Below are 55,128 nucleotides of genomic sequence, written 5' to 3'. Positions count from 1 at the left end.
GTCGAGCTGTTCCCGCCAGACCCGCCAGCGGAGCGCTATCTCGTCGGCGCCGAGGCGACGCTGCGCCGGCCCCCACGTCGTGGTGTCCGGCGGCGAGAGCGGCGGGCCGCTCTCCTCCTCCGGCGGATCATGGGGATCGGGGACGCCGGGCGCCGCCACCGCGACCGGCAGCGGCCAGCCGGGCAGGGCGGCGACGACGGAGCGTGCGTCGGGGGAGAGGTCGTACTCCAGCCCGCAGTCCCACGCGGCGAGGGCGCACGCCACCATCGCCGTGTCGCTGATCGCCACCGTCCACCGGGCGCCCGTCCCGTCCTGGCCGAAGACGAGGCCGTAGCCGTCGTCCACCGGCTGCAGCCCGAGTTCGGCGCAGGCCGCCGGATAGTCGTCGGCCAGGACGCCCGGGAACTGCGCGGGCGTCAGCATCGCCGCCGTGAGCACGAACAGCGCTTCGTCGTCCGTCGCGGACACGGGCATCCCCTCTCCGGTGTGTTCGCAGTGGTGGGCGCACCCTAACCACCGGGTAACACCCGCGTCGAGACCGGGGCCGGGCCTGTGAAAAACCGTTCGGCGGCCGGATCGCCGCCTTCTAGGCTCATGGCATGGTCAACTCCCGCCCCCACCACGGCGGCCGCCCGTGAGGAAGCGGCGCCGTCGCCTCCGCTTCGACGGCCGCGAGTTCGTGTGGACGGCCCGCATCGGGCACGCCGGCCAGTCCGACGGCACCTGCCGTCGTGTGGTCCTCGTCCGCGTGACGGACGCCGTCGCCCCCGGTGGCCGTGCCCTCGTCGCCGATCTCGTGTCGGCCTCCGGGCCCGGACCGTGGGGGTACTGCGTCACCGACACCGCCCATCCCACCCCGCGGGACGTGCGCCTGCTCGTGGAGCACGCGCTCTCCGCCGGCTGGGATCCCACCGTCCGCGGAACCCCCCTCGTGCTCACCGCGGGCGGCGGCGACCCCGGCCTCCCGGGGTTCCGGCTGCCCGCGGACGGGAACTCCCCTGGGTGAGAGGGGTGATGCGGATGGCCACCTGGCTCCGGAGGTTCACCGACGCGCGGCCGTCCGGGAGGTCCGCGAAGCCCCCGCCGCCCGGCGCGGAGCCGTCACGCCGCGCGCCCCGCGAGCGCAACCTCTTCGAAGCGGCGGCAGCCCATGTCGCGGCCTCCGTCGAAGGGGACGAGGAGGCGGTCGAGGCCGCTTCGGCGCGTGTCGCACCGGAGGCGCTGATGTTCGGGATCAGCGAACTCGCGCGGCGCGCCGTCGTGGTGCTCGCCCAGGAGCGCGGCGTCCCGCCGCGCGTGGTCGCCCGGTCGCTGCTCGGGCTCCCCGAGGTCTGAGGCGCCCGCCGCCCGGGTGCCGTGGCCCCGGCCGGGCCGTCAGCCCCGGGCCTCCACGACGGGCGTGGCCGCGGACTCCCGGGGGCCGTACCCGGGGAGGAAGAGCCGCATGGAGCAGTGGTCCTCGGCCTCCACGCCGACCTCCGTGCCCCAGTAGGCGCTCAGCCGGTGGGCGACGTCGACCAGCCGTCGCCGCTCCTCGGGCGAGTACGCCGGGAAGCGCACCCAGCCGCGGTCGGAGACGGCGCGGCCGAGGTCGTTGAAGAGCGCGGACCGTGCCCGCTGCTCCTCCTCGTCCGACAGCGGGGTCGGGTCCCCCTCGCGCGGCACCAGCCGGACGTTGTACAGCTCTCGGGTCACGGGTGGCCTCGCACTCCTCGTCGTTCGGACGTCCGCAGGCTACCGCTGGGCGAGGGGAAGGCGGCGCTCAGCCGAGTTCCGCCCGCGCGGTGGTGCGGGCGATCGGCGGTGAGACCTTTGTGACGGTCCCGCTTCCGGTCGCCGGCGCCGGTCACGACATCGTGGTCGGCAACCCGCCGCCTACACCGTCGCCGTCGCCATTGCGAGGAACCGCTCGTCGGTGTCGGTGTAGGAGGTCATGGTCCATCCCGAGGACTCCAGCAGGGGCCCGAGGTTGGGCTCGGCGCGCAGGTCGTCCGGGGTCAGCTCACGGCTCTGCCGGGCGGCCAGCGCCGCCCGGCCGATCGGGTGGAAGAGGGCCAGCCGGCCGCCGGGCCGGGTGACCCGGGCCAGCTCCCGCAGGCAGGACCGAGGTTCCGGCAGGTGCCCGATCAGCCCCGCGGCGAAGACGGCGTCCATGGTGGCGTCGCGCAGCGGTAGCCGGGCGCAGTCGGCCAGCAGCAGGGCGCCGTGTTCCCGGCGCCCGGCCCGTACCGCGGCACCCAGCATCTCGGGGGTCAGGTCGGCGCCGACGACCGTCCCGGAGGCGCCCACGGCCGCGCGCAGGAAGGGCAGCGCCCTGCCGGTGCCGCATCCCGCGTCGAGCGCCGCCTGGCCGTCCCGCAGGCCCAGTTCGGCCACGCCGGCCCGGTAGGCGGGCGCGTCGTCGGGATAGCGCGTCTCCCAGTCGGCGGCGCGGGCGGCGAAGAACGCGCGGATCTGCGCGGGGTCGGTGTGCACGGCGGTCCACCTCCGGTTCGGGGCGCGCCCCGGGGCGCACGGGACGCGGGGCATCATGGTCGCATGATCCCGTTCCGTTCCGTCGTCCTGTTCCTGCTTGCCGCGCTGCTGGAGATCGGTGGCGCCTGGCTGGTCTGGCAGGGGCTGCGGGAGCACCGGGGATGGGCGTGGATCGGGGCCGGCGTCATCGCCCTGGGCCTGTACGGGTGCGTCGCCACCCTGCAGCCGGACGCCGAGTTCGGCCGCATCCTCGCCGCCTACGGCGGGGTGTTCATCGCGGGCTCGCTCGCGTGGGGGATGGTGGCGGACGGCTTCCGGCCCGACCGCTACGACGTGACGGGCGCCCTGGTGTGCCTGGTGGGCGTCGGAATCATCATGTACGCGCCGCGCGGTGGCTGAAACACGCTTCCCTTGTGCAGGTTCGTGCCGCACGCGATCGTCGGGGACCGCATCCTGAAAGCACGCTGTCAAATAAGGCAGGGTTACGACATGGCCCGAGCGTGCGACCACCCCCGCACTAGCGTCCCGGGGCCATGGGACACATCGACCACGCCGCCTTCGGCTGGCTGACCCCGCTGCTCTCGTACGCCATGGCGTGCGTCGGCGCCGCGCTGGGGCTGCGCTGCACCGTACGGGCCCTGGCCGCGACCGGCCGTTCCCGGCGCAACTGGCTGCTCACCGCCGCCAGCGCCCTCGGCACGGGCATCTGGACGATGCACTTCGTCGCCATGCTCGGCTTCCGCGTCACCGGCACCGAGATCCGCTACAACGTCCCCCTGACCGTCCTCAGCCTCGTCGTCGCCATGGTGGTGGTCGGCCTCGGAGTCTTCGCCGTCGGTTACGGCGGCGGCCGCTTCCGGGCCCTCGTGGCCGGCGGCCTCACCACGGGCGTCGGCGTGGCCAGCATGCACTACCTGGGCATGGCCGCCGTCCGGCTGCACGGAGCGGTGTCCTACGAACCGTGGCTCGTGGCGCTGTCCGTCGTCATCGCCTGGGCCGCCGCGACCGCCGCCCTGTGGGCCGCGCTCACCATCCGCCGCCCCGTGGTCGTCGCCGGCGCCTCCCTGGTGATGGGCGCCGCGGTCAGCAGCATGCACTACACCGGGATGCTCGCCGTGCAGGTCCGGGTCCGGCCCTCGGCGGAGGTGCTGCCCGGTTCCGGCGCGACCGCGTTCCTCTTCCCCCTCATCGTCGGTCTCGGCTCCTACCTCTTCCTGACCTCCGCCTTCGTCGCGCTCTCCCCGACGGCGAGGGAACGCATCGCCTCCGCGACCGCCCAGCGCGTCGGCGAGGGGGCCCTGTGACGCCGCCACGGGGCCGCAGAGCGCACGCCGGCCTCCCCGCGGACGAGGAGACCCCGGGCATGACCGACGGCGCAGGGGGCGTGGGGACGCGGGGCCGGCTGAGCCTGCGGCCGCGGAGCGTACGCGCGAAGATCGTGTCCCTCCTGATGGTGCCCGTCGTCTCCCTGATGGCGCTGTGGGCCTTCGCCGCCGTCACCACGGCCCAGGACCTCTCCGGGCGGCTGCGTGCACAGCGCTTTGCAGAAACGATCCGCGAGCCGGTCGCCGACACCGTGACCGCCCTGCAGGCCGAACGCCGCGCCGCCACCCGCTACCTGGCCCGTCCCACCAGCGGGGCCGCCGCAGAACTGAGCAGACGCGCCACGGCCACCGACCGGGCCGCCGCCCTGCTGCAACTGGGCGGCGGCCACACCGTCGCCGACGGCACCGGTCTGCCGGGCACCGCGGCCGTACGGGTCCGCACCTTCGTCGGCGACCTGCAGCGCCTGCGGGCACTGCGCCCCGGCATCACCCGCGGAGCGGCGGACTGGCGGCAGACGTACCGCTCCTACACCGACGCCGTCACCGACGGCTTCGCGATCGGCGGCGCCCTTGCGACGTCCCGAGGCGAGCGCACGGCCCTGGAGATCGGCCGCGCCGCGGAACAGCTGTCCCGGGAGGACGCCCTGCTCGTAGCGGCCGCCCTCACCCGCGACCTGCCCACGGACCGCTACCGCGACCTGAGCGGCGCCGTCACCGCCCGCCGCGTCCTGCTCGCCGGGTCCGTCGCCGACCTCGGCGGCGACGCGCGAACCGCCTGGGAACGGCTGGCCCGCTCCACCGCGTACACGGACCTCGAGGCCATGGAGGACGCCGTCCTCGGCGCCGGGCCCGGCAAAGCGGCTGCGGCCGGGGTGACGTCCGATTCCTGGGACCAGGCCGCGGCACAGGTGCTGTCCGGGCTCGGCAAGGTCGCCACCTCCGCCGCGCCCGCCGACCGGACCGTCGTCCAGGGGCTGTTGAGCACCTCGGGCATCGCCGTCCTGCTCGGCCTCCTGGGCGTCGTCGCCTCCCTCTTCATCTCCGTACGGATCGGCCGCGGCCTCGTCGTGGAACTGATCGGCCTGCGCAACACCGCGCTCGAACTCGCCCGCCGCAAACTGCCGCGGGCCATGCGACGGCTCCGCGCCGGCGAGGAGATCGACCTCGGCAAGGAGGCGCCCCTCGGCAGGCACGGCGCCGACGAGATCGGCCAGGTGGCCGAGGCGCTGGCCACCGTGCAGCGCGCCGCGCTCCGTGCCGCCGCGGAGCGTGCCGAACTCGTCAACGGGGTCTCCGGGGTCTTCGTCAACCTCGCCCGGCGCAGCCAGGTGCTGGTGCACCGTCAGCTGGCGCTGCTGGACAGCATGGAACGGCGCACCGAGGACCCGGGTGAGCTGGAGGACCTGTTCCGGCTCGACCACCTCACCACCCGCATGCGGCGGCACGCCGAGGGCCTGATCATCCTCTCCGGCTCCGCTCCGGGCCGCGCCTGGAGCAGGCCGGTGCCCCTCACCAATGTGGTGCGCGCCGCCGTCGCGGAGGTCGAGGACTACGCCCGTGTCGAGGTACGCCGGCTGCCCCTGGCGGCGGTCGTCGGTTCCGCCGTCGCCGACCTCACCCATCTGATCGCCGAACTCGTCGAGAACGCGACCCAGTTCTCCCCGCCGCACACCAAGGTGCGCGTCTACGGCGAGCAGGTCGGCAACGGCTACGCCCTGGAGATCGAGGACCGCGGCCTCGGTATGGGCAAGGAGGCGATGGCCGAGGCCAACCGGCGCATCGCGCAGACCCAGGCGCTCGACCTGTTCGACAGCGACCGGCTGGGACTGTTCGTCGTCAGCCGGCTCGCCCGGCGGCACGACGTCAAGGTGTCCCTGCGCTCCTCCCCGTACGGCGGCACCACCGCCGTCGTCCTGCTGCCCACCGCCCTGCTCGACATGAGGGCACCCGAGGCCCGCGCCCCACGGGGTGCCGGGACGGGGGGCGCGGCGTCCGGCCCGCACGGCCCCCGCCAGGGGGCCGCGGAGGTCCCGCCCCCGGCGGCGGTCTCCCCGCGCGGCGACGGCGACGGGCTGCCGCGCCCCTCCACGCCCCGGCCCGTCCGCCGGCCGGAGCCCGTGACGGCGTCCGTACCCGCCCCCGCCCGCGGTGGCGCGCCCGCTCCCGCCGCTGTCGGCGCCCCCGGGGCCGCGCCTGCCACGGACGGCGGACTCCCGCGCCGGGTACGCCGCGCGAGCCTCGCTCCGCAGCTCCTGGAGCCCCGCGCACCCGAACACGTCCCCGGGCCGCTGGAGGCGGGGCACGACCTCCCCGAGCGGACGGCGGAGCAGGCGCGTTCGACGATGGCCGCCTTCCGCCGCGGCTGGATCCGCGGCGGCGGTGCCGGAGCACGCGACGCCGCCGACGGCGGACCGGGCGGCGCGCGCCCTCCGCGGCCCGCCCCGGACCACGGCGGCACCCGGCCCGCACCCGGAGGGCCCGGCCACGGGCACGGCCCGGACCGAGCGGACGGGGACGGCGAGCAGGACGCCGCCCGCACCACCGACCTGGCACCCCGCGAAGGAGAGCATGGATGATCGACGCATCGAACCGGTCCGTTGAACTGGACTGGCTGCTGGACGACCTGACCGACCGGGTGGCCCACGTCCGTCACGCCGTGGTGCTGTCGGGCGACGGCCTGGCCGTGGGCTCGTCGCGTGGGCTGACCCGGGAGGACGCCGAACACCTGGCGGCCGTCGCCTCGGGTTTCCACAGCCTCGCCAAGGGCGCCGGACGCCACTTCGCGGCCGGCCGGGTCCGGCAGACCCTGGTCGAACTCGACCAGGGTTTCCTCTTCGTGGCCGCCGCCGGCGAGGGGTCGTGCCTCGCGGTGTTCACCGGTGCGGACGCCGACGTCGGCCTGATCGCCTACGAGATGGCGCGCCTCGTCAAGCGCGTGGGCGAGCACCTGCACACCCCGGCGCGCCTCGGTGCCGCCGGTCCGGCCGCCGGCTGACCGGCGTACGGGTGATGGACCGCGGCTACCCGCGCGGGCCGGACGGCCGCTGGTACGACGACGCGGCCGGGCCCCTGGTGCGTCCGTATGCCTTGACGGGCGGCCGTACGCGGCCCGGCACCGCGGTCGCCGCCCTGGACCTGATCGCCCTGGTGCTCGCCGAACCCGGCGCCGCCGACGATCCCGCGCTCGAACCGGAGCACAACGCGCTGCTGGCGCTGTGCCGTGACGAGCCCCTGTCGGTCGCGGAGCTGGCGGCCGACACCGACCTGCCGCTGGGGGTCGTCCGCGTCCTCCTCGGCGACCTCCTGACGCTCGGCAGCGTACGGGTGAGCACCCCCGTGGCGCCGGCGCACCTACCCGACGAGCGCATCCTGCGAGAGGTGATCGATGGACTCCGGGCACTCTGAGACGCCGGTCATGGCCCTGAAGATCCTCATCGCGGGGGGCTTCGGGTCGGCAAGACCACCATGGTGGGCGCGGTCAGCGAGATCCGGCCGCTGCGCACCGAGGAGCAGCTGACCGAGGCCGGACGGCACGTGGACGACACCCTGGGTGTCGAGCGGAAGTCCACCACCACCGTGGCGATGGACTTCGGCAGGATCACCATTCGGGCGGGGCTGTCGCTCTACCTGTTCGGCACTCCCGGCCAGGACCGCTTCTGGTTCCTGTGGGACGAACTGTCACAAGGGGCGCTCGGCGCGGTCGTGCTGGCCGACACCCGTCGCCTGGAGGACTGCTTCCCGGCCGTGGACTTCTTCGAGCACCGCAAGATCCCGTTCGCCGTCGCCGTCAACCGCTTCCCCGGAGCGCTGGAGCATCGCCCCGAGGACATCGCGCGCGCCCTCGACCTGCAGGACGGCACACCGGTCGTCCTCTGCGACGCCCGGGACCGGGCCTCGGGCAAGGAGGTGCTGATCGCCCTCGTCGAGCATGCGGGGCGGATGCACGCGGCCCGCCTTCTGGAGTCGGTGCGCTGACGCCCCCTGCACGGGGCGGGGCACCTTAGCAGAACGGGACCCGTGATGAAGGAATTCACAGTGCATTGAGAGAGGGCCGAACCGGGTGCGTACAGGTGGCCAGACGGGGCGCACGGGCCCCGCGCCCCTACCGCTCAAGGAGTCCAGATGCACAAGCGGATCGGTGCCGCAGTCGCCGGAACGGCCGCTGCCCTCCTCCTCGCCACCGCCTGCGGCGGGTCGAACGGCTACAACCAGGCCAGCAGCGTGGCGCCGGCGGCCCAGCAGCAGGACGCGGTCCAGTCCGCCCAGCCGGGCACCGGGTCCTCCTCGGGCGACTACGGGTACGACAGCGAGACCTCGGCCGACCCCTCCTCGGGCACCGGTGATGGATACGCCGGCGGTACGGACGACAGCTCCGACAGCGGCACCACGGACGCGGCCTCCGACAAGAAGTGGCCCATCCTCTCCGTCGTCAACGACGCCAAGCTCGGCGACATCCTCGTCGACGCCAAGGGCCGCACCCTGTACCGCTTCGACAAGGACACCGACTGGCCGATGGTGTCCAACTGCACTGGCGAGTGCCTGAAGAAGTGGCCGGCCGCCAAGCCCGTCACCAAGGCGCAGGCCGAGGCCGCCGGCCTCAACCCCAAGCTCGTCAGCACCTACACCCGGCCGGACGGCACCAAGCAGCTGTCGTACAACTGCTGGCCCGTCTACTGGTACGTCGGCGACACCAAGCCCGGCGACACCAACGGCCACGGCGTGGGCGGCACCTGGTGGGCGATGGGCGCCAACGGCAAGAAGGCCAACGGCGGCAAGCCGATCCGCTGACGCGGGCCGGGCTTCGGCCCGAGGGGCTCAGTCCGCCACACCGGACTCGGCGAGCACCTTGTCGATCCGCATCCGCACGAGGAGTTCACCGGGCACCCCATTGCGGGCCCCGAACGCCTCGGCGACGTCCTCGCCCATGTAGCGGGCGGCGATGCGGGTGGCCCACTCCCGCAGGGGACCGGGATCCTCGCTCACCTCGGCCCGCCCCTGCAGCACCACGTACGCGAACGGCGGCCGGTCATCGTCCACGCACAGGGCGATCCGGCCGTCGCGCGTGATGTTGCGGCCCTTGACCGTGGCCTTGCCCGTGTTGAACACGACGTCGTCGCCGTCCAGCAGGAACCAGACGGGCGCCACATGAGGCGTGCCGTCCGCCCGCGTCGTCGCCAGCTTCCCCGTGCGCGTCCCGGCGGAGACGAAGGCCCGCCACTCTTCTTCGGTCATCCTGTGTCCCATGCCCCCATCCTGCCCCGGACGGCGGCCGGCGGCCTCAGGACCCGCTGGAGGGGTGCGGCGGCTCGACCTCCTGGTAGAGCGGCACGTCCACCCGCCCGTGCCGCAGCAGCCGGCGCCAGAGCACCGGGTCGTACTCCTGCGGCGTGGTGGTCGCGAGGAAGTCCTCCAGTACGTCCACGAAGCGCGCGGGCGCGTCATGGTGCGGGAAGTGCCCCGCGTCCTCGAACAGTTCCAGCCGGCTGCCCGGCATCGCCGTGTGCGCCCGCAGCGCGTGGCGCACCGGGATCACCCCGTCGTGCTCGCCCCACATGATGAGTGTCGGCAGTCCCGCCGTCAGGTAGCTGCGGTCCATCATCGTGATGACCTGGCCCCGCACGTCGACGCCCGCGCGGAGGGTGCGCAGGAAGGCCTGACGCGCCATGGAGCTGTCCAGCATGAGGTAGCGCTCCAGGATGTAGTCGAAGTCGTGCCGGCCCAGCCCGAGCCCGCCGGTGCTCCGCAGCAGTGGTGCGAGCAGCCGCAGCGCCTTGCGCACGGGCGGCGAGGTGGCCAGCGGCAGCGTCACCTCGGAACCCGGGCCCGCCGCGAGCCGCAGCAGCGGGTGCACCTCGATCCCCAGACCGCCACCGCCCACGATCACCAGGCGTTCGCACCGCTCCGGGAACTGGTAGGCGAACTGCATGGCGACGCCCGCCCCGAGCGAGTGCCCGACGACCGACACCCGGTCGACGTCCAGCACGCCCAGCAGGTCCCGCATGCCGCACGCGTAGGCCGCCACCGCGTAGTCGGCGCGAGGCTGCTCGCTGTCGCCGTGACCCAGCAGGTCGGGCGCGATGACCGTGTGCCGGTGCCCCAGACGGGGCAGGATGTGCTCCCACGTCGCCGACGAGTCGCCGAGGCCGTGGATCAGCAGCAGCGGCGGCCCGCTGCCGCCCAGCCGGAACGCCCGCCGGTAGCCGTGGATGTCCCGGTGGACCAGAGGGACGCCCTGTGAACCGTCCTCAGCGTCCCGGGCCGGACCGTGGACCTGGCGCAGGACCTGTCCCCGTTCCATGCGTCCAGCGTGCGGCAGCGTGGTTTCCCCCGCAATGCCGCGCCGTTAGGGCGACGTGAACGCGCTTGCCGCGGCCCTGCGGAACGCGGCAGGGTACGCCGGTCCCTCGCGTGCCGCACCTGAGAGCGCCGTGGGGAAAGGGATTGTGAGATGTCACAGTCGGCGTCGCCAAGGGGGCATTCTTGGGTCAGACTGTGCCCCTCCCCATCGAACCCATGGTCGACCGAGGACCTCACGCATGCGCCTGCGCCCCCGCACCATCCGCACGCAACTCGTGGTACTTCTCCTGGTGCCGCTGATCTCGCTGGCGGGTCTGTGGACATACAGCACCCTCACCTCGGTGCGCGGGGCCTTCGCCCTCATGGGGATCGCGGACACCTACCGCTACTACGGAACCCCCGCGGACGACCTCGGACGGGCCCTGCAGGTCGAGCGGCGGCTCGCCGTCGCCTATGTGGCGTCCGACGGTGAGACCGGCGGTACCGAACTCGAAGGCGCCGAGCGCACCACCGACCGGCTGCTCGCCGTCGTCCGGGAGCACGCGCGCCGGCAGGCGCAGGGCACCGAACTGGACCTCGCCCAGCGGCAGCGGCTCAGCGAGCTGATCACCGCCGCCAAGGACCTGGAGCCGCTGCGCGAGGACGTCAGGCAGCGCGACGTCGGCTGGTCGATGACGCTCCACCGCTACTCGGCTGTGATCGACCCCATCTTCCGGCTGCGCGGATCGCTCGCCGCGCTCCAGAGCGGCGAGGTGGCCCGGCAGGGCGGTTTCGTCATCGACCTCGTACGCGCCAGGGAACTGCTGTCCCGTGAGGACGCCATGCTCACTGCGGCGCAGGTCGGCCCGCCGATGACGGCCAGTCAGTACCGCGAGTTCATCGGCACCATCGACGGACGCAAGCTGCTGCACTCCATCGTCGACCCGGAGCTGACGAAGGCCGCCAAGGAGAGGCTCGACGAGTTCGAGGGCGGCAGCGTCGCCTGGACGCTGGACTCCATGGAGACCGCGGCCCGTTCGGCGGGTGCCAAGGACGTCGGCCTCGTCGTCTCCCGGGACCGCTGGCGGCAGAACGCCGACCGGGCGCTGACCGAACTGAGCGACATCAACATCGCCGCCGCCGCCAGGGTGGGCGAGCAGGCGCGTGACGACGGTATGGACGTGCTCGTGCGGACCGGCGCGGTCAGCTTCGCCGGACTGTTCCTGGTCGTGCTGTCGGTCGTCATCTCCCTGCTCATCGGGCGCGGCATCGCCCGCCGGCTCACGCTGCTGCGCAACCAGGCCCTGGAACTGTCCGGGAAGCGCCTGCCGGAGGTGCTGCGCAGGCTGCGCGCCGGCGAGGAACTCGACGACGACGCCGTCGCCCGGGCCGCCCCCGACCTGCGCTTCGGCGCCGACGAGATCGGACAGGTCGGCCGGGCCTTCAACAACGCCCAGCGGGCCGCCGTCCAGGCGGCCGTCGACCAGGAGAAGCTGCGCCGCGGCGTCTCGGCCGTCTTCACCAACCTCGCCCGCCGCAGCCAGGTGCTGCTGCACCGTCAGCTGACGCTGCTGGACGCCATGGAGCGCCGCTCCGGCGACCCGGAGGACCTGGACGACCTCTTCCGCGTCGACCACATCGCCGTCCGCATGCGCCGCCACGCCGAGGGCCTGCTGATCCTCTCGGGCAACGCACCCGGTCGCGCCTGGCGGCGCCCGGTGCGGCTCGCGGAGGTCGCGAGGGCCGCGGTCGGCGAGGTCGAGCACTACCAGCGGGTCACCGTCCGGCGCATGCCCCGAGTGGCGCTGACCGGCCCGGCCGTCGCCGACGTGCTGCACCTGCTGGCGGAACTCATCGACAACGCCACCGCCTTCTCGCCGCCCGACACCAAGGTCGAGGTACGCGGCGAGGTCGTCGCCGGCGGTTACGTCCTCGAGGTCGAGGACCGCGGTCTGGGCATGAGCGCCGAGCGGCTCGCCGAGGCCAACAACGAACTCGGTGAGGCCGGCGGCGGGACGGAGCTCCCCGAGACCGACCGTCTCGGACTGTTCACCGTCGGGCGGCTCGCCGCCCGGCAGGGGGTGCGCGTCACCCTGCGCCGCGGACGGTTCGACGGCACCGTGGCGGTGGTGTTCGTCCCGCAGTCGGTGCTCGTGGACGCCTCGGGTGACGACGTCGAGACCGGCGAGCACGTGCTCCGGCCGCGAGCCGTGCCCGAACCGCCCGGGCCGGACCGCGCGGACGCGGGTCCGCGCACGCCGAGGACCCGGCGCGGACCGACCCGGCCGCGTGAGGAAGGTCGCACGGGTACGGGGTTGCCGAAGCGCCAGCGGCAGGCGAGTCTCGTGGCCCAGTTGCGGGACGACGGGGCGCACCAGAGCCCGGCGGAGCCGCCGGGCGGGGGAGACGAAAGGGAACGATCTCCGGAAGAGGCTCGTTCCACCATCACGGCGTTCGCCCGCGGCCTGGCCCGCGGCAGGGACGCCGCAGCACCGCAAGGGACAGCGGAGACCGGGGAGAACGGGGGATGACGGTGAGCAGTGGACTCACGTGGCTGATGGACGATCTGACAGAGCGGGTGCCGCACGTCAGGCACGCGCTGGTGCTCTCCGGCGACGGTCTGGTGACCGGGGCGAGCACCAGTCTGGACCGTGCCACGGCCGAGCACCTGGCCGCCGTCTCGTCCGGCTTCCACAGCCTCGCCAAGGGCGCGGGCCGGCACTTCGACGCGGGCGGCGTACGCCAGACGATGGTGGAGTTCGACGACGGCTTCCTGTTCGTCACGGCCGCGGGCGAGGGCAGTTGCCTCTCGGTGCTCAGCGGGGTGCAGGCGGACGTCGGGCAGATCGCCTACGAGATGACCCTTATGGTCCACCGGGTCGGTGAACACCTCGGTGTCACGCCGCGCCGGCACGACGCGGCGGCACCGGGGGAGTGATGAAGCATGAACCCGAGCCCGCCGGGAGACGAGGGCGCGCTCTGGTATGACGACGAGGCCGGTCCGATGGTGCGCGCCTACACCATCACCGGCGGTCGCACCCGGCCGGACTCCGACGGTGACGTCGACCTGATCGCCGTCATGGTCCCGGCCGTCGGCACGGCCCCGGACGACGACCTCGACGAGGAGCATCTGGCCCTCCTGGACCTGTGCCGGGACGGCCCGCTCACCGTGGCCGAACTGGCCTCGGAGGCCGACCTCGCGCTCGGAGTCGTCCGGGTGCTGCTCGGGGACCTCCTCCGGGACGGTCACCTGCGGGCCATCCGGCCCGTTCCGCCGGCCGAACTGCCCGACGTGGGGCTCCTCAAGGACGTCATCGACGGCCTGCGCGCCCTGTGAACCGGGCCGCCGGTCAGGCGGCGTTGTCGGACCCCGGACGTACGGTGACCGCATGGAGGGGATCACGTACGTCCGGGGGGACGCCACCGTGCCGCAGGGCAAGGGCGTCAAGTTGATCGTCCACGTCTGCAACGACGTGGGCGGCTGGGGCAAGGGGTTCGTCCTCGCGCTCTCCCGCCGCTGGCCGGAGCCCGAGGCCGCGTACCGGCGATGGCACCGCGAGCGTGCCGGCAACGACTTCGCCCTGGGCGCCGTCCAGTTCGTCCGGGTCGGCGAGTGGATCTGGGTGGCCAACCTCGTCGGGCAGCGCGGCATCCGCAGGGGGAGCAACGGCGTTCCCGTGCGGTACGAGGCGATCGACGCCGGGCTGGCCCTGGTGGCCCGGAAGGCGGCGGAGCTCGGCGCGTCCGTGCACATGCCCCGCATCGGGTGCGGGCTCGCGGGCGGCCGGTGGGAGCGGGTCGCGCCGTCGGTCGAGGAGCGGCTCGTGAGCAGCGGGATCCCCGTGACCGTGTACGACCACGGGGCGTGACGGGAGTTATCCACAGGCCCCGGCGGATGTCGCCGTGAGGACCTATCGTCGTGACTGTCAGTGATGAGTCGCTACGGAAGGTCAGGGGGAGTGGCATGGCTGTCAAGGAGACCGCCGCCCGCGAGGCGCTCGGCATGCAGCGCGCCCGGGAGGAACTGTGCCTGGAGGCAGAGGAGTTCGAGGTCGCGCTGCAAACCGGCGAGCTGCGTACGGCGCCGGCCGTCGGCGGACGCCGCCGCGTCGTCCGTGAGGACGTGGACCGGTTGCGGGATGAGGAGGGCTTTCCCGACCGCCTGCGCGCGCGGCTGGAACTGGTGGGCGGCATCGAGGGCGCGGCGCTGATCGGGATCAGCCGGGAGCGCTTCGCCCGGCTCGCCAGGGGCGGCTTCCTCCGTCCCGTCCGTTGGTACGTCAACCGCTACCGCGCCGTGGTGTGGCTCTACCTCGCCGAGGACGTGCGGAGGTTCGCCCGGGCCCATCCGGAGCTGCTGGAGGGCCGGTTGCCCGCCGAGCTGCGCGACGCCCTCGACGAGGGCGAGGACCACCGCGCCCGCGGCTGGCGGGCCCGACGCGTCGAGGAGCTCGTACGGGACGCCGAGGACGCCTGGGCCGAGGCGTCCGCATGGTCCGCCCTGCTGGGCCCGCAGGCGGCCGCCGACGCCGTGCCCGACGCCCACGAACGGGCCTACCTGCGCCGGGTGTGCCCGGCGCTCCCCGCCGGCAGCCCGGGCTCGTACGCGACCCGCGAGCTGATCGAGGCCCAGACGGTCGCATCCCACCCCGACGAGGTCACCTTCGCCCAGGTCTCGCTCGCGGACGCCCTGCTCAGGGCCCGCGCCGCCCGCCCCGCCCCGCACCCCGGTCGCGGCGAACCCCCCGCCCCCGCCCGCCCGGCCACCCCACCGCCCCCGGCCGAGTCCGCGCCCCCGCCCACCACCCCACCCACCACCCCACCCAGCCGCTGGCGCCGCCTCCTCGGACTGGGGTGACCGGGCCGTGTGTGCCGAAAAGCAGGTGCGGGCGGGCGGCGGCAGGGGTGAGACTTCTCGGGCCGGCCGGCGCCCGTCGAGTGCCCGCCACCCCTCGATCCCCAAGGAGCCCGCGCTTGCAGGGTGTTGTCACCGTCTCGCCTTCCCAGGTGCCCGAGCTGCTGCTCAACCTGGCCACCGTGCGCCCGGTCTTCCTGTGGGGTGCACCCGGCATCGGGAAGTCCTCCCTGGTCAGGGAGTTCGCCAACTCGCTGGGACTGGAGTGCGTGAGCCTCATCGGAACGCAGCTGGCCCCGGAGGACCTCATCGGCGTTCCGCAGATCGTCGACGGCCGCTCGCGGTTCTGCCCGCCGGAGACCATCGCCCGCGACGAGCCGTACTGCCTCTTCCTCGACGAGCTGAACGCGGCCACCCCGGATGTGCAGAAGGCCTTCTACTCGTTGATCCTCGACCGGCGCATCGGTTCGTACGAGCTGCCGCCCGGCAGCATCGTCATCGGTGCGGGCAACCGTGCCACCGACAACGCCCTGGCGCGTCCCATGGCCTCCGCACTGGTCAACCGGCTGGCGCACATCCATCTGCAGGCGTCCGCCGCGGACTGGCTGGTGTGGTCGGCCGGCGCCGGCATCCATCCCTGGATCACCGACCATCTCACCGACCGGCCCGACCACTTGTGGTCCGCACCGCCCAAGACCGAGGAGCCGTTCTCCACCCCACGCGCCTGGCACATGCTCTCCGACGCGCTCCACTCCTTCGGACCCGCCCTGGACGAGGAGACGCTGAAGGTGCTGGCCTACGGCACGCTCACCCCCGCGCACGCCACCGCCTTCTGCGGCTACGTCAAGATCGTCCGGCACTCGTACGGTCTGGAGGCCATCCTCAAGGGCGACGCCTCCTGGCCGCGCCGCGTCGAGGACCGCGACCTGCTCTACTACCTCGCCGACTCCTTCCGAGGCCGACTGGTCAAGGAGTTGCCGGCGCAGCGGGAACACGCGTCCCCGGCCGTGCGGCAGATGGCCTACCGGGCCAAGGCCCTGCTGGTCCAGTTGGCCGAGATCTCGGTCGAGGTCGCCCAGACCGTGATCGCCGACGGCGACGACGACAACCCGGTGCTGCCCTCCTGGTTCCTCCTCGAGGCCGCCCGGGACATGCCGCGGCTGGTCGAGGCACGCCGGTGAGTGGTGCGCGCGGTGACAGGTCCCGGGCCCGGTCGGTGCCCCGCAAGGATCCCGCCGACGAGGCGTTCGCCGCCGGGGTGGAGCTGCTGCGCCGCAACACCGCCCTCGCCGCGCTCTCCGCCGTCAACGGCCGCCTGTGTCGCAGCGAGGAGTGCGAGGAGCACCCCCGCGGCGGCTGGGCGGCGGTCACCTCCAACGGCGTCGTGCACGTCGACCCCCTGCGTCACGCGGCGCCGGAGGAATGGGCGTGGGTGCTGGCGCACTGCCTCCTGCACCTCGGCTTCGGGCACGTCCCCGCCGCCAGGGGTCCGCGCGAGCAACCCGACCGCTTCGACCTGGCCGCCCGCTGCGCGGTGGTCAATCGCTTCCTGGGCACCTTTCCCGTGGGCCGGGCACCCGTCACCCTGCCGCCGGACTTCCCGGACGGAGACGAGGAGCAACTCGCGGCGCGCTGGCGCCGTGAGGGCATCCCGGCTGCGTTCGCGACGTGCGGCACCGGAGGCCCGGAGCGCGATCAGGTGCTCCACCCCTGGAAACAGTCCTGGATCCCGGAGGACTGGACCGTCGCCTTCGCGAGCGCCCTCACTCGCACGATGTCGGCGGCCATGGACGTCGCCGCCGGCCGTCGCGAGGAGCTCACCGGGGCGAGGCGTCCGCTGCGCCCCTGGGAGCGTGCCCTGAGCTGGTTCGTCTCCTCCTACCCGCTGCTCGGCGGCATCGCCGCCGGGATGACCCTGGTCGCCGACGCCGAACTCGCCCGCGCGCAGCGGATCTCGGTGGCGGCGGTCAACGCCGAGGCGGGGGAGATCTACCTCAACCCGCTGTGCCGGTTCGAAGACGAGGAATGGCGGTTCATCCTCGCCCACGAGATGCTGCACGCCGCACTGCGCCACGGCGAGCGCCAGGGTGGCCGGGACCCGTACCTGTTCAACGTCGCAGCGGATTACGTGATCAACGGCTGGCTGCTGGAAATGGGCGTCGGGCACATGCCCGAGGGCCTGCTGCACGACCCGGCCCTCGCCGGACTGTCCAGCGAGGAGGTCTACGACCGCATCGCCCGGGACCAGCGGCGGTTGCGCCGTCTCGCCACGCTGCGCGGCAAGGGCCTCGGGGACGTCCTCGGCGAGCCGCTGCCACGCCCTGGGGAGACCGCGCCCTCATGGGTGGACCTGGACGAGTTCTACCGGCGCGGGCTGCTTCAGGGGCTCGAACTGCACCGCCGTGAACGCGGCCTGCTCCCCGCCGGACTGGTCGAGGAGATCCGCGCGCTGTCCCAGCCGCCCCTGCCGTGGGACGCCAGGCTCGCCCGCTGGTTCGACGAGTACGTGCCCAGCCCCGAGGCGGTGCGCAGCTTCGCCCGTCCCGCCCGGCGGCAGGCCTCCACCCCGGACATCCCCCGGGCCGGCCGTAGCCACCCGCCTCAGGAAGTGGCCCGCTGCACCTTCGGCGTGGTGCTGGACACCTCTGCGTCCATGAGCCGCACCCTGCTCGGCAAGGCGCTCGGCGCCATCGCGTCCTACGCCACCGCCCGCGACGTGACCGCCGCGCGGGTGGTGTTCTGTGATGCCGCGCCCTTCGACGCGGGCTATGTGCCGGTCACCGAGATCGCGCACAAGGTCCGCGTCAGGGGCCGCGGCGGCACCGTGCTGCAGCCCGGTGTCGACCTGCTCCAGCGCGCCCCGGACTTCCCTCCGACGGCCCCGGTCCTGCTGATCACCGACGGCGAGTGCGACGTCCTGCGGATACGCCGCGAACACGCCTTCCTGATACCCCACGACGCCGGCCTGCCGTTCACGCCGCGAGGCCCGGTCTTCAAGATGCGCTGACGGCCGGCCCGCGGAACGACGCCCGTTGCAGCCCAGCGTCCCGGCGCGGAGGGGTCAGTCGCCGTGCTTGCGGAACAGTCCCTCCTGGACCACGGAGACCAGCAGGCGGCCCTCGCGGTCGTAGATGCGGCCGCGGGCCAGGCCGCGTGCCCCGGTCGCGACGGGGGACTCCTGGTCGTACAGGAACCACTCGTCGGTGCGGAACGGCCGGTGGAACCACATCGCGTGGTCCAGCGAGGCCATGTCGAAGCCGCGCGGCCCCCACAGCGGCTCGACCGGCACGCGCACCGCGTCCAGCAGCATCATGTCGCTGGCGTACGTCAGGGCGCAGGTGTGGACCAGGGGGTCGTCGCCGAGCGGGCCCACCGCGCGCATCCAGACCGCGCTGCGCGGCTCGGCGCCCTCGACCTCCGCGGCGGTCCAGCGCAGCCGGTCCACGTAGCGGATGTCGAACGGCTGCCGGCGCGCCATCCGCTCCAGCTGCTCGGGGAGTTCGCCGAGGTGCTCCCGCAGCTCGTCGCTCAGCTTCGGCAGGCTCTCCGGGTCCGGGACCTCGCGCATCGGCAGCTGGTGCTCGAACCCGGGCTCCGGCACGTGGAAGGAGGCGGTGAGGTTGAAGATCGTCCGGCCCTGCTGCACCGCGACCACGCGCCGCGTGGTGAAGGAGCGGCCGTCGCGGATCCGCTCCACCTGGTACACGATCGGCACCCCGGGACGCCCCGGGCGCAGGAAGTACGCGTGCAGGGAGTGCACCGGACGGGTGCCGTCCGTCGTGCGTCCGGCCGCGACCAGCGCCTGGCCCGCCACCTGGCCGCCGAACACCCGCTGGAGGCGTTCCTGCGGGCTCTGCCCGCGGAAGATGTCCTCCTCGATCCGCTCCAGGTCGAGGAGGTCCACCAGCCGCTCGGCGGGGTTGGTCATCGGGTGCGCTCCTTCGTGCGGGTGGCCGGTCGTGAGTCCCCGGAGGCCCCTGAGGTCCTCCCCGAGGTCACAGTGCCCCCACCCCCGTCACCTTGACCACCGCGCGGCCCTCCTCGTCGGAGGCGGTGAGGTCGACCTCGGCGGAGATGCCCCAGTCGTGGTCGCCCTCCGGGTCCGCGAAGGTCTGGCGGACCTTCCACAGCCCGTCGCCGGGACGCTCCTCGATCTGCAGCAGCTTCGGACCGCGCGCGTCGGGCCCGGTGCCCAGGTCCTCGTACTCGTCCCAGTAGGCGTCCATGGCCTCGGCCCACGCGTCCGCGTCCCAGCCGGACGAGGCGTCCATCTCGCCGAGTTCGCCGAACCGCTCCAGCGCCGCCAGCTCCACCCGGCGGAACATGGCGTTGCGCACCAGGACCCGGAAGGCGCGGGCGTTGGCCGTGACGGGCTTGACCTGGTCGGCCCGCTCCTGGGCCTCCTCGGCCGTCATCTCGCCGGGGTTGGCGAGCTGCTCCCACTCGTCGAGCAGGCTGGAGTCGACCTGGCGGACCAGCTCGCCGAGCCAGGCGATGAGGTCCTGCAGGTCCTCGGACTTCAGGTCGTCCGGGACGGTGTGCTCCAGCGCCTTGTACGCCCCCGCCAGGTAGCGCAGCACGATGCCCTCGGTCCGGGCCAGTTCGTAGTACGAGACGAACTCGGAGAAAGTCATCGCCCGTTCGTACATGTCGCGCACGACCGACTTGGGCGACAGCGGGTGGTCGCCGACCCACGGGTGGCTCTTGCGGTAGACGCCGTAGGCGTGCGACAGCACCTCCTCCAGCGGCTTGGGGTAGGAGACGTCCTGCAGCCGCTCCATCCGCTCCTCGTACTCGACCCCGTCGGCCTTCATCGCCGCGACGGCCTCGCCGCGCGCCTTGTTCTCCTGGGCGCCGAGGATCTGCCGGGGGTCGTCGAGGGTCGACTCGATCACCGACAGCATGTCCAGCGCGTAGGAGGGGGACTCCGGTTCCAGCAGCTCGAACGCGGCCAGCGCGAAGGTGGACAGCGGCTGGTTGAGCGCGAAGTCCTGCTGCAGGTCGACCGTCAGCCGGACGATGCGTCCCTCTTCGTCGGGCTCGTCCAGCCGCTCCACGACCCCGCCCGCCAGCAGCGAGCGGTAGATCGCGATGGCCCGCCGGATGTGCCGCAGCTGGGACCTGCGGTCCTCGTGGTTGTCCTCCAGCAGCCGCCGCATCGCGTCGAAGGCGTTGCCGGGGCGGGCGATGACCGACAGCAGCATCGCGTGGGTCACCCGGAAGCGGGAGGTGAGCGGCTCGGGGTCGGAGGCGATCAGCTTCTCGAAGGTGTTCTCCGTCCACGCGACGAAGCCCTCGGGCGCCTTCTTGCGGACCACCTTGCGGCGCTTCTTCGGGTCGTCGCCGGCCTTCGCGAGGGCCTTCTCGTTCTCGATCACGTGCTCCGGCGCCTGGGCCACCACGAAGCCCGAGGTGTCGAAGCCGGCGCGCCCCGCGCGGCCCGCGATCTGGTGGAACTCACGGGACCGCAGCACACGCACGCGGCTGCCGTCGTACTTGGTGAGGGCGGTGAAGAGCACGGTGCGGATCGGCACGTTCACGCCGACGCCGAGGGTGTCCGTGCCGCAGATGACCTTCAGCAGGCCCGCCTGCGCCAGCTTCTCCACCAGGCGCCGGTACTTGGGCAGCATGCCGGCGTGGTGCACACCGATGCCGTGCCGGACGAACCGGGACAGGTTGCGGCCGAACGTCGTGGTGAAGCGGAAGTTCCCGATGAGCTCGGCGATGGCGTCCTTCTCGGCGCGCGTGCACATGTTGATGCTCATCAGCGCCTGCGCCCGCTCCACGGCGGCCGCCTGCGTGAAGTGCACGATGTAGACGGGGGCCTGGCGGGTCTCGAGCAGCTCGGTCAGCGTCTCGGTCATGGGGGTGAGCCGGTACTCGTACGACAGCGGCACCGGCCGCGTCGCCGAGCGCACCACGGAGGTGGGCCGGCCGGTGCGGCGCGCGAGGTCCTTCTCGAAGCGCGTGACGTCGCCGAGCGTCGCCGACATCAGCAGGAACTGGGCCTGCGGCAGCTCCAGCAGCGGGATCTGCCACGCCCAGCCCCGGTCGGGCTCGGCGTAGAAGTGGAACTCGTCCATGACGACCTGGCCGATGTCGGCGTCCTTGCCGTCCCGGAGCGCTATCGACGCCAGCACCTCGGCCGTGCAGCAGATGACGGGCGCGTCCGGGTTCACGGAGGCGTCCCCGGTGAGCATCCCGACGTTCTCGGTGCCGAAGAGCTTGCACAGGTCGAAGAACTTCTCCGACACCAGGGCCTTGATCGGCGCGGTGTAGAAGGTGACCTCGTCCCGGGCCAGCGCCGCGAAGTGCGCACCCGCCGCGACCAGGCTCTTCCCGGAACCCGTGGGCGTCGACAGGATGACGTTCGCACCCGACACGACCTCGATCAGCGCCTCCTCCTGGGCGGGATAGAGCGTGATGCCCCGGCCCTCCGCCCAGGACGAGAAGGCCTCGAAGAGGGCGTCGGGATCGGGCTCGGAAGGCAGCTGATCGATGAGGGTCACACCACCATCTTGCCTGTCCCGGGGACCAGGGGAGGAACCGGCGGCGCACACGAAGATCGGCCGACGGTATGGTGTGCCGTCGACTGGGCGTCAAGTCCGCTGTCAGAGCGGGCCGAAAGGGCGGGACACACACCATGATGGGACCGGCACACTCCATCTCCGGAGCGGCAGCGTGGCTGTCCGTGGGAGCAGTCTCCGCGGGGCTCGGTCATCCGATGCCGTGGCCGACCATCGTGGTGGGCGCGCTGATCTGCGCCGGCGCGGCGCTCGCCCCCGACCTGGACCACAAGGCGGCGACGATCTCGCGGGCCTTCGGCCCCATATCGCGCGGGCTGTGCGAGATCATCGACAAGCTGTCGTTCGCCACCTACAAGAGGACCCGGAAGCCCGGTGACCCCGTACGCCAGGGCGGACACCGCACCCTCACCCACACATGGCTGTGGGCGGTCCTGATGGGCGCCGCGGCCTCCGGCCTGGCCCTGGTGGGCGGCCGGTGGGCAGTGCTCGTCATCCTCTTCGTGCACGCGGTACTGGCCGTCGAGGGGCTGCTGTGGCGGCAGGCCCGCGTCTCCAGCGACATCCTGGTCTGGCTGCTCGGCGCGACCAGCGCCTGGGTGCTGGCGGACGCCCTGGACAGCACCGAGAGCGGCAAGGCCTGGCTGTTCACCGAGCCCGGCCAGCACTACCTGTGGATCGGCGTCCCCATTGTGCTGGGCTCCATCGTGCACTGCATCGGCGACGCCCTGACCGTGTCCGGCTGCCCCGTGCTGTGGCCGATCCCGATCGGGCGCCGGCGCTGGTACCCGCTCGGCCCGCCCAAGTTCATGCGCTTCCGCGCCGGCAGCAAGGTCGAGGTCAAGGTGCTGACGCCGGTGTTCTTCGTGATCGGCGGCGTGGGCGCGGCCGGGGCCCTGTTCTTCGGCTGAGAGCCCCTGCCACGCCACACCGCCACACCGCCGTGCCGTGACGCGGCGCCGTGCCGGTCCGCACTATCCGTGCCAGGACCGCCACAGCGCCGCGTAGGCACCGTCGGCCTCCACCAGCTGGTGGTGACTGCCCAGCTCGCTGATCCGGCCGTCCTCGACCACCGCGATCAGGTCGGCGTCGTGCGCGGTGTGCAGCCGGTGCGCGATGGCCACCACGGTCCTGCCGTCGAGCACCCGGGCCAGCGACCGCTCCAGGTGGCGCGCCGCACGCGGGTCCAGCAGCGAGGTCGCCTCGTCCAGCACCAGGGTGTGCGGGTCGGCGAGGACCAGCCGGGCCAGTGCCACCTGCTGCGCCTGGGCCGGGGTGAGCGCGGTGCCGCCCGAGCCGACCTCGGTGTCCAGGGCGTCGTCGAGTGCCCGCGCCCACCCGTCGGCGTCGACCGCGGCGAGCGCCGCCCACAGCTCCTCGTCGCCCGCTCCCGCCCGGGCGAGCAGCAGGTTGTCCCGGAGGGTGCCGACGAAGACGTGGTGCTCCTGGTTGACCAGGGCCACGTGCTCGCGGACCCGCTCCGCGGGCATCCGGGCCAGCTGGGCGCCGCCGAGGGTGATCTCGCCGGCCCGCGGACTGTAGATCCCGGCCAGCAGCCGCCCCAGCGTCGACTTGCCCGCCCCGGACGGCCCGACCAGGGCCAGCCGGGTGCCCGGACGGACCCGCAGGCTCACCCCGTGCAGCACGTCGCTGCCGGCGCGGTAGCCGAACCGGACCTCGTCGGCGTGGACGTCGCGGCCGACCGGCGTCACCCGCTCGTCCCCGGCTCCCGGCTCGACCTCCCGGACGCCGACCAGCCGGGCCAGCGACACCTGCGCCACCTGCAGCTCGTCGTACCAGCGCAGGATGAGGTTGACCGGGTCGACCAGCATCTGCGCGTACAGCGCGCCCGTCGTCAGCTCGCCCACCGTCATCCGGCCGTGCAGCACCAGCGTCCCGCCGATCAGCAGCACCGACGCGAGGATGAGCGCGTACGTCGCGTTGATCACCGGGAAGAGCACGCTGCGCAGCCACATCGTGTAGCGCTCCCACGCCACCCACTGCCGGATCCGCGTTCGGGACAGCTCCTCGCGGCGGTCGCCGAGCCGGTGCGCCTCGATGGTGCGCCCGGCGTCCACCGACTCCGCGAGGACGGCCGAGACGGCCGCGTAGCCGGCCGCCTCGGAGCGGTACGCCTTCGGAGCGCGCCGGAAGTACCAGCGGCAGCCGGCGAGCAGCACCGGGACGGCCACCAGCACCGCCAGTGCCAGCGGCGGCGAGGTCGCCGTCAGCGCGCCGAGCAGCAGGCCGCTCCACACCACGGCGATCGCCAGCTGGGGGACGGCCTCGCGCATGGCGTTGGACAGCCGGTCGATGTCCGTGGTGATGCGGGACAGCAGGTCGCCCGTTCCCGCCCGCTCCAGGACCCCCGGAGGCAGCCCCACGGACCGTACGAGGAAGTCCTCGCGCAGGTCCGCCAGCATCCGCTCGCCCAGGACCGCGCCGCGCAGCCGCACCTCCCGGACGAACACGGTCTGCACGGCGAGCGCCGCGGCGAACAGCGCCATGGTGCGTCCCATGTGCAGGTCGCGGTGGCCCGCCGCCAGGTCCTCGACGAGCCGGCCCAGCAGGTAGGGGCCGACCATCGAGGCGAGGACGGCGACGGCGTTGACCGAGACGAGGACGGCGAACGCGCCCCGGTGCCGCCGGGCCAGCTCGGCGACGTAGCCGCGCACCGTGGCGGGCGAGCCCACCGGCAGGGTCGTGACGTGCCGCGGCGCGGCCGGGTCGTACTGCGGCGGTTCCACGCCGATCATGCGGTTCCCTCGGCCTTCTCGAGTGGTGCGGATTCCCCGGCCTCCGGCTCGGTCTCGCGGGTGACGACGGCGCGGTAACCGAGGTCGGTGCGGAGCAGTTCGCGGTGCGTGCCGGACGCGCGCACCGCGCCGTCCTCGACGAACACCACCCGGTCCGCACGGTCGAGCAGCAGGGGGCTGGAGGTGAGGACCACCGTCGTCCGCTGGGCGCGCAGCGCCTTCAGGCCCTGGGCGATCCGGGCCTCGGTGTGGGTGTCGACGGCGCTGGTCGGCTCGTCCAGCACCAGGACGCCGGGATCGGCGACGAGCGACCGGGCCAGCGCCAGACGCTGCCGCTGGCCGCCCGACAGCGAGCGTCCGCGCTCGGTGATCCGGGACCGCATCGGGTCCCCGCCGGCGTCCACCGAGGCCTGCGCGAGCGCGTCGAGCACGTCGCCGCACTGCGCGGCCGCCAGCGCCTCGGCCGAGGTGACCCGACCGGAGGCGGGCACGTCCAGCAGATCGGTCAGCGTCCCGGACAGCAGCACCGGGTCCTTGTCGTGGACCAGCACGGCCGCGCGGGCCGCCGCTGGCGGCAGGTCCTCCAGCGCCGTACCGCCGAGCAGCACCGAGGGGGTGTTCCCGGACCCGTCCCGGGAGTGCCCGCCGAGCCGGTCGGCGAGCGCGCCCGCGGCGTCCGGGTCCCCGCACACCACGGCGGTCAGTTCCCCGGCGGGCGCGAACAGCCCCGTCAGCGGGTCGTGGAGGTCACCCGTGGGCAGCCCGTCCGGGTGCCTGACGGTCCCGCGGTCGCCGCCCGCGCCGTCCCTCCGCAGGGCCAGCACCCGGGCGGCGCGCGTGGCGGACGGCCGTGAGAAGGAGTACGCCATCGCGATCTCCTCGAAGCCCCGCAGCGGGAAGAGCAGGAAGACCACCGTCCCGTAGACGGTGACCAGTTCGCCCACCGCGATCCGTCCCTCCAGCGCGAGCCGGGCGCCGTACCAGGTCACCGCGAGGAGCAGCAGCCCGGGCAGGGCCACCTGCACGGCGCTGATCAGCGCCCACATCCGGGCGTTGCGGACGGCGGCGCCGCGGACCTCCTGGGAGGCCTGCCGGTAGCGGGACAGGAAGAGTTCCTCGCCGCCGATGCCGCGCAGTACGCGCAGCCCGGCCACGGTGTCGGAGGCGAGTTCGGTGGCCTTGCCCGCCTTGGCGCGCTGTTCGTCGGCGCGCCGTGTCGCGTGCGGGAGCAACGGCAGGACGGACAGGGCGAGTACGGGGACGCCCGCGGCGACGATCAGCCCGAGCTCCGGCCGGTAGACCAGCAGGGCGACGGTGACGCCCACGGTCGCCAGCACGGAGCAGGCGAAGCGGGCCAGCGCCTCGACGAACCAGCCGATCTTCTCGACGTCCCCGGTGCTCACCGCGACGACCTCGCCGGCCGCGACCCTCCGGGTGAGCAGCGAGCCCAGTTCCACGGTCTTGCGCGACAGCAGCAGCTGCACCCGGGCGGCCGCGGTGATCCAGTTGGTGACGGCGGTGCGGTGCAGCATGGTGTCGCCGACGGCGGCCACCACGCCCAGGGCGAGGATCAGGCCGCCCGCGAGCGCCAGGCGCCCGCCGGAGCCGTCCACGACGGCCTGAACGGCGATGCCGACGGCGGCCGGGAAGCAGGCGACGGCCGCCATGTGGAGGGTGCCCCACAGTGCGGCCTTGACCTGGCCGCCGATCTGGCGCCGTTCCAGCCAGAGCAGGAGACGGAAGCCGGAGCGGGCGTCGGGGACACCCGGGTCGGCATGGGGGAGAGCGCGTAGCGACATGACGTCCCGACATCGGTGCTGGAGTGGGAGCGGACGTGTCAGCGTCGCGTCACCGGCGTGACGAATTCAACCCGTTTTTTCCCGCGTCGGGTGGAACGGCCGGCGGCTCCCGTCCGTCCCCACCGGAGGGTGCGAAGATGGAACGCGACTGCACGGAAGAGGGGCGGTTCGAGTGATGCGTGGGGCGGGGACGGTGGTCGTCGCGGCGGCGCTGGTGCTGCTCGCCGGTTGCGCCGGGAGCACCGACGGGCACCAGGACGCCTCGGGGCGGACCGTGGAGAAGCAGCGGCCGCGCGCGACCCAGGCGGCCGCCACGCGGGCGATCCCGGGCGTCGGCGCCGCGCTGCGGGACCGTATCCCGGGCGAGGCCCGTCAGGTCGTCGCGGTGTACGGGGACGGCGCGGGCTCCGCGGACTCGACCATCGTGCTGTACACCCGGCAGGGCGATTTGTGGAAGCGCGAGCGCTCGTGGCCCGGGCACAACGGCAAGCGCGGCTGGACGACCGACCACCACGAGGGCGACAGGAAGAGCCCGGTGGGCGTCTTCACGCTGTCGGACGCCGGCGGCGTGCTGGCCGAGCCGGACTCCCGGCTGCCATACCACCGCTCATCCGCCTTCGCCGCGCCGCGGTCGTGGTCCCGGTCGCACTGGCACGACTTCGACCTCGTCATCGCCATCGACTACAACCGGGTCAAGGGCACCTCCCCGCTCGACCCGACCCGCCCCCAGGGCCAGTCCAAGGGCGGAAGCATCTGGCTGCACATGGACCACGGCAGTGGCACGTCGGCCTGCGTCAGCCAGTCCAAGGCCGACATGGAGTACCTGCTGCGTACGCTCGACCCGGCGCTCCACCCGGTCGTGGTGATGGGGGACCGCGCGCACCTGGCGGCCTGACGGCTGATCAACAGGAGGCTCCGCAAGGGCCGGAAAGCCGCCGCAAGAGCCAAGCAGCCTGTTTCCGCAAGAAGTTGAAAGTTTTTCCACGCGACGTATTGACGCTACCCGCCCGTGGCGCCAGTCTCCTACCCGGAGTTCCCACGGGCGGGAACCCCGCCCCCACACTCGATGGCCCGGCGCGTGGCTGTCTTCGGGGCACCTTTGTGCCCGAACACGAAGGAGCCGCACCATGAGATCGCGTTTTCTGCGCGCGGGTCTGGCCGCCCTGCTCGGCACCGCCGGGCTCGTCGGCGTCTCGCAGCAGCCGGCCCACGCAGCGCCGCCCGGAAGCAAGGACGTCACGGCCACCCTGTTCGAGTGGAAGTTCGCCTCGGTCGCCAAGGAGTGCACCAGCACCCTCGGGCCGGCCGGGTACGGCTACGTCGAGGTGTCGCCGCCCCAGGAGCACGTCCAGGGCGCGCAGTGGTGGACCTCCTACCAGCCCGTCAGCTACCGCATAGCGGGCCGGCTGGGCGACAGCACGGCGTTCCGGAACATGGTCGACACCTGCCACGCCGCCGGGGTGAAGGTCGTCGCGGATGCCGTCGTCAACCACATGAGCGCCGGCTCGGGCACCGGCACCGGCGGCACGTCGTACAGCAAGTACACCTACCCGGGGTACTACCAGAACCAGGACTTCCACTCCTGCCGGACGAACATCACCGACTACACCAACCGCGACAACGTCCAGAACTGCGAACTCGTCGGGCTCTCGGACCTGAACACCGGCAGCGACTACGTGCGCTCGACGATCGCGGCATACCTGAACGGCCTCATCGCGCTGGGCGTCGACGGATTCCGCATCGACGCCGCCAAGCACATCGCGGCCTCCGACCTCGCGGCCATCAAGGCCAAGCTCAGCAACCCCTCCGTCTTCTGGGCGCAGGAGGTCATCTACGGCTCCGGGGAGGCCGTGCAGCCCGGCGAGTACACCGGCACCGGTGACGTCGACGCCTTCCAGGGCGCGTACGACCTGAAGCGGATCTTCACCAGTGAGAAGCTCGCCTACCTCAGCAACTGGGGCGCCTCATGGGGCGCGGGCTACCTCCCGAGCGGCAGCTCCCGCACCTTCGTCGACAACTGGGACACCGAGCGCAACGGCTCGACCCTCAACTACAAGGCCGGCGCGACCTACACCCTGGCCAACGTCTACATGCTGGCCTGGCCCTACGGTTCGCCGAACGTCCACTCCGGCTACGAGCTCTCCGACAACGACGCCGGGCCGCCGAACGGCGGCTCCGTCAACGCCTGCTACAGCGACGGCTGGAAGTGCCAGCACGCCTGGCCGCAGATCGCCGGGATGGTCGGGTTCCGCAACACGGTGGCCGGCACCGCGGTGACCAACTGGTGGTCCAACGGCAACAACGCCATCGCCTTCGGGCGCGGCAGCAAGGGCTACGTCGCGATCAACCACGAGAGCGGCCCGCTGACGCAGACCTTCACCACCTCGCTGCCCGCCGGCACCTATTGCGACGTGCAGCACGGCGGCGCCACCTACACCGTCGGATCCGACGGCAGGTTCACCGCCACCATCGGCGCCAACGACGCGGTCGCGCTCTACGCCGGCGCCCCCTGCGGCACGGGAGGCGGCGGCACCACACCCGCGAGCGGCGCGTCCTTCTCGGTCAACGCCACCACGGTGTGGGGCCAGAACGCGTACGTGGTCGGCAACAACGCCGCGCTCGGCAACTGGAACACAGGGAGCGCGCTGCCGCTGTCCTCGGCGGCCTATCCGGTGTGGAAGCTCGACGTCTCCATGGGCGCGGGCACGTCCTTCGAGTACAAGTACGTCAAGAAGGACGGCAGCGGGAACGTCACCTGGGAATCCGGCGCCAACCGCACGGCGACCGTCCCCGCGAGCGGCAAGGTGACGCTGAGCGACACCTGGCGCTCCTGAGGCCCCGGCCGGCACGCCCCCGCGCGCCGGCCCCGGTCCCGGACCTCAGCAGCGACCCGGCGCGGTGTCCAGGGCGGCGAGCAACGCCGTCAGGGCATCGCGCTGGTCCGTGTCCAGGGGGGCGAGCAGCTCCTCGGCCGCCGCCCGGCGGGCTCGGCGCAGCCGCCGTACGGCGTCGTCGCCCTCCTCGGTGAGCTCGATGCGCACCACCCTGCGGTTGGCGGGGTCGGGCGCCCGGCGGACCAGCCCCCGCTCCTCCAGGGCGTCGGTCAGGCTCGTCACCGCGCGCGGCACGACGTCCAGCCGCTCGGCGAGGTCGGCCATCCGCGGCGCGGGCCCGCTCCCCAGGATGTGCGCGACCGTGCGCAGCATGCGCGCCTGGGCGGGCGTGACGCCCACCGGCTCCAGGTGCCGCCGTTGCGCGCGGTGCAGCCGGCGGGTCAGCCACAGCAACTGGTCGGCGAGGCGCCCGGTGGTCTCGTCGCTGTCCGCGGCAGGGGTGCGGGATTCCATGGTCAGAGGGTATCAGGATGCGGTTCATTGTGAGTATAGGTAACAATGAACTACACTCTCATCGTCCTGCCCTGCCCGGACCTTTCGGAGGCCCTTTGCACCCCGATGAAGCCCCGCGGTGGACCCCGCCGCCCAAGGACCCCGCCCGCACCACCGACGTACGCCGCGTCCTGCAGCTCTTCCGTCCCTACCGCGCCCGCCTCACCCTCGTCGGGCTCCTGGTCGGCGCCGCCTCGCTCGTCTCGGTCGCCTCGCCCTTCATGCTGCGCGAGATCCTCGACACCGCGATCCCGCAGGGCCGTACCGGCCTGCTGAGCCTGCTCGCCCTCGGCATGATCGCCACCGCCGTCCTCAACAGCGTCTTCGGCGTCCTGCAGACCCTGATCTCCACCACGGTCGGCCAGCGCGTCATGCACGACCTGCGCACCGCCGTCTACGAGCGGCTGCAGCGCATGTCGCTCGCCTTCTTCACCCGGACCCGCACCGGCGAGGTGCAGTCCCGCATAGCCAACGACATCGGCGGCATGCAGGCCACCGTCACCTCCACCGCGACCTCGCTGGTGTCCAACCTCACCAGCGTCGTGGCCACCGTCGTCGCCATGATCGCCCTGGACTGGCGACTGACCATCGCCTCCCTGCTGCTGCTCCCGGTCTTCGTGTGGATCAGCCGCCGGGTCGGCACCGAACGCAAGAAGATCACCACCCAGCGCCAGAAGCAGATGGCGGCGATGTCCGCCATCGTCACCGAGTCGCTGTCGGTCAGCGGCATCCTCCTCGGCCGCACCATGGGACGCGCCGACTCCCTCAGCCGCTCCTTCGCCGAGGAGTCCGACCGGCTGGTCGACCTCGAGGTGCGCTCCAACATGGCCGGCCGCTGGCGCATGTCGACCATCGGCGTCGTCATGGCCGCCATGCCCGCGCTCATCTACTGGGTCGCCGGGATCGCCGTGCACGGAGCGGGCGGCACCGTGTCCATCGGCACACTCGTCGCCTTCGTCTCGCTCCAGCAGGGCCTCTTCCGGCCCACCGTCAGCCTGTTGTCGACCGGCGTCCAGGTGCAGACCTCGCTCGCGCTCTTCCAGCGCATCTTCGAGTACCTCGACCTGCCCGTCGACATCACCGAGAAGGACGACCCCGTACGCCTGCCGCGCGTCCACGGCGACATCCGCTTCGAAGGCGTCGGCTTCTCCTACGACGCGGCCTCGTCCGCACGCACCCTGGACGGCATCGACCTGACGGTCCCGGCCGGCGGCAGCCTCGCCGTCGTCGGCGCCACCGGCTCCGGCAAGAGCACCCTGAGCTACCTGGTGCCCCGGCTGTACGACGTCACCGAGGGGCGCGTCACGCTCGACGGCTTCGACGTGCGCGACCTGGCCTTCGACACGCTCGCCGCATCGGTCGGCGTCGTCTCCCAGGAGACGTACCTCTTCCACGCCTCGGTCGCCGAGAACCTGCGCTTCGCCAAGCCCGACGCCACCGACGAGGAGATCGTCGCCGCGGCGCGCGCCGCACAGATCCACGACCACATCGCGGGCCTGCCCGACGGCTACGACACCGTCGTCGGCGAGCGCGGCTACCGCTTCTCCGGCGGCGAGAAGCAGCGTCTCGCCATCGCCCGGACGATCCTGCGGGACCCGCCGGTCCTCATCCTCGACGAGGCCACCAGCGCGCTGGACACCCGTACCGAGCACGCCGTCCAGGACGCCATCGACGCCCTCTCGGCGGGCCGGACGACCATCACCATCGCCCACCGGCTGTCCACCGTCCGGGACGCCGACCAGATCGTCGTCCTCGACCACGGCCGGATCGTGGAGCGCGGCAGCCACGACGAACTGCTCGCCATGGACGGCCGCTACGCCGCCCTGGTCCGCCGTGACGCCCAACTCGTCCATACGGCATGATCCTCGGCCATGGGACCCATCGCGGGGGCGGAACTCCCCGGCTACCGGCAGATCGAGGCGGACGCCTGGACCAATGACCACGGCGACCTCGTCAGCCTGCACTGGTTCGACGTGCCGCCGGACATACCCGCGCCCCTGGAGGACCTGCCGCGCCTGCGGCACACGCTGGCCCACTACACGGCCGCGGCGGGCGGCGGCCTCATCGAGGCCGACGTCGTCCACCTGGGGACGGTCCCGACGCTGCGCCAGGTCATCAAGGTCCCGCTGCCGGACCGCCCCACCGGGCAGGCGTTCCTGGGCAGCTACACCCTGCCCCGCGCCTCCTGCAGCGCCGTCGTGAAGGTGCAGGCCCTGGAGCAGGGCACCACCGGCACCCGGGAGGCGCGGGTGCTCATCGAACTCGGCCCCGAGCGCTACTTCATGCCCCACCCGTACGCCGCAGACCTGCGGCAGGGCCTCCCCTTCCACTGGGGCGACGCCCCCCACTACGACGCGCACTTCCCGGAGCATCCCCTCACCCGGGTCCGGGACACCCTGGCCCAGCTCGCCGTCTCGCTCCGGGTCGCGCCGGAGTTCGCCGCCCTGCCGGCGTTCGCAGGACCGGCCGCCACCACCTCGTGAGCGGGCGGGCAGGCGCATCCCCGGGCCCGGGCGACCGCCCGCCCGGCACAGGACGGCGGCGCCGACGCGAGCGGCGCCGCGCAGACCGCAGGAGGCACCGATGCCCGCGTCCGACCGTTCCGCCCTGCTGCCGGCCGGACTGCTCGCCACCGCGGGCACCGCGCACTTCGTGGTGCCCCGGCCCTTCGACGCGATCGTTCCGCGCGTCCTGCCCGGGGCGCCCCGCACCTGGACCCACGTCAGCGGCGCGGCGGAACCGGCGCTCGCCGCCGGCATCGCCCTTCCCCGTACACGCCGGGCGAGCGCGCGGCCGGCGGCCGGCTTCTTCACCGCCGTGCTCCCCGCCAACGTGAAGATGGCCCGCGACCGGCGCGACCGGCCCGCGCCGCTGCGGAAGGCGGCCTGGGCCAGGCTGCCGCTGCAGGCTCCGCTCGTGCTGTGGGCCCTGAAGGTGAGCCGCGACAGCCGCCCCTGACCGGACCGCGGGCGTCGGTGCCCCATCGCTGTCAGTGCCCCGTTCTACCCTCGAACGGTGACCTCGCCCAGGACCCTGTCCGTCGCCGCCGTCGCCGATCCCCTGGGGACCGGCGGGCGGCTGCAGGCGCTGCGCGAGGACGGCACCGCGGACGGCCCCCCGCAGAGCGTCGGCGACCTGGCCGCGGCCGTCGCCGAGCGCGAGGCGCGGCAGGCGCCGCGCTGGGTGTGGGCCGCGACCGACGAGATCTACCCGCCGCTGCTGGAGCGCGCCCCGGCGCGTCCGGCCCGGTGCCACGACCTCAAGCTCGTCGAGTCCCTGCTGCTGGGTTCCGAGGAGCGCTGGGGTTTGCCGCGCTCGCTCGGCGCCGCCTGGGCCCGGCTGCGCGGACTCCCCGTGCCGGACGACGCGCGCGAGGGCGGCCCCGACGACCAGCCGGTGCTCTTCGCCGCCGACCGCCACCATCTGCCGCCGGGCACCGATCCGCTGGAGGCGGTGGTCGCCGTCCACGCCGAGCAGCAGCGCCGGATCGCCCTGTCCGAGCACCCCGACCGGCTGCGCCTGCTGTCCGCCGCCGAGTCCGCCGGCGCCCTGGCCGCCGCCGAGATGACCTGGGACGGCCTGCCCTGGAGCGCCACCGCCCACGACGCGGTGCTCACCGGTCTCCTGGGCCCCCGGCCGGCCGGGGGCGTCCGCCCCAAGGTGCTGTCCGAGCTCGCCACCGGCATCCAGGAGGCGTTGGGCCGTCCGGTCAACCCCGACTCTCCCGCGCAACTGCTGCCCGCCTTCGAGCGCGTGGGCGTGAAGATCGGCTCGACCCGCTCCCATGTGCTGCGGGAGGTCGGGCATCCGGCCGCCGCGCTGCTGCTGCGCTACAAGGAGCTCTCCCGCATCCACAGCGCCCACGGGTGGGCGTGGCGCGAACAGTGGGCGCCCACCGGGCGGTTCCACCCCGAGTACGTCGTCGGCGGAGTCGTCTCCGGCCGCTGGGCCACCCGCGGCGGCGGTGCCCTGCAGATCCCCCGGCAGATCCGTGCCGCGGTGGTCGCCGACCCCGGGCACCGGCTGGTCGTCGCCGACGCGGGCCAGCTGGAACCGCGCGTCCTGGCCGCCCTCTCCGGCGATCCCGGGCTGGCGGCGGCCGCCGCCGAGGGCGACCTCTACGCCGCCCTCGCGCGCACCGCGTTCGGCGGCGACCGCGCCCGGGCCAAACTCGGCCTGCTGGGCGCCATGTACGGCCAGACCAGCGGCGAGGTGGGGCCGTTGCTCGAGGTGCTGCGCCGCCGCTTCCCGGACGCCATGCGCCTGGTGGAGTCCGCCGCCCGCACCGGCGAGGGCGGCGGCGTCGTCCGGTCCCACCTCGGGCGCACCTCACCCGCCCCGTCAGCCGACCGGCAGGACCTCACCGACGCGCAGGCCCGCGCCTGGGGACGCTTCACCCGCAACTTCGTCATCCAGGCGACGGCCGCCGAGTGGGCGCTGGCCGTACTGGCCTCCCTGCGCCGCCGTCTGGCCGCCCTCGGAGGACGGCCGCGCCTGGTGTTCTTCCTGCACGACGAGGTCATCGTTCACACGCCGCAGGAACTGGCTCCCGACGTGGAGCGCGCCGTCGCCGAGTCCGCGGAGGAGGCCCGGCGCCTGCTCTTCGGCCCGACGCCGGTGCCCTTCCCCCTGCAGACCCACGTGGTCGACTGCTACGCGGACGCCAAATGAGCGGCGTGCGGTCAGTCCGTCACGAGCAGGACCTCCAGGGTGCGCGGCCCGTGCACACCCTCGACCCGGTCCAGCTCGATGTCGCTGGTGGCCGAGGGCCCGGAGATCCACGTCAACGGCCGCACGGGATCCAGCCGTTCCAGTGCCTGCGGCACCGAGTCCACGACCTGTTCCGGGACGCGCACGACGACGACGTGGTGGTCCGGGACGAGCGTGATCCTGCGTCGCCCCTGGTCGGGTCCGCCGTCCAGCACGATGGTGCCGGTCTCCGCGATCGCCACCGCGCAGCCGGTGACGACGCTGTCGACCGCGTCGAGTTCGCGTGCCGTCAGCCCGGCCGAGTCCGCCACCTGTTCCACGCCCTGCACGGCGGAGAGCCACTGCTCCGGCAGGCCGGGCGGCACGACGACCCGGCGGGTGCCGCGGGCCGCGAGCAGGCCCGCGAGGCGGCCGGGGAGTTCGTCGCCGGTGGCGCGGTGGACGATCGCGCGGTAGTCGGCGAGGTTCTCGGCCAGCAGGTCGGCGGTCTCCGCCGCGTCCCGTCGCCCGTGGACGCGGAGATAGCCGCGGTCCACCGCGCCGCGCGCCGGTACCGTCTCGCGGTGCGTGTCGGCGAGGGCGCGGCGGATCCGCCCCAGGACCTGGTCGCGGGTGCTCACTTGGTGCCCTCCCTGCTCTCGGTGCCGGTGCCGGTGCCGGTGCCCGTGCCTGTGCCCGTGCCTGTGGCGCCCGGCCCCCGGGTGCGTCGCCACCAGTCGCGGAAGGACTCCGCCGGCACCGTCGGGACCTCCCGGGTGTCGGTCCACGCCTTCCCGGGCCCCGGCAGCCGCCGGGGGTGGAACCTGCGGGTCCGCGACGCCAGCCGCTGGCCGGCGCGCAGGGCCGCCGGATGGTCCAGCGTCCAGCGTGCCGCGCGCATCGCCGCCCGCTCGGCGGCGTGTCCCTTGGCGGGCCGGAGCGTCACCTTGTTGCCCGCCCGGGTCACCTCACCGCCCTGCACCACGCGTTCCCGCAGGTGGACGAGGACCTCCGGGATGTCGATGGCGACCGGGCACACCTCGTAGCAGGCGCCGCAGAGGGAGGAGGCGTACGGCAGCGAGGCGTCGAGCGCCGTGTCCGTGCCGCGCAGCTGCGGGGTGAGGATGGCGCCGATCGGTCCCGGGTAGGCGGATCCGTACGCGTGCCCGCCCGCCCGCTCGTACACGGGGCAGACGTTGAGGCAGGCCGAGCAGCGGATGCAGCGCAGCGCCTGGCGCCCCACCTCGTCGGCGAGGGTGTCGGTGCGGCCGTTGTCGACCAGGACGAGGTGGAAGGTGCGCGGCCCGTCCTCGTCGGTGGTGCCGGTCCAGGTGCTCGTGTACGGGTTCATCCGCTCGGCGGTGGAGGAACGCGGCAGGAGCTGCAGGAACACCTCGAGGTCCTGCCAGCGCGGCAGCACCTTCTCGATGCCGACCACCGAGATCAGGGTCTCGGGCAGCGTCAGGCACATGCGGCCGTTGCCCTCGGACTCCACCACGACCAGGGTGCCGGTCTCGGCGATCATGAAGTTGGCGCCGGAGATGCCGACCTTGGCCCGCAGGAACTTCTCCCGCAGGTGGAGCCGTGCGGCCTCGGCCAGTTCCGCGGGGGAGTCCGACAGGCCCTCGGGTGCGGGACGGCCCCAGCGGCCCATGGCGTCGTTGAAGATGTCGCGGATCTCGGAGCGGTTGCGGTGGATCGCGGGCACGAGGATGTGGCTCGGCCGGTCGTCGCCGAGCTGCACGATCAGCTCGGCCAGGTCCGTCTCGTAGGCGGAGATCCCGGCCTCGGCGAGCGCCTCGTTGAGGCCGATCTCCTGGGTCGCCATGGACTTGACCTTGACGACCTCCGTCTCGCCCGTGGCGCGGACCAGGTCCGTCACGATGCGGTTGGCCTCGTCCGCGTCGGCGGCCCAGTGGACGGTGCCGCCCGCGCCGGTGACCGCCTCCTCCAACCGGACCAGGTAGTGGTCGAGATGGCGCAGGACGTCGTCCTTGATCTCCTTGCCCGCCGACCGCAGTTGCTGCCAGTCGTCGAGTTCGGCGACGGCGCGGGCCCGCTTGTCCCGGATGGTGTGGGTGGCGTGCCTCAGGTTGCCGCGCAGCGTCGTGTCGCGCACGGCCTCGCCGGCGGCGACGGGGAAGGCGGGCATGCCCAGGTAGGTGCCGCTCATCGGATGCCTCCGTAGGGCTGCTCCTCGGTCGACGCGAGGATCTCGGCGAGGTGCACAGGCCGCACCTCGGAGCCGAGCCGGGCGAGGGTGCCGCCGATGTGCATCAGGCAGGAGTTGTCCACCGTGCACACGGCGCGCGCGCCGGTGGAGGTGACGTTGCGGGCCTTGTCCGCGCCCATGGCGGCGGAGACGGCCGCGTTCTTGACGGCGAAGGTGCCGCCGAAGCCGCAGCACTCCTCGGCGCCGGGCAGTTCGACCAGCTCCAGCCCCTTCACATGGCTGAGCAGTTCCTGCGGGCGGCGGCCCAGCCCCAGCATCCTCAGCCCATGACAGGTCGGATGATAGGTGACGGGGTGGGGGAAGTAGGCGCCGACGTCCGTCACCTTGAGTACGTCGGTGAGGAACTCGGTCAGCTCGTAGGTGCGCGGCACGACGGACGCGGCGAGCGCGGCGAGGCCCTCGCCGCGTCCCTCGGCGCGGGCCCGCTCGCCGATGCGGGGGTAGTTGTCACGCACCATCGCGGCGCAGGAGCCGGACGGTGTGACGATGTAGTCATAGCCCTCGAAGGCCTTGGCGTACCGCTTGACCAGGGGCTCCGTCTCCTGCCGGTAGCCGGTGTTGAACTGCGGCTGGCCGCAGCAGGTCTGCGCCGCGGGGAAGTCCACGCTCACCCCCAGCCGCTCCAGCAGGGTCACGACGGCCTTCCCCGTCTCGGGGTACAGCGTGTCGTTCACGCAAGTGACGAACAGTGCTACGCGCATGCGGCCTCCTCACGGTCGGCACGGCCACCCGTGGGCTCATACTGCCGTATTCGCACCGCGCCGTGGGGTAGAGATCGGATGTCTGTGCGGCGCGGAGGGTGCCATTGACGAGCCATGTCGGGGTGTCCTAACGTCCCTGCCATCGATTGAAACCTTTCATATCAGACCCGAGAGGCCAGGGCCGACCGTGCAGCGCGTCTGTTTCCTGTTGAAGGTCCGCAAGGACCGGCTCGCCGAGTACCGCGAGCGCCACGCCGCCGTCTGGCCCGAGATGCTGGGGGCGCTCTCCGCCACCGGCTGGCACAACTACTCGCTCTTCCTGCGCGAGGACGGCCTGCTCGTCGGCTACCTGGAGACGGAGGACTTCGCGGCCGCGCAGGAGGCCATGGCGGCGACCGACGTGAACGCCCGCTGGCAGGCGGAGATGGGGGACTTCTTCGAAGCGCTGGACGGGGCCAGGCCCGACGAGGCCATGCGCCCGCTCACGGAGGTCTTCCACCTGGCGTGACGTCGCCGGGCAGTGCCCCGGCCGGCGATCCGCCCCGCCCCGGGAGGCTCCCGTTCCGTTCCGGAACACATGGTTCCGCTCCACCGTCACTGTTCGGCCACCCGGACACAGTGGGCACCTACGCGGTCACGTATGCGTAGCATGAACCCGCGGCCTGCGGCGGGCCGGCGGCAGGAGGTAGGGCGGAGCTCGTGACACGCATGGTGGGGATCAAGGACGTCGCCCGGCAGGCGGGTGTTTCGGTCGGCACGGTGTCGAACGTGATCAACCGGCCCGACATGGTCTCCGAGGACACGCGTGCCCGCGTGCTGTCGGTCATCGAGCAACTGGGCTACGTCCGCAGTGAGTCCGCGCGGCAGCTGAGGGCCGGGCGCAGCAGGATCATCGCGCTGCTCGTGCTCGACATGGCCAACCCCTTCTTCGTGGACGTCGCCTCCGGGGCCGAGCGGGCCGCCCGGGAGACCGGGCTCGGCGTGATGCTCTGCAACAGCGGCGAGAGCCCCTCGGAGGAGGCCGACTACCTCGGGCTCTTCGCCGAACAGCGGGTGCGCGGCGTCCTGGTGACGCCCGCGGACACCAGCGGCCGCAACATCGCCTCCTTCCGGCGGCACGGCATCCCGTTCGTCTTCGTGGACCGCGTCGTGCCGAGCGCCGAGGCCTGCTCGGTGTCCGTGGACGACATCGAGGGTGGCCGCCTGGCGGTCGACCACCTCATCGAGCGCGGCCACGAGCGCATCGTCTACGTCAGCGGTCCGATGCACCTCGCCCAGTGCCAGGACCGGCGCACCGGCGCCCTGGACGCGCTCGCCGCCGCCGGGCTCCCCGCCGAGTCCCTGGCGCACATCGAGGCGGAGCGGCTCGACGTCCCCTCCGGGCGCGACGCCGGCGCCCGTCTGCTGGGGATGGCGAACCGCCCGACCGCCGTCTTCTGCGCCAACGACCTGCTCGCGCTGGGCGTGCTGCAGGCGCTGTACGCCGCGGGCATCACGGTGCCCGAGGAGATCGCGCTGGTCGGCTACGACGACATCGAGTTCGCGGCGGCGGCCGCGGTGCCGCTCACCTCGGTGCGGCAGCCCGCGTACCGGATGGGCCGCGCGGCGGCCGACCTGCTCATCGAGGAGACCGGGGACGCGGCCGAGGAGCACGAGCACCGGCGCATCGTCTTCCAGCCGGAACTCGTCGTCCGGGCCTCCACCCTCGGCAAGGGCGGCCGTACCGCCCGCTGATCCCTCCCGGCGGGGTGCGCGGTCCGTGCGGAACCCGTACGGGGTGCGAGCGGCCCGCCGTCAGCCGGCCGCGGCCACCGGCTCCGGCGTCCCGGGCGCGTCCGGGGCTTCGGTCTGTCGTCCCCGCAGGTAGGCGCGGATCTCGCGGACCGCGCTGCGGCCGGCCCGGTTGGCGCCGATCGTGCTCGCGGAGGGGCCGTAGCCGATGAGGTGGACGCGGGGGTCGCCCGCGACCTGGGTGAGCCCTTCCAGACGGATGCCGCCGCCGGGCCCGCGCAGGTGCAGCGGGGCCAGGTGGTCGAGGGCGGCACGGAAACCGGTGGCCCACAGGATGACGTCGGCGGCGACGTGGCGGCCGTCCGCCCAGCTCACGCCGTCCGGGGTGACCAGGTCGAACATCGGGAGGCGTTCGAGGATGCCGCGCTCGCGGGCGCGTTCCATCGCCTCGGTCATGGGGAGCCCCGTCACGCTGACGACGCTCTGGGGCGGCAGGCCCTGCTTGACGCGCTCCTCCACGAGCGCGACCGCGGCCCGTCCCTGGTCCTCGCCGAAGGGGCCGGACCGGTAGACGGGGGGCCGCCTGGTGACCCAGGTCGTCGCCGCCGCGCCGCCCGGCTCGTGGAGTTCCATCAGCAGCTGGACGGCGGAGGTGCCGCCGCCCACGACGATCACGTGCTTCCCCGCGAACTCCTCGCGCCCGCGGTACCCGGCCGTGTGCAGCTGGCGGCCGCGGAAGCTCTCCTGGCCCGGGTAGCGGGGCACGAAGGGCCGGTCCCAGGTCCCGGTGGCGTTGAGCAGGGCGCGGGCCGCCCAGGTGCCGGCGTCGGTCTCGACGAGCAGCCGCCCGTCCGGCCCCTCGTCGACCGTGGAGACGTCGACCGGGCGGTGCACACGCAGGTCGAAGGTGCGCTCGTAGCGGTCGAAGTACTCGGCGACGACCTCCGCGGACGGCCGGTCGGGGTCGGCGCCCTCCAGCTCCATGCCGGGCAGCGAGTGCACCCCGTGCGCCCTGCCGTACGTCAGCGTCGGCCAGCGGAACTGCCAGGCGCCGCCCGGGCCGGGGGAGTGGTCGAGGACGACGAAGTCCTCGTCGGGCCGCATCCCGGCCCTGCGCAGGAAGTACGCACCGGACAGCCCGGCCTGCCCGGCCCCGATGACGGCGACGTCCACATCCACATGGTTCACGTTTCCACCAACTACGCGCCTTCGCGGAAGCTTCCCGCGGTCACCTCGCGGCGCAGCCGGGCCACCCGCGCGGCGGCCTCCTCCAGGCGGGACAGCGGCAGGTCGCCGTCGGCGACCGCGCGGGTGGCCGCGGTACGGATGGCCTCCAGGACGCCCGTGCCGCAGCCGGGGCCGAGCTGGAGCAGGTCCACGCCCGAGAGCCAGGCGAGGACGGCGGCGCCCGGCACGCCCCAGCCCTCCACGACCTCGTCGGTGTCGAGCGGTTCGCTGATGACGACCGCGCCGTCGCCGAACTCGTCCCGCAGCAGTTCGGTGACCGCGGGCCCGCTGAGTGCGGCGGGGACCCCGATGGTGACCGCCCCGGCGCGTTCCAGTCCGCGCCGGAGCCACTCCGGCGGTCTGCGGGTCCGGCCGACGGGCAGCAGGCAGACGTCGACCAGCGCGGCGACGCGGTGCGGTGCGTACACGTGGAGTCCCCCTCTGGCGCTCGGGCGGGCGCTGCCGACCCTATCCCGAGGGGCGGCAAGTGGTCCAGACCAATCGGGGGCGGCCGCCCGGATCAGGACAGCCGCCCCCCGCCGCGCGGCGACCGTCAGCGCCCTCCGGAGAGCAGCAGCGGCGCCCCGCCGGGTGCGGACGCCGGACGGCCGTTCGCCGCGGGGACACCCGCGAGGGGTGCGGCCGGCAGCCTGTCGAGCAGGCCCCGCGCGGCCAGTTCGGGCATGACGCCCTCCCCGAACCAGTACGCCTCCTCCAGGTGCGGATAGCCCGACAGCACGAAGTGGTCGATCCCCAGGGCGTGGTACTCCTCGATCCGGTCCGCGACCTGCGCATGGCTGCCGACCAGCGCCGTTCCCGCCCCGCCGCGCACCAGGCCCACCCCGGCCCACAGGTTCGGCGAGATCTCGAGCCCGTCGCGCGAGCCGCCGTGCAGCGCCAGCATGCGCTGCTGGCCCACCGACTCGCTGCGCCCCAGCGCCTCCTGCGCGGCGGCGACCGTGTCCTCGTCGAGGTCGTCCAGCAACCGGTCCGCGGTGGCCCAGGCCTCCTTCGCGGAGTCACGGGAGATCACGTGCAGGCGGATGCCGAAGCGGACGGAGCGTCCCTCCGCCTCGGCCAGGGCGCGGATCCAGTCGGTCTTCGCCCTGACCTGCTCCGGCGGTTCGCCCCAGGTCAGGTAGACGTCCGCGTGCCGGGCGGCGACGGGCCCGGCCGCCGGTGAGGAGCCGCCGAAGAAGACCTGCGGCAGCGGGTCGGGCGGCAGCGCGGTCAGTCCGCCCTCGACGCGGTAGTGCTCCCCGTCGAAGTCGAAGGGCAGGCCGCCCCACACCCCGCGCACCACCGAGAGGAACTCGTCGGTGCGCGCGTAGCGCGCGTCGTGGTCCAGGTGGTCGCCGAAGCGGCGCTGTTCGACGGAGTCCCCGCCGGTGACGACGTTGAGCAGCAGGCGGCCGCGGGTGATCCGCTGGTAGGTCGCCGCCATCTGCGCCGCAAGGACCGGCGAGACCACCCCGGGCCGGAACGCGACGAGGAACTTCAGCCGTTCGGTGTGCTGCGACAGCGCGACCGTGGTCAGCCACGCGTCCTCGCACCAGGTGCCGGTGGGCGTCAGGACGGCCTCGAAACCCAGTTGGTCGGCGGCCCTGGCGATCTGCGCCAGGTAGGCGACGTCGGGCGCGCGCACCCCGGAGACCGGGGTGACGCGCGAACGCTTCACGCCGCCGTCGGTGTAGGCGTGCCGGTCCACCAGAGTGCGGCCGTCGCCGCCGGTGGGCAGGAACCAGTGCAGGTGCACGGACATGTGCGGCCCCTCTCAGTGGGTACGTGCGGCGGTGGTGGAGGCGGGCAGGCCGGCGTTGAAGCGCCGGTCGACGAAGGCGGCGAAGTCCACGTGTCGCGGGATCAGCCCCAGTTCCTCGAAGGTGTCGGCGATCTCCTGCTCCGAGGCGACGGCGGCGTCGTCCACGGCCACCGAGACGCGGGTGCCGTTGGTGCGCTTCACCGAGTCCAGGGCCACGTCGTACGGCAGCCCGGTCTCCTCGGCCCACACCTTCGCCCACTCCTCGGGGTGCCCGGCGACCCACTCCTGGGCGCGCCGCAGCCGCTGCAGGTAGTCGCCGATGGCGGCCGACTTCGCCTCGTCGGCGAGCGCCCCCGGCGCGGCGACCTGGAAGGCGAGCCCATTGACGCGCCCGGTGCCGGTGGTCAGGACGCGCGCTCCGTGGCCACGCAGTACCTGGGAGGTGTACGGGTCCCAGATCGCCCAGGCGTCGACCTTGCCGCCGCTGAAGGCCGCCAGCGCGTCGGCGGGCTGCAGATAACTGACGTCCACGTCGTCGAGGGACAACCCGGCGGCCCGCAGTGAGGTGATCAGCTGGTAGTGCGCGGAACTGCCCTGGGCGACGGCGACGCGCCGGCCCTTCAGGTCGGCGAGTCGCTTCAGCGCCGAGCCCTTCGGGACGACGACGGCCTCGCCCTCGGAGGAGCCGTGCGAGGCCGCCACGACCGTGATCCGGGAGCCGGAGCCGGCGGCGAACACCGGCGGGGTGTTGCCCACCCCGCCGATGTCCACGGCCTTGGCGTTCACCGCTTCGAGCAGGGGTGGCCCGGAGGTGAAGGTGGACCACTTGATCCGGTAGGTGAGCTTGTCGAGTTCGCCCGCGGCCCTCAGGACGGCCTCGGAACCGCCCTTCTGGTCGCCGACGTTCAAGGTGACCGTGCCCTTGCCGTCGGTGCCGTCACCGGTGCCGCCCACGGAGGTGTCGGCCGTGGAGACGCCGCAGGCGGCGAGCAGGAGGGCGAGCGGGAGCAGCAGGGCGGGCGTGACGCGCCGGATGGTGTCCGTCATGGGTTCGGCATCCTTCTCGTGAGGGCGGTCAGGCCGCACCGGCGGACGCCGGGGCGGCGACGCCGAGTTCGGCCAGCAGACGGGAGCGCAGGGCGGCGAGACCCGGATCGCCGGCGTCGCGGGGGCGGCGGAGCGCGACCGGTGCGTCGTGGGCGATGACCCCGTCCCGCATGACCAGGGCCCGGTCGGCCAGGAGCAGGGCCTCGTCCACGTCGTGCGTGACGAGCAGCACCGCGCAGCCGCGGCGTTGCCACAGCTCGGCGACGAGCCGCTGCGCCTGGATGCGGGTCAGCGCGTCCAGCGCGCCGAACGGCTCGTCCAGCAGCAGCAGATCGGGCTCGCGCACCAGCGCCCGGGCGAGCGAGGCACGCTGGGCCTCGCCGCCCGACAGCGTCTTCGGCCAGGCGCCGGAACGCTGCCGCAGCCCGACCTCCTCCAAGGCCGCCTCCGCCAAGGCCCGTCCGGGCCGTCCCGGCAGTCCGAGCAGGACGTTGCGCCACACCCGCTTCCACGGCATCAACCGCGGCGCCTGGAAGGCGACGGCACGCCTGTCCGGCACCAGCACGGTGCCCTCGATCTCCCGGTCGAGCCCGGCGAGGACCCGCAGCAGGGTGCTCTTGCCGCAGCCGCTGCGGCCGAGCAGCGCGGTGAACTCGCCCGGTCGCAGGGTGAGGTCGAGGCCGTCGATGACGCGCCGGCCGCCGAAGGAGCGGGTCAGCCCCGCCACGCGTACGGCCGCCGGGCCGTCCGGCGCGGGCGGCGGCGCGTCGTGGCTCACTGGCCGGTGAAGGTCGGTCGCCATTGCAGCAGCAGCCTTTCGAGAGCGCGGACGACGATGTCGGCGGTGAGGCCGAGGAAGGCGTAGACGACGAGGCAGACCACGATCACGTCGGTCCGCAGGAAGTCCCGTGCCTGCGTCATCAGGAAGCCGATGCCGTCGGAGGCGTTGATCTGCTCCCCGAAGACCAGCGCGAGCCACGCGGTCGCGAGCGAGTAGCGCAGCCCCGTCATGGCGCCGGGCAGCGCGCCCGGCAGGACGACGTGCCGGACCAGCCCCCAGCGGGACAGCCCGAGCGAGGTGCCGGCCTCGATCAGCTGCTCGTCGACGCCGCGGATCCCCGCGTAGACGTTGAGGTAGAGGTGGAAGGCGACGCCGAGGGCGATGAGGGTGACCTTCGGGGCCTCGCCGATGCCGAGCCAGATGATGAACAGTGGGATCAGGCCGACGAACGGCACCGCGCGCAGCATCTGCACGCTCGCGTCGACCAGGTCCTCGCCCAGCCGGGACAGCCCGGACACCAGGGCCAGCGTGATGCCTGCCGTGCCGCCGAGGAGCAGCCCGGACACCACGCGCTGCAGCGACACCGCCATGGCGGAGCCGAGTTGACCGCTCGTCACGAGGTCGGCGGCCGTGCCGGCGATGGTGCCCGGCGAGGCCAGCACCTCGGGCCGCAGCACACCGGTCGCGCTGAGCAGCTGCCACAGCGCGAGCAGCAGCAGCGGGCCCGTCGCGCGCCGCAGCCAGCGCGGGAGCGTACGGCGGCGGGCGGAGACGGGGACCACGGGCCGCAGTCCGGGAGCGGCCGCGGGCCGGAGGGCAGGAGGTGCGTCCGGTGCGTCCGGAGGGACGTCTGCTGATACAGGGGATATGTCCGGTGGCGCTTTGCTGATGCTCATGAGAGGGCTCCACATGGGGGAGGCGGCGAGCGGGCACGCACGCCCGTCCCTACGCGCGGCCCGTCAGGTGCAGGCCGGGGTGCGGGCGCTGCGACTCGTCACGGAACGCGTACGGCGGCGGTGCGGGAAGGGCGCGCAAGAGGCGCGGAGGGCACACCGGAAGACGGGCGTGCGAAAAGGTGGGGAAGCGTCAGCAGCCGCGGCGACAGGCGGCGGAGGCCACCCGCAGCAGGTCGATGTGACCGCGCGTGGTGAGCAGAACGGGACGCGACATGCGGACGACCGTAGCCAGGCCGTCCGGATGGCGTCAACGGCGTCTCGGTCCTCGGAACGCGCCGTCGGAACGCGCCCCCGGAACGCGCGTCGCCACCCCGGCACGCACGGGGCCGCGGCGTGGGCCACCATGGTCACATGGCCGACGCTTTCTCCACCCGCACCATCGACGTCACCACCGGCAGCCGGGAGACGGTCCACGACCTGACCGGCGCCTGCGCCGACTTCCTCGACGACGTCGCCCACGGACGCGACGGGCTGCTCAACGTGTTCGTCCCGCACGCCACCGCCGGGATCGCCGTCATCGAGACCGGCGCGGGCAGCGACGACGACCTCCTGGCGGCGCTCCACGACCTGCTGCCGGCCGACGACCGCTGGCGCCACCGGCACGGCAGCCCCGGGCACGGCCGTGACCATGTGCTGCCCGCCGTCGTCCCGCCGCACGCCACACTCCCGGTGATCGGCGGCCGGCTCGAACTCGGCACCTGGCAGTCCGTCGTCCTCGTCGACACCAACCGGGACAACCCCCGGCGCCAGGTGCGGCTGAGCTTCCTGGGGTGACCGTTGCGAGGCCCGCGCGTCAGGCCGTCAGGCCGTCAGCCAGGCCATGACCGCCCGGGCGTCGAAGGCGCTCTGCCCTCCCCGCACCAGCAGACCGGCCGTCGCAAAGGCGGCGTCGTCCGCCTGCGCCGTCAGGTAGGGGACGGCGACGCAGCGCATGCCCGCCCGGTACGCCGCCTCGGCGCCGGGCGGCGCGTCCTCGACGACCACGCAGTCCGCCGGATCCACGCCGAGCCGGGCCGCCGCCTCCAGGAAGACGTCCGGGGCGGGCTTGCCGCGCTCGACCTCCTCCGCCGACACCACGGTCGTCAGCAGCGCGTCCAGCCCGGTGGCCGCCAGCACGGCCCCGATCGCCTCCCGCGAGGAGCCCGAGGCCACCGCCACCGGGTGCCCGGCCTTCGCCAGCAGCTCGACGAACGCCCGCATCTGCGGGAACACGTCGGTGGCCCCGCGCGCCAGCTCCAGGTAGAGCCGGTTCTTGGCGTCGAGCAGCTCCTGCACGGACGCCGACAGGCCGTACTCCTCGCGCAGGGTCTCCAGCGTCTCCTTGGTGCCGATGCCGATGAAGCGCCGGTGCTGCTCCCAGGTGAAGTCGTCCACACCGTGCGCGGCCAGCAGCCGGCGGCCCGCCTCGTAGTAGTTGGGCTCGCTGTCCACGAGGGTGCCGTCGAGGTCGAATATCACCGCGGGGAGCGTCATGCCCCCAGCATGCCAAGCCGGTGATCAGGGCGTGCGCCCGGCCGCCGCGTCCTGGCCGACCTCCCGGACCAGCGGCAGCATCCGCTGCGGCACCCGCTCGCGCAGCGCGACCTCGGTACGGGTGCGCACCACGCCCGGCACCTGGATCAGCCGCTGGATCACGTCCTCCAGGTGCGCGGCGTCCCGGGCCACAACCCGGGTGAGCAGGTCCCCGCCGCCGGTGATCGAGAACGCCTCGATGATCTCGGGCACGGCGGCCAGGGCCGCGCCCGTGGCGTCCAGGTGCCCCTGGGTCACCTCCAGGTGGACGAAGGCCAGCACCCGGTAGCCGAGGGCCTCGGCTGACAGCCGCGGGCCGTACCCGGTGATCACCCCGTCCCGTTCCAGCCGGTCCAGCCGCGCCTGCAGGGTCCCGCGCGCCACACCCAGGACGCGGGCGTACTCGCGCACGCTGGTGCGCGGCTGTTCCAGCAGCAGCGCCAGGATCCGGGCGTCCAGCTCGTCGGCGGGCACGGGGCGCGGCCTCCTCGGGTCCGGGGCGTCACGGGAACGGGCCCGGCGCATCCGGCGGCCCGTGCCCGCGCGCCGCTCAGAGCAGGTTGTCGATGGTGATCGGCAGGTCGCGGATCCGCTTCCCGGTGGCGTGGTAGACGGCGTTGGCGATGGCGGGCGCGATGCCGACCAGGCCCACCTCGCCGACGCCCTTGGTGCCGGTCGGCGTGCCGCGGTCGGGCTCACCGACGAAGACCACGTCCAGCTCGGGGATGTCGGCGTTGACGGCGACGAGGTAGTCGGCGAACGTCCCGTTGGCGATGCGGCCGGTACGCGGGTCGGTGACCGTGTCCTCGAAGAGGGCCATGCCGATCCCGCCGACGGTCCCGCCGATGATCTGGCTCCTGGCCGTCTTCTCGTTGAGGATGCGGCCGCCGTCGATCGCGGACACCACCCGGGCGACGCGGACGAGTCCGAGGTCGGCGTCGACGCGTACCTCCACGAACTTCGCGCCGTACGCCCCGGCCAGGGACATGCCGATGTCGGCCGGCTTCGGGGGCGTGCTGCTCCCGGTCGCCGTGAGCTGGGGCAGCTCGTGCCGGGAGAGGATGTCGGCGTACGACTCCCCGCGGTCCGGGCGGCCGACGAGGTGGACCCGGCCGCCCGAGGCCTCGACGTCCTCGGGGGAGGCACCCAGCAGCGGTGAGTCGGCGTCTCCGCGGGCGAGTTCCGCGAACTGCCCCACGAGCCTGCGGCAGGCGTCGTGCACGGCGTTGCCGAGCGCACCGGTCAGGCCCGAGCCGCCCGCCATCATGGAGTCGGGCATGTCCGAGTCGCCGAGGTCGAACCGGACCTTGTCCAGGGGCAGGCCCAGTTCCTCGGCGGACAGCTGCGCCATCACGGTGTACGTACCGGTGCCGATGTCGGTCGCCGCGCTGCGCACAAAGGCGCTGCCGTCGCGGTTGACGGTGGCCTCGGCCATGCAGGGCGTCGCGAAGTACGGGAACATCGCGCTCGCCATGCCGAAGCCGACCAGCCAGTTCCCGTCGCGCATGGAACGCGGCTCCGGGTTCCGGTCGGCCCAGCCGAAGCGCCGCGCGCCGACCTCGTAGCACTCCATGAGCGCCTTGCCGGACCACGGCAGCCCGTTGCGCGGGTCGACCTCGGTGTGGTTGCGCATCCGCAGGTCCAGCGGGTCCATGCGCAGGGTGTAGGCCAGTTCGTCGAGGGACGACTCCAGCGCGTGGCAGCCCTGCGCCTCCGCGGGGGCGCGCATCGAGGTCGGCACGGCGATGTTCAGCTTGGCCTGCTCGTCCCGGGTGACCACGTTCGGGCACCGGTAGGCGAACGCGGTCCCGTGGGAGAAGGGTTCGTAGTCGTTGTCCTCCATGCTCAGCGAGCTGAGGCTGCGGTGGTCGAGGCCGACCAGCTCGCCGTCGCGCGTCGCCCCCACGCTGAGCCACTGCACCCCGCTGGGGCGGTGCCCGACGGAGGTGAACATCTGCGGCCGGGTCAGCACCAGCTTCACCGGGCGCTTGGTCGTCCGGGCCGCCATGGCGGTGAGGATCACGTGCGGCCACGCCCGCAGCCCGGCGCCGAAGCCGCCGCCCACGTAGGGCACCAGCACCCGTACCGAGCTCTCGGGGATGCCGAACACCATGGCGAGGGTGGTGCGCACCATCGAGGGCCATTGGCTGGTGTCGTGGACGGTGAGGGTGTCCCCCTCCCACACGGCGAGGGTGGCGAACAGCCCGAGCGGGTTGTTGGTGTTGTCCGCCGTGAAGTACGTCCCGCGCACGACGACCTCCGCGGACTCCAGGGCGGCGGCGACGTCCCCGCGCGAGTGGTCCATCTTCCACGGGTCCACCAGATGCTGCGCCCTCGGGTCCTGCAGGTCCAGCAGCGGCTCCGCGGCCTCGTACTCGGCGTGCACCAACCGTGCGGCCGCGGCGGCCTGTTCCGGCGTCTCGGCCACCACGAAGCCGATGTGCTGCCCGTGGTGCATGACCCGGTCGTTGCGCAAGGGTGCGGGCGGCGACTCGCCGAGCACCGACGCGGGCCCCGTTCCGACCTGGGGGGCGTTCTCGTGGGTGAGCACGGAGATCACGCCCGGTGCGCGTTCGGCCTCCTCGGTGTCCATGCGGACGATCCGGCCCGCGGCGACGGTGCTCTGCACCAGGGCGCCGTAGGCCTGGCCGGGGACGCTGAAGTCCATCGGGTAGGGGGCGGTGCCGGTGACCTTGCGCGGTCCGTCGACCCGGTTGACGCCGGCGCCGACCAGTGGCCTGCTCTCGACCGTGCTCATGCCGTCACTCCTGACACTGTCTGCAGCTCGCGGACGAGGGTCCGGCGGGCCAACGGCACCTTGAACGCCGTGCCGGGCACGGTCCACGCGTCGCGCATCGTCGCCTCGGAGGCGTCCTGGAACGTGGCCGTCGTCGCGGGAGCGCCGGTCAGCACGTGCTCGGCCTCGTACGCCCGCCACGGCTTCGAGCCCACGCCGCCCAGCCCGGCCCGGGCCTGACGGATCGTGCCGTCCTCCACGACCAGCACCACGGCGGCCGAGGTCAGCGCGAACTCGTACGACACACGGTCGCGGACCTTGAGGTACCCCGACCGGGCGGAGGGCGGCGGGAGCGGGATCTCGACCTCGGTGATCAGCTCGGCGTGCTGCAGGACGTTCTCCCGCTCGGGACTCTCGTCGGCCGTCACGTAGAACTCCGTCAGCGGGACGCTGCGCCGGCCCGACAGCCCTTGGATGTGCACGACCGCGTCCAGCGCCACGAGTGCGACGGCGAGGTCGGAGGCGTGCAGCGCGATGCAGTTCTCGTTCACGCCCAGCACGGCGTGCATCCTGGCCGCGCCCTGCACGGCCGCACAGCCGGTGCCCGGTGCGCGCTTGTTGCACTCGAGGACGGCCGGGTCGCGGAAGTACCGGCAGCGGGTGCGCTGCAGCAGGTTGCCGCCGATGGTGGCCATGTTCCGCAGCTGCACCGACGCACCCAGCAGCAGGGCCTCGCGCACGACGGGCAGCCGCTCGGCGACCGTGGCGTCGGCGGCCAGTTCCTCCATCGTGGCCAGCGCCCCCACGTGGAGCGACTCGCCGCGCCGCTCGATGCCGTGCAGCGGGAGGCGGGTGATGTCGATCAGCGTCGGCGGCCCGAGGACGCCGTCCTTCATCAGGTCCAGCTGGGTCGTGCCGCCCGCGAGGCAGGACGCCGACGGGTCCTCCGCCAGCATCCGCACGACCTCCTGGGTGTCGGTGGCCCGTACGTACTCAAAGGTGCGCATCGTAGCCTCCCCCGGCCGCCGCTGCCTCGCGGATCGCGGCCACGATGTTGGGATAGGCGCCGCAACGGCACAGGTTGCCGCTCATGAACTCCCTGATCTCCTCGTCGGAGCCGGTCCGGCCCTCGGCCATGAGCGCCACCGCGGACATGATCTGTCCGGGGGTGCAGAAGCCGCACTGGAAGCCGTCGTGGTCCATGAAGGCCCGCTGCACCGGGTGCGGTCCCTCCGGGCCCGCGACGCCCTCGATGGTGGTGATCGCGCGACCCTCGGCCTGGGCCGCCAGCGTCAGACAGGACAGCACTCTCCTGCCGTCGAGATGCACCGTGCACGCCCCGCACGCGCCCTGGTCGCACCCCTTCTTGGTGCCCGTCAGGCCCAGCCGGTCCCGCAGGGCGTCCAGCAGCGTGACCCGGGTGTCCAGGCGCAGGGTGTAGGACCGGCCGTTGACGTCGAGTGTCACGACCCGCTCGATGGTTCCGGGACGTCCCACGTCCCGCTCGCTCGCAACGTCCCTCATCGCGTCCTCCTCCGGACGGGTCGGATACGACTCGAGCCCCTCCTGGGGCGGATCCGGTGAGTTTGGTTCGTCAGGCGCCGTTAAAGGCGGGATCGACTTTTATGTGTCAATACGTCCGCCTTTCTCCTCAATATACGCCGAATGGGCGTTCCGGCATGAGCCAGTGGTCCGGCCCGGCCCAGGCCGTGCAAGCGACGACCGGGCCAATGGCCCAGTCGGAACGCATCCGGTTGAGCCATGGGCCCGGAGGATGTTCTCCTGGGGGCGACGATGGCGTTGCGGCACGCAAGGGTCCCCGCAGCGCCTTTTCCATGCGTGGACATGCGCCGCGACACGACGAGGGGGCAGGGCGGGCACGTGGTGAGGCGGATGTTCATCACACCGGACCCGGGGCGCGCGCGGCTGCGCGCCGCCTCGCGCGCGGTCCTGGGCATCGCGGGGGCCGTCGCCGCCGTGACGGCGGCCGGGCTGCCGCTGCCCGCCGTCGTGACCGGCGGCCTGGCCGCACTGCTCGCGCTGTTCGTCGTCGCCGACCCGGGCCCGGCCCGCCAGGCCGTGACGACCGCCCTGATGCCTGCCGCGGGCCTTCCCGTCCTCGCGCTGGCCGCGTGGCTGCACCCGTACCCCGGTGCACGGGACGCGGCCTTCCTCGCGGTCGTCTTCGCGGGGGTCTACGCCCGCCGCTGGGGGCCGCGCGGCCACGCCCTGGGCGTCTTCGCCTTCATGATGTTCTTCGTCGCCCAGTTCCTGCGGGCCTCTCCCTCCCTGCTGCCCGGGCTGTACGCGGCCGTGGGCCTCGGACTGGGCTGCGCCGCCCTCGTCCGCTTCGGCCTGTGGTGCTACGAGCGCGGTGCCGTCCTGGCGCGGGCCGTCGTCCTGCCCCAGCCGCGGGGGCTGCGCCGCCCGACGACCCGGCAGGCGTTCCAGGCGGCGCTCGCGGGCGGCATCGCGGTGGCGGTGGGCCAGGCGCTGTCCGAGGACCGCTGGTACTGGGCGGTCGGCACCGCCTGGTGGATCTTCGTGAACACCACCTCGCGGGGCGAGACCCTCGTACGCGGCTTCCGCCGGGTCCTGGGTACGGTCACCGGCATCGCCGCCGGGCTCGCCGTGGCGCTCCCGCTGCACGGGGCGCCGGCGCCGACCGCCGCTCTCGTCGCCGTGTGCGTCTTCGGGATCTTCTACACCGGCCCGGTCTCGTACAGCTGGATGATGTTCTTCGTGACCCTGATGGCCGGGCTGCTCTACGGCCTGCTCGGCATCCTCCACCCCGGTCTGCTCGCGCTGCGGCTGGGGGAGACCGCCGTAGGCGCCCTGGGCGCGGCCGTCGCGGTCCTCGTGGTGCTGCCGGTGACCACGCACGCGGCGACCGACGCCTGGATCCGCCGCGCGCTGCACGCGGTCCACGAGTTCACGGGCGAGGCCGCCCGCCACCTCGCCGGCGGCCCGGGCGACGACCTGGCCCGGCACGTGGCCGAACTCGACGTCCTCCTGGAGCGGGTGCGGTCCGCCGTCGCCCCGCTGGTGCACCCCCTCAGCCCGATGCGGCACCGCGGGGCCCGGGCCCGTACCGTCCTCGCCCTGCTCGACGAATGCGCCCGCCAGGTCCGGGGCCTCGCGGAGGTCGTGGCCGATCCGCACGCCTGCCACGACGAACGCCTCACGGCGGCGTGCCACCGCGTGGAGACCGCCGTCCGGCGCCTGGTGCCTCCGGGCACGGCCGGGAGCGTCGTGCCCGCGCCCGGGGCGGCAGCCGGTGGGACGGCGCGCCCGCACCCGCAGGCCGACCGGGCCCTGGAGCACCTGCGCGGCCTCGAGGCGGCCCTTACCGGCTTGGTCGTCCCCCTCGGCGCCTCCTTGCGCCGGGAGACCGCCGCCGAGCCCGTCTGAGGCCGTGCCCCGCGCGCTGGGCGGAGGTGTCTGGGCCAGTGGATGGACGGCGTGCCCGCGGCGCACGGAGGCCGGTCGGCGGCGCCGGGCGTGCGTGCCGGCTTCATGTGCGCCTGCGGGCCGAACGGGACCGGTCACGGTCGTCACGTGACCGGATTGCGTCCAACCTGGGTCGTGATGTCGTCAATTCACCCGATAGGGCGTTCCGTTCGGCCCGGCGTGCCAGGATGACTGACTCCGGACGAGTGGTGAGACCGATTCCAGTCTCGTGCCGTACCCGTGGGCCGTGCGGAAACGGTTCACGCAGGGCGGTCTTGGGGGTGCCAGGCGTGCTGAGATTTCTGCGCCGTACCGGGGGGAAGAGCGAACGGCGTGCCGGGCCGGCCCGCGTCCCGCCCGCGGCGGAGCACCAGCGGATGGAGGGCCCGGAGCCGCTGGCCGGCTGCCCGGCGGGCCATCCGCAGGCCGCGGAGGAGGCGGACCCGCAGGCCGTCGGCGCGGGACGTCCCGAGCGGGCGGCGGCCTCCTGCCCCGTCGACGGCGCGGACGGCCCGGGCGCCGCCCCGGCCGTCCGGCACAAGGACGTGGACGTCCGCGCGCTGGCCACCGACTTCCTGCGGCAGTACCACCGCGAACTGCCCGGCGCCGCCGGCGACCCGCAGCAGCGGCTTGCCGCGGTGCTCGCGGAGATCGACGCGACGGGCACCTACCGGCACACCCACGAGGAACTCGTCTTCGGCGCACGGGTCGCCTGGCGCAACAGCAACCGCTGCATAGGGCGGCTGTACTGGAACTCCCTCCAGGTCCGCGACCGCCGCCACGTCGCGACCGCGCGCGGGGTGGCCCTGGAGGCCGCCGCGCACCTGAGGGTCGCGACCAACGGCGGGCGGATCCGCCCGGTCATCACCGTCTTCGCCCCGGACGCGCCCGACCGCCCGGGCCCGAAAATCTGGAACGACCAGCTCATCCGCTACGCCGGTTACCCCCGCCCCGACGGCGGTGTCGTCGGCGACCCCGGCAACACCGGCATCACCGAGGTGGCCCGGCAACTCGGCTGGCCCGGCGGCCCCGGCACGCCCTTCGACGTCCTGCCCCTGGTCGTGCAGGGCGGAGCCGAACCACCGCGCCAGTTCCCGCTGCCGGCCGACGCCGTGCTGGAGGTGCCGATCGCCCACCCGGAGCTCGACTGGCTGGCGGAGTGGGGCCTGCGCTGGCACGCCGTCCCGGCCATCTCCTCCATGTGCCTGGAGATCGGCGGCGTCTGCTACCCGGCCGCCCCCTTCAACGGCTGGTACATGGGCACCGAGATAGGCGCCCGCAACTTCGCCGACGCCGACCGCTACGACCTCCTGCCGCGCTTCGCCGACCGGCTCGGCCTGGACACCGGCAGCGACCGTTCGCTCTGGCGCGACCGGGCCCTGGTCGAGCTCAACCGGGCCGTCCTGCACTCCTTCGACAGCGTCGGCGTCAGCATCACCGACCACCACACCGAGTCCCGGCGCTTCCTCGCCCACATCGAACGGGAGGAGCGCAAGGGCCGGCCCGTGCCCGCCGACTGGTCGTGGATCGTGCCGCCCATCTCCGGCTCGGCCACCGGCGTGTTCCACCGCTACTACGACACCGGCGAGCTGACCCCCGCCTACGTCCACCACCCCGAGTCCCTCGCCCTCGCCCGCGGCGAGACGCTCGTGTGACGGGGGCAACGGGATCGGTTTCCGGCCACTGCGTTACTCTCAGCCGCCGTACAGACAACCTGCGGAAGAGGTACGGCAGTGGCCGGGCACGTTTACATCGGGTCGTTCACCTCGGCGGGCGGCAAGGGACTGACCACCGCCGCCGTCGACCCCGACTCGGGAGCGCTGACGGTGCTGCGCGCCGACTCCGCGGTGGAGGACCCCTCCTTCCTCGTGCTCTCCGAGGACCGCGTCCTGCTCTACACCGTCAGCGAGCACGCCGAGGACGGCGGCGCGGCCGTGTTCTCGCTGGCCGACCCCGCCCGCCCCGAACCGCTGGGCGCCACGGTGCCGGTGGGCGGTGGCGCGCCCACCCACCTGTGCCTGCACCGGGGGCACCTGCTCACCGCCAACTACGCCTCCGGCACGGTCAGCGTGCTGCCGGTCGACGACCGCGGGGCGCTGGGTTCGCCGCGCCACGTCATGGAGCACGAGGGCGACGGCCCCGACCCCGAGCGCCAGGAGGGCCCGCACGCCCACATGGTGCTGCCCGACCCCTCCGGGCGCTGGGTGCTCACCGTGGACCTCGGCACGGACTCCGTGCGCGTCTGCGAACTCGAGGCGGACAGCGGGGAACTGGAGGTGGAGCGCGAGATGGGGCTGCGCTCCGGCACCGGCCCGCGCCACCTCGCGTTCCACCCCCGCGGCGACCGCGCCTACGTCATGAACGAGCTGGACTCCGTGGTGACGGTCTGTCACTGGGACGCCGAGGTGGGCCGTCTGAAGCCCGTCGCCGAGGTCTCCGTGCTGCCCGCGGACGCCGCCGGCCCGAACTACCCCTCCGAGCTGGTCGTCTCGCCCGACGGCCGGTTCGCCTGGGCGGCCAACCGCGGGCACAACAGCATCGCCGTGCTGTCCGTCGACGAGAGCGGTGACGGGCTGGAGCTGGTGGAGACGGTGGACTGCGGCGGCGACTGGCCGCGCCACCTGACCCTCGACCCCTCGGGCAAGCGGCTCTATGCGGCCAACGAACGCTCCGGTGACGTCAGCTGGTTCGACGTGGACCCGGCCACCGGTACGCCGAAGCTCGCGGGCTCGGTGGCGGTGCCCGCGGCGTCCTGCGTGGTCTTCGGCTGACGGCGGCCGCCTTGGGAACGCGACGGCGTGGTGCCGCCGGGTCCGGCCCGCCAAGAGGCCCTTAACGGATTGGGGATGGCCAGGGCCGCGGTTTGCGTTGCGACGACCAACCTTCCGACGGCCGGGTCGGAGACC

The 55,128-nt window shown here is 73.5% G+C and carries 53 protein-coding genes and 1 pseudogene (1 of these 54 running past the window's edge); 29 read left to right on the top strand and 25 right to left on the bottom strand.

Annotated features, from left to right (window positions below; genetic code table 11):
• Window positions 1-474 carry the beginning of a hypothetical protein gene (locus ACZ7MY_RS19235; RefSeq protein ID WP_499603146.1) on the bottom strand. The gene continues 525 nt to the left of window position 1, outside the view, so only the first 474 of its 999 coding nucleotides appear in the window; the start codon lies at window positions 472-474; its stop codon lies off the left edge, out of view.
• Between the two features lie 160 nt (window positions 475-634).
• Here ACZ7MY_RS19235 and ACZ7MY_RS19230 point away from each other — a divergent pair, with 160 nt between their 5' ends.
• The gene (locus ACZ7MY_RS19230; protein WP_499603145.1) at window positions 635-1,006 is read left to right on the top strand and encodes a hypothetical protein; all 372 of its coding nucleotides are present in this window, start codon (window positions 635-637) and stop codon (window positions 1,004-1,006) included.
• An 8-nt stretch (window positions 1,007-1,014) separates the two neighbouring features.
• Window positions 1,015-1,335 carry a hypothetical protein gene (locus tag ACZ7MY_RS19225; protein ID WP_499603144.1) on the top strand — a complete coding sequence of 107 codons (321 nt, stop codon included), beginning with the start codon at window positions 1,015-1,017 and terminating at the stop codon, window positions 1,333-1,335.
• Between the two features lie 39 nt (window positions 1,336-1,374).
• On the opposite strand, the gene ACZ7MY_RS19220 is transcribed toward ACZ7MY_RS19225, so the two are convergent.
• Both ACZ7MY_RS19220 and ACZ7MY_RS19215 read right to left on the bottom strand, forming a co-directional pair.
• The gene (locus ACZ7MY_RS19220) at window positions 1,375-1,695 is read right to left on the bottom strand and encodes a hypothetical protein (RefSeq protein ID WP_499603143.1); all 321 of its coding nucleotides are present in this window, start codon (window positions 1,693-1,695) and stop codon (window positions 1,375-1,377) included.
• 180 nt (window positions 1,696-1,875) lie between these two features.
• Entirely contained in the window at window positions 1,876-2,532 is a 657-nt protein-coding gene (locus ACZ7MY_RS19215; protein WP_499603142.1) for a class I SAM-dependent methyltransferase, read from the bottom strand.
• Window positions 2,533-2,538: 6 nt separating this feature from the next.
• On the opposite strand from ACZ7MY_RS19215, the gene ACZ7MY_RS19210 reads away from it, so the two are divergent.
• The 7 genes and pseudogenes from ACZ7MY_RS19210 (at window position 2,539) to ACZ7MY_RS19180 (ending at window position 8,588) form a co-directional block, all read left to right on the top strand.
• On the top strand, window positions 2,539-2,874 hold the full coding sequence (locus tag ACZ7MY_RS19210) for a YnfA family protein (RefSeq protein WP_499603141.1): 336 nt from the start codon (window positions 2,539-2,541) through the stop codon (window positions 2,872-2,874).
• 134 nt (window positions 2,875-3,008) lie between these two features.
• Window positions 3,009-3,779 (top strand): MHYT domain-containing protein, encoded by a 771-nt coding sequence (locus tag ACZ7MY_RS19205; protein ID WP_499603140.1) that lies wholly within the window; start codon window positions 3,009-3,011, stop codon window positions 3,777-3,779.
• A gap of 59 nt (window positions 3,780-3,838) precedes the next feature.
• Window positions 3,839-6,376, top strand: coding sequence for a sensor histidine kinase (locus ACZ7MY_RS19200; RefSeq protein WP_499603139.1), 2,538 nt, complete (start codon window positions 3,839-3,841; stop codon window positions 6,374-6,376).
• A complete protein-coding gene (locus ACZ7MY_RS19195; RefSeq protein ID WP_499603138.1) occupies window positions 6,373-6,795 on the top strand; it encodes a roadblock/LC7 domain-containing protein in 423 nt (140 codons plus the stop codon). The genes ACZ7MY_RS19200 and ACZ7MY_RS19195 overlap by 4 nt, the downstream gene beginning before the upstream one ends.
• Window positions 6,796-6,809: 14 nt before the next feature.
• Window positions 6,810-7,205, top strand: coding sequence for a DUF742 domain-containing protein (locus ACZ7MY_RS19190; protein WP_499603137.1), 396 nt, complete (start codon window positions 6,810-6,812; stop codon window positions 7,203-7,205).
• Window positions 7,186-7,775: pseudogene (locus tag ACZ7MY_RS19185) on the top strand (GTP-binding protein). The gene ACZ7MY_RS19190 and the pseudogene ACZ7MY_RS19185 overlap by 20 nt, the downstream one beginning before the upstream one ends.
• Window positions 7,776-7,922: 147 nt before the next feature.
• Window positions 7,923-8,588 (top strand): hypothetical protein, encoded by a 666-nt coding sequence (locus ACZ7MY_RS19180; protein ID WP_499603136.1) that lies wholly within the window; start codon window positions 7,923-7,925, stop codon window positions 8,586-8,588.
• A 27-nt stretch (window positions 8,589-8,615) separates the two neighbouring features.
• Here ACZ7MY_RS19180 and ACZ7MY_RS19175 read toward each other — a convergent pair whose 3' ends face one another.
• Both ACZ7MY_RS19175 and ACZ7MY_RS19170 read right to left on the bottom strand, forming a co-directional pair.
• Window positions 8,616-9,044: a PPOX class F420-dependent oxidoreductase gene (locus tag ACZ7MY_RS19175; protein WP_499603135.1), complete on the bottom strand. Its 429-nt coding sequence runs from the start codon at window positions 9,042-9,044 to the stop codon at window positions 8,616-8,618.
• Between the two features lie 34 nt (window positions 9,045-9,078).
• A complete protein-coding gene (locus ACZ7MY_RS19170; RefSeq protein ID WP_499603134.1) occupies window positions 9,079-10,098 on the bottom strand; it encodes an alpha/beta fold hydrolase in 1,020 nt (339 codons plus the stop codon).
• 238 nt (window positions 10,099-10,336) lie between these two features.
• Between ACZ7MY_RS19170 and ACZ7MY_RS19165 the strand changes: the two genes are divergently transcribed.
• The 7 genes from ACZ7MY_RS19165 (at window position 10,337) to ACZ7MY_RS19135 (ending at window position 17,938) form a co-directional block, all read left to right on the top strand.
• Window positions 10,337-12,607: a sensor histidine kinase gene (locus ACZ7MY_RS19165; protein WP_499603133.1), complete on the top strand. Its 2,271-nt coding sequence runs from the start codon at window positions 10,337-10,339 to the stop codon at window positions 12,605-12,607.
• A complete protein-coding gene (locus ACZ7MY_RS19160; RefSeq protein ID WP_018562311.1) occupies window positions 12,604-13,014 on the top strand; it encodes a roadblock/LC7 domain-containing protein in 411 nt (136 codons plus the stop codon). The genes ACZ7MY_RS19165 and ACZ7MY_RS19160 overlap by 4 nt, the downstream gene beginning before the upstream one ends.
• A 6-nt stretch (window positions 13,015-13,020) precedes the next feature.
• Window positions 13,021-13,413 carry a DUF742 domain-containing protein gene (locus ACZ7MY_RS19155; RefSeq protein WP_499603132.1) on the top strand — a complete coding sequence of 131 codons (393 nt, stop codon included), beginning with the start codon at window positions 13,021-13,023 and terminating at the stop codon, window positions 13,411-13,413.
• A 52-nt stretch (window positions 13,414-13,465) separates the two neighbouring features.
• Window positions 13,466-13,945 (top strand): macro domain-containing protein, encoded by a 480-nt coding sequence (locus tag ACZ7MY_RS19150; RefSeq protein WP_499603131.1) that lies wholly within the window; start codon window positions 13,466-13,468, stop codon window positions 13,943-13,945.
• Window positions 13,946-14,040: 95 nt separating this feature from the next.
• Window positions 14,041-14,934, top strand: a complete 894-nt coding sequence (locus ACZ7MY_RS19145) for a DUF6397 family protein (RefSeq protein ID WP_499603130.1) — start codon at window positions 14,041-14,043, stop codon at window positions 14,932-14,934.
• 116 nt (window positions 14,935-15,050) lie between these two features.
• Window positions 15,051-16,112, top strand: coding sequence for an ATP-binding protein (locus ACZ7MY_RS19140; RefSeq protein ID WP_499603129.1), 1,062 nt, complete (start codon window positions 15,051-15,053; stop codon window positions 16,110-16,112).
• A 35-nt stretch (window positions 16,113-16,147) separates the two neighbouring features.
• Window positions 16,148-17,938 (top strand): vWA domain-containing protein, encoded by a 1,791-nt coding sequence (locus tag ACZ7MY_RS19135; RefSeq protein ID WP_499603128.1) that lies wholly within the window; start codon window positions 16,148-16,150, stop codon window positions 17,936-17,938.
• A gap of 54 nt (window positions 17,939-17,992) precedes the next feature.
• Here ACZ7MY_RS19135 and ACZ7MY_RS19130 read toward each other — a convergent pair whose 3' ends face one another.
• A complete protein-coding gene (locus ACZ7MY_RS19130) occupies window positions 17,993-18,859 on the bottom strand; it encodes an acyl-CoA thioesterase (RefSeq protein ID WP_499603127.1) in 867 nt (288 codons plus the stop codon).
• Between the two features lie 67 nt (window positions 18,860-18,926).
• Entirely contained in the window at window positions 18,927-21,440 is a 2,514-nt protein-coding gene (locus ACZ7MY_RS19125; RefSeq protein WP_499603126.1) for a DEAD/DEAH box helicase, read from the bottom strand.
• 134 nt (window positions 21,441-21,574) lie between these two features.
• Between ACZ7MY_RS19125 and ACZ7MY_RS19120 the strand changes: the two genes are divergently transcribed.
• Window positions 21,575-22,366, top strand: coding sequence for a metal-dependent hydrolase (locus ACZ7MY_RS19120; protein WP_499603125.1), 792 nt, complete (start codon window positions 21,575-21,577; stop codon window positions 22,364-22,366).
• A gap of 63 nt (window positions 22,367-22,429) precedes the next feature.
• On the opposite strand, the gene ACZ7MY_RS19115 is transcribed toward ACZ7MY_RS19120, so the two are convergent.
• Complete coding sequence (locus tag ACZ7MY_RS19115) at window positions 22,430-24,211, bottom strand: ABC transporter ATP-binding protein (protein WP_499603124.1); 1,782 nt, start codon at window positions 24,209-24,211, stop codon at window positions 22,430-22,432.
• A complete protein-coding gene (locus ACZ7MY_RS19110; protein WP_499603123.1) occupies window positions 24,208-26,010 on the bottom strand; it encodes an ABC transporter transmembrane domain-containing protein in 1,803 nt (600 codons plus the stop codon). The genes ACZ7MY_RS19115 and ACZ7MY_RS19110 overlap by 4 nt, the downstream gene beginning before the upstream one ends.
• A gap of 175 nt (window positions 26,011-26,185) precedes the next feature.
• Between ACZ7MY_RS19110 and ACZ7MY_RS19105 the strand changes: the two genes are divergently transcribed.
• On the top strand, window positions 26,186-26,905 hold the full coding sequence (locus ACZ7MY_RS19105; RefSeq protein WP_499603122.1) for a hypothetical protein: 720 nt from the start codon (window positions 26,186-26,188) through the stop codon (window positions 26,903-26,905).
• A 232-nt stretch (window positions 26,906-27,137) separates the two neighbouring features.
• Window positions 27,138-28,844: a carbohydrate-binding module family 20 domain-containing protein gene (locus ACZ7MY_RS19100; protein ID WP_499603121.1), complete on the top strand. Its 1,707-nt coding sequence runs from the start codon at window positions 27,138-27,140 to the stop codon at window positions 28,842-28,844.
• Between the two features lie 45 nt (window positions 28,845-28,889).
• On the opposite strand, the gene ACZ7MY_RS19095 is transcribed toward ACZ7MY_RS19100, so the two are convergent.
• Window positions 28,890-29,357, bottom strand: coding sequence for a MarR family winged helix-turn-helix transcriptional regulator (locus tag ACZ7MY_RS19095; RefSeq protein WP_499603120.1), 468 nt, complete (start codon window positions 29,355-29,357; stop codon window positions 28,890-28,892).
• Window positions 29,358-29,452: 95 nt separating this feature from the next.
• Here ACZ7MY_RS19095 and ACZ7MY_RS19090 point away from each other — a divergent pair, with 95 nt between their 5' ends.
• From ACZ7MY_RS19090 to ACZ7MY_RS19075, 4 genes are all read left to right on the top strand, one after another.
• Entirely contained in the window at window positions 29,453-31,258 is a 1,806-nt protein-coding gene (locus tag ACZ7MY_RS19090) for an ABC transporter ATP-binding protein (RefSeq protein ID WP_499603119.1), read from the top strand.
• Between the two features lie 9 nt (window positions 31,259-31,267).
• Window positions 31,268-31,879: a hypothetical protein gene (locus ACZ7MY_RS19085; RefSeq protein WP_499603118.1), complete on the top strand. Its 612-nt coding sequence runs from the start codon at window positions 31,268-31,270 to the stop codon at window positions 31,877-31,879.
• A 100-nt stretch (window positions 31,880-31,979) separates the two neighbouring features.
• Window positions 31,980-32,354: a DoxX family protein gene (locus ACZ7MY_RS19080; protein ID WP_499603117.1), complete on the top strand. Its 375-nt coding sequence runs from the start codon at window positions 31,980-31,982 to the stop codon at window positions 32,352-32,354.
• A gap of 57 nt (window positions 32,355-32,411) precedes the next feature.
• A complete protein-coding gene (locus tag ACZ7MY_RS19075) occupies window positions 32,412-34,067 on the top strand; it encodes a bifunctional 3'-5' exonuclease/DNA polymerase (RefSeq protein ID WP_499603116.1) in 1,656 nt (551 codons plus the stop codon).
• 11 nt (window positions 34,068-34,078) lie between these two features.
• Here the strand turns inward: ACZ7MY_RS19075 and ACZ7MY_RS19070 are convergent, their stop codons facing one another.
• The 3 genes from ACZ7MY_RS19070 to ACZ7MY_RS19060 are packed head-to-tail and all read right to left on the bottom strand — an operon-like array spanning window position 34,079 to window position 37,019.
• Window positions 34,079-34,726, bottom strand: a complete 648-nt coding sequence (locus ACZ7MY_RS19070; protein WP_499603115.1) for a LutC/YkgG family protein — start codon at window positions 34,724-34,726, stop codon at window positions 34,079-34,081.
• Window positions 34,723-36,258, bottom strand: a complete 1,536-nt coding sequence (locus ACZ7MY_RS19065; protein ID WP_499603114.1) for a LutB/LldF family L-lactate oxidation iron-sulfur protein — start codon at window positions 36,256-36,258, stop codon at window positions 34,723-34,725. Before ACZ7MY_RS19065 ends, ACZ7MY_RS19070 begins: the two co-directional genes overlap by 4 nt.
• Window positions 36,255-37,019 carry a (Fe-S)-binding protein gene (locus ACZ7MY_RS19060; protein ID WP_499603113.1) on the bottom strand — a complete coding sequence of 255 codons (765 nt, stop codon included), beginning with the start codon at window positions 37,017-37,019 and terminating at the stop codon, window positions 36,255-36,257. The genes ACZ7MY_RS19065 and ACZ7MY_RS19060 overlap by 4 nt, the downstream gene beginning before the upstream one ends.
• A gap of 187 nt (window positions 37,020-37,206) precedes the next feature.
• Here ACZ7MY_RS19060 and ACZ7MY_RS19055 point away from each other — a divergent pair, with 187 nt between their 5' ends.
• Both ACZ7MY_RS19055 and ACZ7MY_RS19050 read left to right on the top strand, forming a co-directional pair.
• On the top strand, window positions 37,207-37,527 hold the full coding sequence (locus tag ACZ7MY_RS19055) for an L-rhamnose mutarotase (RefSeq protein ID WP_499603112.1): 321 nt from the start codon (window positions 37,207-37,209) through the stop codon (window positions 37,525-37,527).
• 200 nt (window positions 37,528-37,727) lie between these two features.
• Window positions 37,728-38,753, top strand: coding sequence for a LacI family DNA-binding transcriptional regulator (locus tag ACZ7MY_RS19050; protein ID WP_499603295.1), 1,026 nt, complete (start codon window positions 37,728-37,730; stop codon window positions 38,751-38,753).
• 60 nt (window positions 38,754-38,813) lie between these two features.
• On the opposite strand, the gene ACZ7MY_RS19045 is transcribed toward ACZ7MY_RS19050, so the two are convergent.
• The 7 genes from ACZ7MY_RS19045 to ACZ7MY_RS19015 form a co-directional block, all read right to left on the bottom strand.
• Window positions 38,814-39,929 (bottom strand): NAD(P)-binding domain-containing protein, encoded by a 1,116-nt coding sequence (locus tag ACZ7MY_RS19045; RefSeq protein ID WP_499603294.1) that lies wholly within the window; start codon window positions 39,927-39,929, stop codon window positions 38,814-38,816.
• 20 nt (window positions 39,930-39,949) lie between these two features.
• Window positions 39,950-40,405 (bottom strand): hypothetical protein, encoded by a 456-nt coding sequence (locus ACZ7MY_RS19040; protein ID WP_499603111.1) that lies wholly within the window; start codon window positions 40,403-40,405, stop codon window positions 39,950-39,952.
• A gap of 125 nt (window positions 40,406-40,530) precedes the next feature.
• On the bottom strand, window positions 40,531-41,739 hold the full coding sequence (locus ACZ7MY_RS19035; protein ID WP_499603110.1) for an LLM class flavin-dependent oxidoreductase: 1,209 nt from the start codon (window positions 41,737-41,739) through the stop codon (window positions 40,531-40,533).
• A gap of 12 nt (window positions 41,740-41,751) precedes the next feature.
• Complete coding sequence (locus ACZ7MY_RS19030; protein WP_499603109.1) at window positions 41,752-42,786, bottom strand: ABC transporter substrate-binding protein; 1,035 nt, start codon at window positions 42,784-42,786, stop codon at window positions 41,752-41,754.
• Window positions 42,787-42,814: 28 nt separating this feature from the next.
• Window positions 42,815-43,588 (bottom strand): ABC transporter ATP-binding protein, encoded by a 774-nt coding sequence (locus ACZ7MY_RS19025; RefSeq protein ID WP_499603108.1) that lies wholly within the window; start codon window positions 43,586-43,588, stop codon window positions 42,815-42,817.
• The gene (locus ACZ7MY_RS19020; protein WP_499603107.1) at window positions 43,561-44,463 is read right to left on the bottom strand and encodes an ABC transporter permease; all 903 of its coding nucleotides are present in this window, start codon (window positions 44,461-44,463) and stop codon (window positions 43,561-43,563) included. The genes ACZ7MY_RS19025 and ACZ7MY_RS19020 overlap by 28 nt, the downstream gene beginning before the upstream one ends.
• A gap of 190 nt (window positions 44,464-44,653) precedes the next feature.
• Window positions 44,654-44,737: a putative leader peptide gene (locus ACZ7MY_RS19015; protein ID WP_354795648.1), complete on the bottom strand. Its 84-nt coding sequence runs from the start codon at window positions 44,735-44,737 to the stop codon at window positions 44,654-44,656.
• A gap of 137 nt (window positions 44,738-44,874) precedes the next feature.
• Here ACZ7MY_RS19015 and ACZ7MY_RS19010 point away from each other — a divergent pair, with 137 nt between their 5' ends.
• Entirely contained in the window at window positions 44,875-45,297 is a 423-nt protein-coding gene (locus tag ACZ7MY_RS19010; RefSeq protein ID WP_499603106.1) for a secondary thiamine-phosphate synthase enzyme YjbQ, read from the top strand.
• A 27-nt stretch (window positions 45,298-45,324) separates the two neighbouring features.
• Here the strand turns inward: ACZ7MY_RS19010 and ACZ7MY_RS19005 are convergent, their stop codons facing one another.
• From ACZ7MY_RS19005 to ACZ7MY_RS18985, 5 genes are all read right to left on the bottom strand, one after another.
• Window positions 45,325-45,996 carry an HAD family hydrolase gene (locus ACZ7MY_RS19005; RefSeq protein ID WP_499603105.1) on the bottom strand — a complete coding sequence of 224 codons (672 nt, stop codon included), beginning with the start codon at window positions 45,994-45,996 and terminating at the stop codon, window positions 45,325-45,327.
• 24 nt (window positions 45,997-46,020) lie between these two features.
• Complete coding sequence (locus tag ACZ7MY_RS19000) at window positions 46,021-46,509, bottom strand: Lrp/AsnC family transcriptional regulator (protein WP_499603104.1); 489 nt, start codon at window positions 46,507-46,509, stop codon at window positions 46,021-46,023.
• A 76-nt stretch (window positions 46,510-46,585) separates the two neighbouring features.
• A complete protein-coding gene (locus ACZ7MY_RS18995) occupies window positions 46,586-48,793 on the bottom strand; it encodes a xanthine dehydrogenase family protein molybdopterin-binding subunit (protein WP_499603103.1) in 2,208 nt (735 codons plus the stop codon).
• The gene (locus tag ACZ7MY_RS18990; RefSeq protein WP_499603102.1) at window positions 48,790-49,779 is read right to left on the bottom strand and encodes an FAD binding domain-containing protein; all 990 of its coding nucleotides are present in this window, start codon (window positions 49,777-49,779) and stop codon (window positions 48,790-48,792) included. The genes ACZ7MY_RS18995 and ACZ7MY_RS18990 overlap by 4 nt, the downstream gene beginning before the upstream one ends.
• Window positions 49,766-50,296 (bottom strand): (2Fe-2S)-binding protein, encoded by a 531-nt coding sequence (locus tag ACZ7MY_RS18985; protein WP_499603101.1) that lies wholly within the window; start codon window positions 50,294-50,296, stop codon window positions 49,766-49,768. Before ACZ7MY_RS18985 ends, ACZ7MY_RS18990 begins: the two co-directional genes overlap by 14 nt.
• Before the next feature lie 369 nt (window positions 50,297-50,665).
• On the opposite strand from ACZ7MY_RS18985, the gene ACZ7MY_RS18980 reads away from it, so the two are divergent.
• From ACZ7MY_RS18980 to ACZ7MY_RS18970, 3 genes are all read left to right on the top strand, one after another.
• The gene (locus tag ACZ7MY_RS18980; RefSeq protein ID WP_499603100.1) at window positions 50,666-52,183 is read left to right on the top strand and encodes an FUSC family protein; all 1,518 of its coding nucleotides are present in this window, start codon (window positions 50,666-50,668) and stop codon (window positions 52,181-52,183) included.
• Between the two features lie 416 nt (window positions 52,184-52,599).
• On the top strand, window positions 52,600-53,877 hold the full coding sequence (locus tag ACZ7MY_RS18975) for a nitric oxide synthase oxygenase (protein WP_499603293.1): 1,278 nt from the start codon (window positions 52,600-52,602) through the stop codon (window positions 53,875-53,877).
• Window positions 53,878-53,955: 78 nt separating this feature from the next.
• Complete coding sequence (locus tag ACZ7MY_RS18970) at window positions 53,956-54,993, top strand: lactonase family protein (protein ID WP_499603099.1); 1,038 nt, start codon at window positions 53,956-53,958, stop codon at window positions 54,991-54,993.
• Window positions 54,994-55,128: the final 135 nt, after the last annotated feature.

The organism is Streptomyces sp. NPDC111520 (assembly GCF_055635295.1).
Note: the sequence above shows the minus strand (reverse complement) of the source record. Positions and strands in the feature narration are given on the sequence as shown.

Bases quoted from the DNA above. Each gene is read 5' to 3' on its own strand.
- ACZ7MY_RS19225 (WP_499603144.1), top strand. From the start codon at position 1,015: ATGCGGATGGCCACCTGGCTCCGGAGGTTCACCGACGCGCGGCCGTCC.
- ACZ7MY_RS19215 (WP_499603142.1), bottom strand. From the start codon at position 2,532: ATGATGCCCCGCGTCCCGTGCGCCCCGGGGCGCGCCCCGAACCGGAGG.
- ACZ7MY_RS19210 (WP_499603141.1), top strand. From the start codon at position 2,539: ATGATCCCGTTCCGTTCCGTCGTCCTGTTCCTGCTTGCCGCGCTGCTG.
- ACZ7MY_RS19205 (WP_499603140.1), top strand. From the start codon at position 3,009: ATGGGACACATCGACCACGCCGCCTTCGGCTGGCTGACCCCGCTGCTC.
- ACZ7MY_RS19200 (WP_499603139.1), top strand. From the start codon at position 3,839: ATGACCGACGGCGCAGGGGGCGTGGGGACGCGGGGCCGGCTGAGCCTG.
- ACZ7MY_RS19195 (WP_499603138.1), top strand. From the start codon at position 6,373: ATGATCGACGCATCGAACCGGTCCGTTGAACTGGACTGGCTGCTGGAC.
- ACZ7MY_RS19190 (WP_499603137.1), top strand. From the start codon at position 6,810: ATGGACCGCGGCTACCCGCGCGGGCCGGACGGCCGCTGGTACGACGAC.
- ACZ7MY_RS19180 (WP_499603136.1), top strand. From the start codon at position 7,923: ATGCACAAGCGGATCGGTGCCGCAGTCGCCGGAACGGCCGCTGCCCTC.
- ACZ7MY_RS19175 (WP_499603135.1), bottom strand. From the start codon at position 9,044: ATGGGACACAGGATGACCGAAGAAGAGTGGCGGGCCTTCGTCTCCGCC.
- ACZ7MY_RS19170 (WP_499603134.1), bottom strand. From the start codon at position 10,098: ATGGAACGGGGACAGGTCCTGCGCCAGGTCCACGGTCCGGCCCGGGAC.
- ACZ7MY_RS19165 (WP_499603133.1), top strand. From the start codon at position 10,337: ATGCGCCTGCGCCCCCGCACCATCCGCACGCAACTCGTGGTACTTCTC.
- ACZ7MY_RS19160 (WP_018562311.1), top strand. From the start codon at position 12,604: ATGACGGTGAGCAGTGGACTCACGTGGCTGATGGACGATCTGACAGAG.
- ACZ7MY_RS19155 (WP_499603132.1), top strand. From the start codon at position 13,021: ATGAACCCGAGCCCGCCGGGAGACGAGGGCGCGCTCTGGTATGACGAC.
- ACZ7MY_RS19150 (WP_499603131.1), top strand. From the start codon at position 13,466: ATGGAGGGGATCACGTACGTCCGGGGGGACGCCACCGTGCCGCAGGGC.
- ACZ7MY_RS19145 (WP_499603130.1), top strand. From the start codon at position 14,041: ATGGCTGTCAAGGAGACCGCCGCCCGCGAGGCGCTCGGCATGCAGCGC.
- ACZ7MY_RS19130 (WP_499603127.1), bottom strand. From the start codon at position 18,859: ATGACCAACCCCGCCGAGCGGCTGGTGGACCTCCTCGACCTGGAGCGG.
- ACZ7MY_RS19120 (WP_499603125.1), top strand. From the start codon at position 21,575: ATGATGGGACCGGCACACTCCATCTCCGGAGCGGCAGCGTGGCTGTCC.
- ACZ7MY_RS19115 (WP_499603124.1), bottom strand. From the start codon at position 24,211: ATGATCGGCGTGGAACCGCCGCAGTACGACCCGGCCGCGCCGCGGCAC.
- ACZ7MY_RS19110 (WP_499603123.1), bottom strand. From the start codon at position 26,010: ATGTCGCTACGCGCTCTCCCCCATGCCGACCCGGGTGTCCCCGACGCC.
- ACZ7MY_RS19105 (WP_499603122.1), top strand. From the start codon at position 26,186: ATGCGTGGGGCGGGGACGGTGGTCGTCGCGGCGGCGCTGGTGCTGCTC.
- ACZ7MY_RS19100 (WP_499603121.1), top strand. From the start codon at position 27,138: ATGAGATCGCGTTTTCTGCGCGCGGGTCTGGCCGCCCTGCTCGGCACC.
- ACZ7MY_RS19095 (WP_499603120.1), bottom strand. From the start codon at position 29,357: ATGGAATCCCGCACCCCTGCCGCGGACAGCGACGAGACCACCGGGCGC.
- ACZ7MY_RS19085 (WP_499603118.1), top strand. From the start codon at position 31,268: ATGGGACCCATCGCGGGGGCGGAACTCCCCGGCTACCGGCAGATCGAG.
- ACZ7MY_RS19080 (WP_499603117.1), top strand. From the start codon at position 31,980: ATGCCCGCGTCCGACCGTTCCGCCCTGCTGCCGGCCGGACTGCTCGCC.
- ACZ7MY_RS19065 (WP_499603114.1), bottom strand. From the start codon at position 36,258: ATGAGCGGCACCTACCTGGGCATGCCCGCCTTCCCCGTCGCCGCCGGC.
- ACZ7MY_RS19060 (WP_499603113.1), bottom strand. From the start codon at position 37,019: ATGCGCGTAGCACTGTTCGTCACTTGCGTGAACGACACGCTGTACCCC.
- ACZ7MY_RS19050 (WP_499603295.1), top strand. From the start codon at position 37,728: ATGGTGGGGATCAAGGACGTCGCCCGGCAGGCGGGTGTTTCGGTCGGC.
- ACZ7MY_RS19035 (WP_499603110.1), bottom strand. From the start codon at position 41,739: ATGTCCGTGCACCTGCACTGGTTCCTGCCCACCGGCGGCGACGGCCGC.
- ACZ7MY_RS19030 (WP_499603109.1), bottom strand. From the start codon at position 42,786: ATGACGGACACCATCCGGCGCGTCACGCCCGCCCTGCTGCTCCCGCTC.
- ACZ7MY_RS19025 (WP_499603108.1), bottom strand. From the start codon at position 43,588: ATGGCGACCGACCTTCACCGGCCAGTGAGCCACGACGCGCCGCCGCCC.
- ACZ7MY_RS19020 (WP_499603107.1), bottom strand. From the start codon at position 44,463: ATGAGCATCAGCAAAGCGCCACCGGACATATCCCCTGTATCAGCAGAC.
- ACZ7MY_RS19015 (WP_354795648.1), bottom strand. From the start codon at position 44,737: ATGTCGCGTCCCGTTCTGCTCACCACGCGCGGTCACATCGACCTGCTG.
- ACZ7MY_RS19010 (WP_499603106.1), top strand. From the start codon at position 44,875: ATGGCCGACGCTTTCTCCACCCGCACCATCGACGTCACCACCGGCAGC.
- ACZ7MY_RS19005 (WP_499603105.1), bottom strand. From the start codon at position 45,996: ATGACGCTCCCCGCGGTGATATTCGACCTCGACGGCACCCTCGTGGAC.
- ACZ7MY_RS18995 (WP_499603103.1), bottom strand. From the start codon at position 48,793: ATGAGCACGGTCGAGAGCAGGCCACTGGTCGGCGCCGGCGTCAACCGG.
- ACZ7MY_RS18990 (WP_499603102.1), bottom strand. From the start codon at position 49,779: ATGCGCACCTTTGAGTACGTACGGGCCACCGACACCCAGGAGGTCGTG.
- ACZ7MY_RS18985 (WP_499603101.1), bottom strand. From the start codon at position 50,296: ATGAGGGACGTTGCGAGCGAGCGGGACGTGGGACGTCCCGGAACCATC.
- ACZ7MY_RS18980 (WP_499603100.1), top strand. From the start codon at position 50,666: ATGTTCATCACACCGGACCCGGGGCGCGCGCGGCTGCGCGCCGCCTCG.
- ACZ7MY_RS18975 (WP_499603293.1), top strand. From the start codon at position 52,600: ATGGAGGGCCCGGAGCCGCTGGCCGGCTGCCCGGCGGGCCATCCGCAG.